The 57,671-nt window shown below is 49.4% G+C and carries 55 protein-coding genes, 8 tRNA genes and 1 pseudogene (1 of these 64 only partly in view); 39 read left to right on the top strand and 25 right to left on the bottom strand.

Annotation, left to right across the window (positions count from 1 at the left end; all coding sequences use genetic code 11):
- Together cas3 and pip are read right to left on the bottom strand one after the other, a co-directional pair.
- A protein-coding gene (gene cas3 / locus KCG55_RS08275) for a CRISPR-associated helicase Cas3' (protein ID WP_254322718.1) crosses the window boundary here: on the bottom strand, positions 1-1,453 show its 5' portion. 1,154 nt of this gene lie to the left of the window's left edge; the window shows 1,453 of its 2,607 coding nt (coding positions 1-1,453); the start codon lies at positions 1,451-1,453; its stop codon lies off the left edge, out of view.
- A 153-nt stretch (positions 1,454-1,606) separates the two neighbouring features.
- Positions 1,607-2,536 (bottom strand): prolyl aminopeptidase, encoded by a 930-nt coding sequence (pip, locus tag KCG55_RS08270; RefSeq protein ID WP_254322717.1) that lies wholly within the window; start codon positions 2,534-2,536, stop codon positions 1,607-1,609.
- Positions 2,537-2,660: 124 nt separating this feature from the next.
- Between pip and yciA the strand changes: the two genes are divergently transcribed.
- The gene (gene yciA, locus KCG55_RS08265) at positions 2,661-3,095 is read left to right on the top strand and encodes an acyl-CoA thioester hydrolase YciA (RefSeq protein WP_063076484.1); all 435 of its coding nucleotides are present in this window, start codon (positions 2,661-2,663) and stop codon (positions 3,093-3,095) included.
- 246 nt (positions 3,096-3,341) lie between these two features.
- Positions 3,342-4,133 carry a formate/nitrite transporter family protein gene (locus KCG55_RS08260; protein WP_254322716.1) on the top strand — a complete coding sequence of 264 codons (792 nt, stop codon included), beginning with the start codon at positions 3,342-3,344 and terminating at the stop codon, positions 4,131-4,133.
- 155 nt (positions 4,134-4,288) lie between these two features.
- On the opposite strand, the gene KCG55_RS08255 is transcribed toward KCG55_RS08260, so the two are convergent.
- Positions 4,289-4,365: transfer RNA gene (locus KCG55_RS08255), tRNA-Pro, on the bottom strand.
- 154 nt (positions 4,366-4,519) lie between these two features.
- A complete protein-coding gene (locus KCG55_RS08250; protein WP_003746217.1) occupies positions 4,520-6,043 on the bottom strand; it encodes a fumarate hydratase in 1,524 nt (507 codons plus the stop codon).
- Between the two features lie 853 nt (positions 6,044-6,896).
- Here KCG55_RS08250 and KCG55_RS08245 point away from each other — a divergent pair.
- From KCG55_RS08245 to trkA, 5 genes and pseudogenes are all read left to right on the top strand, one after another.
- Complete coding sequence (locus KCG55_RS08245) at positions 6,897-7,535, top strand: 2Fe-2S iron-sulfur cluster-binding protein (protein ID WP_254322715.1); 639 nt, start codon at positions 6,897-6,899, stop codon at positions 7,533-7,535.
- Positions 7,535-9,163 carry an FAD-binding protein gene (locus KCG55_RS08240; RefSeq protein WP_254322714.1) on the top strand — a complete coding sequence of 543 codons (1,629 nt, stop codon included), beginning with the start codon at positions 7,535-7,537 and terminating at the stop codon, positions 9,161-9,163. Before KCG55_RS08245 ends, KCG55_RS08240 begins: the two co-directional genes overlap by 1 nt.
- Complete coding sequence (locus KCG55_RS08235; protein WP_049335869.1) at positions 9,160-10,413, top strand: complex I 51 kDa subunit family protein; 1,254 nt, start codon at positions 9,160-9,162, stop codon at positions 10,411-10,413. The genes KCG55_RS08240 and KCG55_RS08235 overlap by 4 nt, the downstream gene beginning before the upstream one ends.
- Positions 10,414-10,848: 435 nt before the next feature.
- Positions 10,849-12,300 carry a DASS family sodium-coupled anion symporter gene (locus tag KCG55_RS08230; RefSeq protein ID WP_254322713.1) on the top strand — a complete coding sequence of 484 codons (1,452 nt, stop codon included), beginning with the start codon at positions 10,849-10,851 and terminating at the stop codon, positions 12,298-12,300.
- 96 nt (positions 12,301-12,396) lie between these two features.
- Positions 12,397-13,808 (top strand): annotated as a pseudogene (gene trkA, locus KCG55_RS08225) (Trk system potassium transporter TrkA).
- 77 nt (positions 13,809-13,885) lie between these two features.
- On the opposite strand, the gene lgt reads toward trkA, so the two are convergent.
- Together lgt and KCG55_RS08215 are read right to left on the bottom strand one after the other, a co-directional pair.
- Positions 13,886-14,746 carry a prolipoprotein diacylglyceryl transferase gene (gene lgt / locus KCG55_RS08220; protein WP_188209806.1) on the bottom strand — a complete coding sequence of 287 codons (861 nt, stop codon included), beginning with the start codon at positions 14,744-14,746 and terminating at the stop codon, positions 13,886-13,888.
- A gap of 74 nt (positions 14,747-14,820) precedes the next feature.
- Positions 14,821-15,951 (bottom strand): M14 family metallopeptidase, encoded by a 1,131-nt coding sequence (locus KCG55_RS08215; RefSeq protein ID WP_254322712.1) that lies wholly within the window; start codon positions 15,949-15,951, stop codon positions 14,821-14,823.
- 174 nt (positions 15,952-16,125) lie between these two features.
- Here KCG55_RS08215 and argB point away from each other — a divergent pair, with 174 nt between their 5' ends.
- The 6 genes from argB (at position 16,126) to KCG55_RS08185 (ending at position 20,276) form a co-directional block, all read left to right on the top strand.
- On the top strand, positions 16,126-17,013 hold the full coding sequence (gene argB, locus KCG55_RS08210; RefSeq protein WP_049328699.1) for an acetylglutamate kinase: 888 nt from the start codon (positions 16,126-16,128) through the stop codon (positions 17,011-17,013).
- Positions 17,014-17,075: 62 nt separating this feature from the next.
- The gene (locus KCG55_RS08205) at positions 17,076-17,234 is read left to right on the top strand and encodes a hypothetical protein (protein ID WP_254322711.1); all 159 of its coding nucleotides are present in this window, start codon (positions 17,076-17,078) and stop codon (positions 17,232-17,234) included.
- A gap of 40 nt (positions 17,235-17,274) precedes the next feature.
- A complete protein-coding gene (gene eno / locus KCG55_RS08200; RefSeq protein WP_254322710.1) occupies positions 17,275-18,561 on the top strand; it encodes a phosphopyruvate hydratase in 1,287 nt (428 codons plus the stop codon).
- A 23-nt stretch (positions 18,562-18,584) separates the two neighbouring features.
- Entirely contained in the window at positions 18,585-18,860 is a 276-nt protein-coding gene (ftsB, locus tag KCG55_RS08195) for a cell division protein FtsB (protein WP_254322709.1), read from the top strand.
- 104 nt (positions 18,861-18,964) lie between these two features.
- Positions 18,965-19,456 (top strand): DUF1841 family protein, encoded by a 492-nt coding sequence (locus tag KCG55_RS08190; RefSeq protein WP_254322708.1) that lies wholly within the window; start codon positions 18,965-18,967, stop codon positions 19,454-19,456.
- A gap of 112 nt (positions 19,457-19,568) precedes the next feature.
- On the top strand, positions 19,569-20,276 hold the full coding sequence (locus KCG55_RS08185; protein ID WP_254322707.1) for an SIMPL domain-containing protein: 708 nt from the start codon (positions 19,569-19,571) through the stop codon (positions 20,274-20,276).
- 74 nt (positions 20,277-20,350) lie between these two features.
- Here the strand turns inward: KCG55_RS08185 and KCG55_RS08180 are convergent, their stop codons facing one another.
- The 3 genes from KCG55_RS08180 to KCG55_RS08170 form a co-directional block, all read right to left on the bottom strand.
- Entirely contained in the window at positions 20,351-20,878 is a 528-nt protein-coding gene (locus tag KCG55_RS08180) for a single-stranded DNA-binding protein (RefSeq protein ID WP_049328678.1), read from the bottom strand.
- Between the two features lies 1 nt (position 20,879).
- Positions 20,880-22,262 (bottom strand): MFS transporter, encoded by a 1,383-nt coding sequence (locus tag KCG55_RS08175; RefSeq protein WP_003685608.1) that lies wholly within the window; start codon positions 22,260-22,262, stop codon positions 20,880-20,882.
- A gap of 201 nt (positions 22,263-22,463) precedes the next feature.
- Complete coding sequence (locus KCG55_RS08170; protein WP_254322706.1) at positions 22,464-23,087, bottom strand: lytic transglycosylase domain-containing protein; 624 nt, start codon at positions 23,085-23,087, stop codon at positions 22,464-22,466.
- A gap of 172 nt (positions 23,088-23,259) precedes the next feature.
- On the opposite strand from KCG55_RS08170, the gene ppx reads away from it, so the two are divergent.
- From ppx to KCG55_RS08150, 4 genes are all read left to right on the top strand, one after another.
- Entirely contained in the window at positions 23,260-24,768 is a 1,509-nt protein-coding gene (ppx, locus tag KCG55_RS08165; protein ID WP_254322705.1) for an exopolyphosphatase, read from the top strand.
- An 87-nt stretch (positions 24,769-24,855) separates the two neighbouring features.
- Positions 24,856-25,227: a 30S ribosome-binding factor RbfA gene (gene rbfA / locus KCG55_RS08160; RefSeq protein ID WP_003685554.1), complete on the top strand. Its 372-nt coding sequence runs from the start codon at positions 24,856-24,858 to the stop codon at positions 25,225-25,227.
- Between the two features lie 67 nt (positions 25,228-25,294).
- A complete protein-coding gene (gene truB / locus KCG55_RS08155; protein WP_254322704.1) occupies positions 25,295-26,209 on the top strand; it encodes a tRNA pseudouridine(55) synthase TruB in 915 nt (304 codons plus the stop codon).
- A 22-nt stretch (positions 26,210-26,231) separates the two neighbouring features.
- Positions 26,232-26,858: an NAD(P)H-hydrate epimerase gene (locus KCG55_RS08150; RefSeq protein WP_254322703.1), complete on the top strand. Its 627-nt coding sequence runs from the start codon at positions 26,232-26,234 to the stop codon at positions 26,856-26,858.
- Between the two features lie 49 nt (positions 26,859-26,907).
- Here the strand turns inward: KCG55_RS08150 and KCG55_RS08145 are convergent, their stop codons facing one another.
- Together KCG55_RS08145 and KCG55_RS08140 are read right to left on the bottom strand one after the other, a co-directional pair.
- Complete coding sequence (locus tag KCG55_RS08145; RefSeq protein WP_188209460.1) at positions 26,908-27,267, bottom strand: CrcB family protein; 360 nt, start codon at positions 27,265-27,267, stop codon at positions 26,908-26,910.
- A gap of 81 nt (positions 27,268-27,348) precedes the next feature.
- Positions 27,349-28,026, bottom strand: a complete 678-nt coding sequence (locus tag KCG55_RS08140) for an energy-coupling factor ABC transporter permease (protein WP_188209459.1) — start codon at positions 28,024-28,026, stop codon at positions 27,349-27,351.
- Positions 28,027-28,190: 164 nt separating this feature from the next.
- Here KCG55_RS08140 and KCG55_RS08135 point away from each other — a divergent pair, with 164 nt between their 5' ends.
- From KCG55_RS08135 to KCG55_RS08120, 4 genes are all read left to right on the top strand, one after another.
- Positions 28,191-31,244, top strand: coding sequence for a DNA translocase FtsK (locus tag KCG55_RS08135; protein WP_254322702.1), 3,054 nt, complete (start codon positions 28,191-28,193; stop codon positions 31,242-31,244).
- Positions 31,245-31,581: 337 nt separating this feature from the next.
- Positions 31,582-32,274: an aquaporin Z gene (aqpZ, locus tag KCG55_RS08130; protein WP_188209457.1), complete on the top strand. Its 693-nt coding sequence runs from the start codon at positions 31,582-31,584 to the stop codon at positions 32,272-32,274.
- Positions 32,275-32,421: 147 nt separating this feature from the next.
- Positions 32,422-32,754, top strand: coding sequence for a hypothetical protein (locus KCG55_RS08125; protein WP_004520787.1), 333 nt, complete (start codon positions 32,422-32,424; stop codon positions 32,752-32,754).
- Complete coding sequence (locus KCG55_RS08120; RefSeq protein ID WP_254322701.1) at positions 32,742-33,020, top strand: NF038104 family lipoprotein; 279 nt, start codon at positions 32,742-32,744, stop codon at positions 33,018-33,020. The genes KCG55_RS08125 and KCG55_RS08120 overlap by 13 nt, the downstream gene beginning before the upstream one ends.
- Positions 33,021-33,079: 59 nt before the next feature.
- Here the strand turns inward: KCG55_RS08120 and radC are convergent, their stop codons facing one another.
- Positions 33,080-33,754 (bottom strand): RadC family protein, encoded by a 675-nt coding sequence (gene radC, locus KCG55_RS08115; protein ID WP_063067883.1) that lies wholly within the window; start codon positions 33,752-33,754, stop codon positions 33,080-33,082.
- A gap of 476 nt (positions 33,755-34,230) precedes the next feature.
- Between radC and KCG55_RS08110 the strand changes: the two genes are divergently transcribed.
- The 6 genes from KCG55_RS08110 (at position 34,231) to KCG55_RS08085 (ending at position 40,384) form a co-directional block, all read left to right on the top strand.
- Positions 34,231-35,355 carry an ABC transporter ATP-binding protein gene (locus tag KCG55_RS08110; protein WP_003746147.1) on the top strand — a complete coding sequence of 375 codons (1,125 nt, stop codon included), beginning with the start codon at positions 34,231-34,233 and terminating at the stop codon, positions 35,353-35,355.
- A 15-nt stretch (positions 35,356-35,370) separates the two neighbouring features.
- Positions 35,371-36,336: an ABC transporter permease subunit gene (locus tag KCG55_RS08105; RefSeq protein WP_070823533.1), complete on the top strand. Its 966-nt coding sequence runs from the start codon at positions 35,371-35,373 to the stop codon at positions 36,334-36,336.
- Entirely contained in the window at positions 36,336-37,223 is an 888-nt protein-coding gene (locus KCG55_RS08100; protein ID WP_063076460.1) for an ABC transporter permease subunit, read from the top strand. Before KCG55_RS08105 ends, KCG55_RS08100 begins: the two co-directional genes overlap by 1 nt.
- A 149-nt stretch (positions 37,224-37,372) precedes the next feature.
- Positions 37,373-38,668 (top strand): NAD(P)/FAD-dependent oxidoreductase, encoded by a 1,296-nt coding sequence (locus KCG55_RS08095; RefSeq protein ID WP_254322700.1) that lies wholly within the window; start codon positions 37,373-37,375, stop codon positions 38,666-38,668.
- Positions 38,669-38,776: 108 nt separating this feature from the next.
- A complete protein-coding gene (gene trxB / locus KCG55_RS08090; RefSeq protein ID WP_254322699.1) occupies positions 38,777-39,727 on the top strand; it encodes a thioredoxin-disulfide reductase in 951 nt (316 codons plus the stop codon).
- Positions 39,728-39,898: 171 nt separating this feature from the next.
- On the top strand, positions 39,899-40,384 hold the full coding sequence (locus KCG55_RS08085) for a DUF4189 domain-containing protein (RefSeq protein ID WP_188209450.1): 486 nt from the start codon (positions 39,899-39,901) through the stop codon (positions 40,382-40,384).
- 72 nt (positions 40,385-40,456) lie between these two features.
- Here KCG55_RS08085 and KCG55_RS08080 read toward each other — a convergent pair whose 3' ends face one another.
- The 4 genes from KCG55_RS08080 to KCG55_RS08065 all read right to left on the bottom strand — a co-directional run bounded on the left by KCG55_RS08080 (position 40,457) and on the right by KCG55_RS08065 (position 41,996).
- Positions 40,457-40,897, bottom strand: a complete 441-nt coding sequence (locus KCG55_RS08080; protein ID WP_003682952.1) for a hypothetical protein — start codon at positions 40,895-40,897, stop codon at positions 40,457-40,459.
- A 71-nt stretch (positions 40,898-40,968) separates the two neighbouring features.
- Positions 40,969-41,415, bottom strand: coding sequence for an SsrA-binding protein SmpB (smpB, locus tag KCG55_RS08075; protein ID WP_003679566.1), 447 nt, complete (start codon positions 41,413-41,415; stop codon positions 40,969-40,971).
- Positions 41,416-41,499: 84 nt separating this feature from the next.
- Entirely contained in the window at positions 41,500-41,715 is a 216-nt protein-coding gene (locus KCG55_RS08070; protein ID WP_254322698.1) for a branched-chain amino acid ABC transporter, read from the bottom strand.
- Between the two features lie 77 nt (positions 41,716-41,792).
- Positions 41,793-41,996, bottom strand: coding sequence for a cold-shock protein (locus tag KCG55_RS08065; protein WP_002217533.1), 204 nt, complete (start codon positions 41,994-41,996; stop codon positions 41,793-41,795).
- Between the two features lie 256 nt (positions 41,997-42,252).
- Here KCG55_RS08065 and clpS point away from each other — a divergent pair, with 256 nt between their 5' ends.
- Complete coding sequence (clpS, locus tag KCG55_RS08060; RefSeq protein WP_003679561.1) at positions 42,253-42,564, top strand: ATP-dependent Clp protease adapter ClpS; 312 nt, start codon at positions 42,253-42,255, stop codon at positions 42,562-42,564.
- Positions 42,565-42,567: 3 nt separating this feature from the next.
- Positions 42,568-44,847: an ATP-dependent Clp protease ATP-binding subunit ClpA gene (clpA, locus tag KCG55_RS08055; protein ID WP_254322697.1), complete on the top strand. Its 2,280-nt coding sequence runs from the start codon at positions 42,568-42,570 to the stop codon at positions 44,845-44,847.
- Between the two features lie 66 nt (positions 44,848-44,913).
- Here clpA and tkt read toward each other — a convergent pair whose 3' ends face one another.
- A complete protein-coding gene (gene tkt / locus KCG55_RS08050; RefSeq protein WP_254322696.1) occupies positions 44,914-46,893 on the bottom strand; it encodes a transketolase in 1,980 nt (659 codons plus the stop codon).
- A 448-nt stretch (positions 46,894-47,341) separates the two neighbouring features.
- Here tkt and ccoG point away from each other — a divergent pair, with 448 nt between their 5' ends.
- The 10 genes from ccoG (at position 47,342) to KCG55_RS08000 (ending at position 51,423) form a co-directional block, all read left to right on the top strand.
- Positions 47,342-48,826, top strand: a complete 1,485-nt coding sequence (gene ccoG / locus KCG55_RS08045) for a cytochrome c oxidase accessory protein CcoG (protein WP_254322695.1) — start codon at positions 47,342-47,344, stop codon at positions 48,824-48,826.
- A 5-nt stretch (positions 48,827-48,831) separates the two neighbouring features.
- Entirely contained in the window at positions 48,832-49,398 is a 567-nt protein-coding gene (locus tag KCG55_RS08040) for a FixH family protein (RefSeq protein ID WP_254322694.1), read from the top strand.
- Between the two features lie 675 nt (positions 49,399-50,073).
- On the top strand, positions 50,074-50,634 hold the full coding sequence (pgsA, locus tag KCG55_RS08035) for a CDP-diacylglycerol--glycerol-3-phosphate 3-phosphatidyltransferase (RefSeq protein ID WP_036472256.1): 561 nt from the start codon (positions 50,074-50,076) through the stop codon (positions 50,632-50,634).
- Between the two features lie 94 nt (positions 50,635-50,728).
- Positions 50,729-50,804 (top strand) — tRNA-Gly (locus KCG55_RS08030).
- 34 nt (positions 50,805-50,838) lie between these two features.
- Positions 50,839-50,914 (top strand) — tRNA-Gly (locus tag KCG55_RS08025).
- 24 nt (positions 50,915-50,938) lie between these two features.
- A tRNA-Gly gene (locus KCG55_RS08020) sits at positions 50,939-51,014 on the top strand.
- A 21-nt stretch (positions 51,015-51,035) separates the two neighbouring features.
- Positions 51,036-51,111: transfer RNA gene (locus KCG55_RS08015), tRNA-Gly, on the top strand.
- Between the two features lie 39 nt (positions 51,112-51,150).
- Positions 51,151-51,224, top strand: a tRNA-Cys gene (locus KCG55_RS08010).
- Between the two features lie 10 nt (positions 51,225-51,234).
- A tRNA-Cys gene (locus KCG55_RS08005) sits at positions 51,235-51,312 on the top strand.
- Between the two features lie 21 nt (positions 51,313-51,333).
- Positions 51,334-51,423, top strand: a tRNA-Leu gene (locus tag KCG55_RS08000).
- 335 nt (positions 51,424-51,758) lie between these two features.
- Here KCG55_RS08000 and rfaD read toward each other — a convergent pair.
- From rfaD to KCG55_RS07960, 8 genes are all read right to left on the bottom strand, one after another.
- Positions 51,759-52,763, bottom strand: a complete 1,005-nt coding sequence (rfaD, locus tag KCG55_RS07995; RefSeq protein WP_049348399.1) for an ADP-glyceromanno-heptose 6-epimerase — start codon at positions 52,761-52,763, stop codon at positions 51,759-51,761.
- A 138-nt stretch (positions 52,764-52,901) separates the two neighbouring features.
- The gene (gene rfaE1 / locus KCG55_RS07990; RefSeq protein ID WP_254322693.1) at positions 52,902-53,864 is read right to left on the bottom strand and encodes a D-glycero-beta-D-manno-heptose-7-phosphate kinase; all 963 of its coding nucleotides are present in this window, start codon (positions 53,862-53,864) and stop codon (positions 52,902-52,904) included.
- Between the two features lie 41 nt (positions 53,865-53,905).
- Positions 53,906-54,577, bottom strand: a complete 672-nt coding sequence (locus KCG55_RS07985; RefSeq protein ID WP_254322692.1) for an NAD(P)H-binding protein — start codon at positions 54,575-54,577, stop codon at positions 53,906-53,908.
- Between the two features lie 13 nt (positions 54,578-54,590).
- Positions 54,591-55,322: an orotidine-5'-phosphate decarboxylase gene (gene pyrF, locus KCG55_RS07980; protein WP_254322691.1), complete on the bottom strand. Its 732-nt coding sequence runs from the start codon at positions 55,320-55,322 to the stop codon at positions 54,591-54,593.
- 110 nt (positions 55,323-55,432) lie between these two features.
- Positions 55,433-56,080 (bottom strand): adenylate kinase, encoded by a 648-nt coding sequence (adk, locus tag KCG55_RS07975; RefSeq protein WP_003746105.1) that lies wholly within the window; start codon positions 56,078-56,080, stop codon positions 55,433-55,435.
- A 71-nt stretch (positions 56,081-56,151) separates the two neighbouring features.
- On the bottom strand, positions 56,152-56,670 hold the full coding sequence (locus KCG55_RS07970; RefSeq protein WP_254322690.1) for a 3-deoxy-manno-octulosonate cytidylyltransferase: 519 nt from the start codon (positions 56,668-56,670) through the stop codon (positions 56,152-56,154).
- A gap of 21 nt (positions 56,671-56,691) precedes the next feature.
- Positions 56,692-57,450 carry a 3-deoxy-manno-octulosonate cytidylyltransferase gene (kdsB, locus tag KCG55_RS07965; RefSeq protein ID WP_254322689.1) on the bottom strand — a complete coding sequence of 253 codons (759 nt, stop codon included), beginning with the start codon at positions 57,448-57,450 and terminating at the stop codon, positions 56,692-56,694.
- Positions 57,447-57,629, bottom strand: coding sequence for a Trm112 family protein (locus KCG55_RS07960; protein ID WP_254322688.1), 183 nt, complete (start codon positions 57,627-57,629; stop codon positions 57,447-57,449). Before KCG55_RS07960 ends, kdsB begins: the two co-directional genes overlap by 4 nt.
- Positions 57,630-57,671: the final 42 nt, after the last annotated feature.

Raw genomic sequence — 57,671 nt, 5'->3', positions numbered from 1 at the left:
TTGGGAAATTCTGCAAGCCTGATTCGCCGAGCAAAGGCTGCGTCGCCGTACACAAAATCGCCGTGCTTTTGCCAAATGTCGTCAGCCAGTTCAATACGTTGCAAAACAAATGTACGCATTTCACAGGCAGGGTTTGAATTTCGTCAAAAATCAGCACCGCATTGGTCATCGGATGGATGTGCCGCGCGCCGCGTGTGCCGCCGCCAAACCATGCGTCCAAAAACTGCACCATGGTAGTAAACACAATAGGCTTGTCCCAGTTTTCGGACAGCAGTTTGTCCTGCCAGCTTTGTTTTTCAGGTTCTAAATTGGAATGGTGTTCGAGCACCCACTTCTCACATTCTGAACATTCTCTACATGAATGAAATTCACCATTGTCATCTTCTTTCAAATCTAAACAATAAATTTTACGAACTTCTTCCGCATTTTGATCAATGATGGAAGTATAGGGAATGATGTAGATAATACGGTCGAGATTGTGCTTTTGCGCATGATGGAGGGCATAGCGCAGACTGGCCAATGTTTTGCCGCCGCCGGTCGGCACTGTGAGTGTATAAATGCCTTGAGGGTCTCCTTCCCTATCTTGGGAATCTTTTGCCCTTTTTAGACAATCATCAGATATTTGGCGGCGGATTTTATCAGCAGGATAACGGTTTCCGAAACCCGCCAAATGCGTTTCCAATTTATCAATCGCCGATTGCCAATCTGGTTTTTCGCTCAAGCGACGGACTTTTTTCTGCGCTTCCCGTTCAAAATCCGAGCTGTTGATACGGTCGGCATCAATCAGGCAACTAAATAGAAAGCGGGTTAGGCAGCCGAGATAAAACTCTTTGATTTTGTCATTGACTGTTGAGTCGGAAAGAATCAACTTCACCGCATTCCGCAGGCTGCGAATTAGGTTTTCTCCTGCCAATTCACGTGCTTTCTGTTGAACGACTTCATCGGCATTTTGCTCGCATTCCGCCAAATGCGTCAGTTCATCAGTTTTATTAAACCGCTCAATCCATTTCGGATTACCTTCTCCATCCAAACAGTCAATCAAACCTTCACCGTGGTGTGAGGCAATACACAAACCTAATATCTGTCCACACAGTTCACCGATGCCCTTATCTTTAATTTCATCTCCATGTTTATTAGATTTATCAGATTTTCTCAATTCGCGGTAAACCCATTGCGCACCAGCGGTGGAATGATCCACTTTACTGCCGTTAGGGGTACTTTCTTCATCATCCAAATCAGGATTAAACAAACTGGTTTCATCGTGGATATATTTCTGGAATTTTCGGGAATATTTACCGAAATCATGCATGAGGCCGAGCAACTCACCCACTGGTTCTAAATTTAGTTTTCGAGCAAATATTTTTGCAAGTTCTGACGTTTCTATTAAATGGGTTTGAACAGATTGAGGACACTTATCCGTTTGACGAACATGTGCAATAAAAGTAAATTTCATGACATACAATATTATTACTGTGACTTACCACCAATCATATACTTGCAAATATTCAACTGCAATATAATTTCTTAAATATATTTAAATTACATTTACTCTAACTAAAAAATGCCGTCTGAAACTTTTTCAGACGGCATTGTCATTTATTAACCTTTATAACTTGCTTCTAATATCCTCCACTGCTTTCACTAAAGCCTCGGAAAGCGAAGGATCAAAAGAAGAGTGGCCTGCTTGGACGATTCTCAATTCTGCTTCAGGGAAGGCTTGCGAGAGCTCCCACGCGCTTTGCATCGGGGTGCATAGGTCGTAGCGGCCTTGGACGATGATGGTTGGGATATGGCGGATTTTGTCGATGTTTGCCAAGATGGCTTTATCGCCCTGCAACCAGCCTTCGTTCACGAAGTAATGATTTTCCATTCTTGCAATGGCAAGGGAGGCTTGCGGGTCTTCATCTACGTCTTTAGGTTCAAACTGAATAAGATAGCTTTCCCAGTCTGCCCATGATTTAGCCGCTTTGAGGCGTGTGGCTTCATCTTCGCTGAACAGCATTTCATGGTAGGCTTTAATTAGGGCTTGGCGTTTATTTTCGGCTACGGGGGCAATGAATTTTTGCCATTGAGCCGGATAAATTTGGCTGACGCCGCCTGCTTCATTCAACCATGCCATTTCAGACGGCCTGCACAGGAAAATACCGCGCAAAACTAAGCCGCTGACGCGATCGGGATGGGTTTCGGCATAAGTCAGCGACAAGGTGCTGCCCCATGAGCCTCCGAAAACCAGCCATTTTTGGATACCGAGCATTTCGCGTACTTTTTCAATATCGGCAACCAAGTCCCATGTGGTGTTGTCTTCAACACAAGCATAGGGTTTGGAGCGTCCACAACCGCGTTGGTCGATAATGACGATGCGGAAATGCTCTGGATTGAAAAAGCCGCGACAGGCCGGTGATGCCCCTGCTCCGGGGCCGCCATGCAGGAAAATCACGGGGTGTCCATCAGGATTTCCTGATTCTTCCCAGTAGATTTCGTGAATGTCGGATACGCGCAAAAGGCCGCTATTTCGTGGTTCTTGAATCGGATGCATGAGCTTTCTCCTTTGTCTGATGAATATGTTGATTGTAACACTTTGCCTGCTGATTTTTCAGACGGCCTACATAGGTTTATCGCTACAAATGGCGTAAAATAGCACTTTTTTGACAGGATTATTTATGGCTGACAACAAACAAACACATGCTGCACCCGAAGGACAACTTTTATTGCGTACGGTAGCCATGCCCCGCGATACCAATCCCAATCAGGATATCTTCGGCGGCTGGATTATGTCGCAAATGGATCTGGGCGGCGGTATTTTGGCGGCAGAAATCGCACAGGGACGAATTGTAACCGTGGCCGTTCAAGAAATGAATTTCATCAGACCGGTAAAAGTTGGCAACGTCGTGTGCTGCTACGGTCATTGCGTCCGCGTAGGCAATACTTCTTTGCAACTGAAAATCGAAGTGTGGGTGAAGACTTTGATGAACGATATGGTAACAGAAGACCGCCAACTGGTCACCGAAGCCGTGTTCACTTACGTCGCCATCGATTCACAAGGCAATCCGCGCCCTATTCCTCGCGAAGGCAATGCAAAGCTGGCTCATTTGTAAGTTTAAAAAATCAAAACAAGGCCGTCTGAAACCTCAACGTTCAGACGGCCTTTTTTAATACAGAAGCAAAATGTAATAATATTTCTTTTGAGCTGAAGCAAGGCGAAGTATCTGTTTTTTAGGTTTAATTTAGGCTGATTGATAAGACAAAGATCGTACACCGGCTCCCTATAACACTGCCCTACCGCGACAGTTTGCGCCACTTTTGAAACGGCGTTTCCTCCTCAACCTACTTTAAGGAACATCATGGCTTCGCGCGATTTATACCCACAGGAAATTTTACAGGTTGTTCTCGACAAAAGCTGCGCCAAAGCACAATCCAGCATCCCCACACTGGCAATCTTGAGCGTTTTAGCCGGCGGATACATCGGCTTCGGTTATCTTGCCTATTTAAAAGTAGTCAGCGGCATTCCGCACGAATGGGGCGGTTTTGCCACTTTACTCGGCGCCGCCGTGTTCCCAATCGCCTTGATTTGCATCCTGCTTGGCGGCGGCGAGCTGGTAACCAGCAACATGATGATCATGTCTTTAGGCAGATTGGCCGGACGGATTTCCTCCAAAATGCTGCTGCGCAACTGGGTGATCGTTTGCATGGGCAATTTGGTGGGCACGCTGGCAATGGCTTTTTTCCTCGGATACTATGTCGGCATGATTGAAGGCAGCATGGCAGAAAAAACCATTGCCGTGGCGGAAGCAAAAGTCCATATGGATTTCGGCCGCGCTTTCGTATCGGCGGTCGCATGTAACTGGATGGTCTGCATGGGCGCATGGCTGCACTTTGCTGCTAAAAACACAACCGGACGAATGCTGGCCATTTGGTTCCCTGTCATGATTTTCGTATTAAACGGCTTCCAACACCTTGTCGCCAATATGTTCGTTATCCCAGCAGGTATTTTGGCAGGTGCAAACATCACGTGGGGGCAATTTTTCTTCAACATGATTCCCGTATTCCTGGGCAATGTCATCGGTGGCGCATCCTTTGTCGGCGCATCGTATCTTTATACTTATAAAGACACGCTGAAGGATAGTACCGAATAGTTCTGCTTTGAAAACAACAAAACCTGCTTTTCAGAAAGCAGGTTTTGTTTCAGATGCCATTGGTATTAAGTTTTAAAATCCATTCGGACACATTATTCAGATAAATCATCCAAACGAAAAAAGAGCCGTTTTCAAAACGGCTCTTTCCAATTCTTTGGTCGGAGTGAAAGGATTCGAACCTTCGACCCCTTGCACCCCATGCAAGTGCGCTACCAGACTGCGCCACACTCCGACTCGATAAGCTGTGAATTCTAGTTTCAAACGCTGATTTTGACAAGTGCTTTTTAGAAAGGGAAATTTACTCGTTTGAAAACATTTGAATTATTTGTAAGCAAAAAAAGGCCGTCTGAAATCGTTCAGACGGCCTTTGATTATTCAGTCAAATATCAAGCTTCAACCGGAATAATACCGATTTTGGCCTGCCATTGTTTTGGCGCAATGGCGTGAACCGATTCGCCGTTGCTATCCACCGCAACGGTCACAGGCATATCTTTGACTTCAAATTCGTAAATCGCTTCCATGCCCAATTCTGGGAATGCCAAGACTTTAGATGCTTTAATGGCTTTGGCAACCAGATATGCCGCGCCGCCGACAGCCATCAGGTAAACGGCTTTATTATCGGCAATGGCTTGGCAAGTTGCTGCGCCGCGTTCGGATTTACCGATCATACCCAAGAGGCCGGTTTGTTCCAGCATTTGGCGGGTAAATTTATCCATACGGGTGGAAGTAGTCGGACCGGCCGGACCAACAACTTCATCACGGACTGGATCAACCGGGCCGACGTAGTAAATCAGTTTGTTGGTGAAATCTACCGGCAATTCTTCACCTTTGTTGAGCATATCAACCAAACGTTTGTGCGCGGCATCGCGGCCGGTCAGGATTTTACCGTTTAGCAACAATACGTCGCCGGTTTTCCATGTAGCCACTTCTTCTTTGGTCAGATTGTTGACATCGACACGTTTGCCGTTGTCAGGGCTGTAAGTCAGATCCGGCCAATCTTCCAAAGATGGGGCTTCCAATTTAGCCGGGCCTGAGCCGTCCAATTCAAATTCGATGTGGCGGGTAGCCGCGCAGTTTGGAATCATGGCAATCGGTTTAGAAGCCGCGTGGGTTGGGTAGTCAAGGATTTTGACATCCAGCACGGTGCTCAAACCGCCCAAACCTTGTGCGCCGATACCCAAGGCATTTACTTTTTTGTAGAGTTCCAAGCGCAGGGCTTCGGTTGTAGACAATTCTGCACCTGAATCGGCTTTTTCTTTGAGTTCCTGAATATCGATATGGCTCATCAGGCTTTCTTTGGCCATCAACACTGCTTTTTCAGGCGTACCGCCGATACCGATACCCAAGATGCCCGGAGGACACCAGCCTGCACCCATTTGAGGAACGGTTTTCAATACCCAATCAACGATATTGTCTGAAGGGTTGAGCATGGCCACTTTGGTTTTGTTTTCAGAACCGCCGCCTTTGGCTGCGCAAGTGACTTCGACTTTGTCGCCTTTCACGATTTCCATGTGTACAACGGCAGGGGTGTTATCTTTGGTATTTTGACGTTTGCCAGCCGGATCGGCCAATACGGAGGCGCGCAGTTTGTTGTCAGGATAGGTGTATGCACGGCGTACGCCTTCGTTAACCATTTCCTGTACGCTCATCTCGGCATCCCACTGTACATCCATGCCCACTTTCAAGAATACGGTCGCGATACCGGTATCCTGACAAATCGGACGATGGCCTTCTGCACACATACGGCTATTGACCAAAATCTGCGCCATCGCATCTTTGGCGGCAGGGTTTTCTTCTTTTTGATAAGCCTTGTACAAAGCCTGAATGTAGTCTTTAGGATGGTAGTAGCTGATGAATTGGAAAGCATCGAAAATACTTTGGATAAAGTCTTCTTGCTTGATGACGGTCATGATTGTGTTCCTTTTCGGAGTCATGGTAGGGAGGATTTGTTTATTTCTTAAGAGACCAATTTTTGCAGACGGCCTTCAATAGTGTAATAGTGCTTTCAAATGAATGACCCAGACAATATCATTTTCATACCTTATTGATTTAAATGAAATTTAATATCGCATTAAATCACTTGGTTATTGATAATCTATATCCACTGACTATTCACTTACATAGAAATAAAATTACATTATTTTTAAATAATAATCTTATTTCAAGGCCGTCTGAAAATATTTACCTTAAGCATCTGAGAAAGAAATTTAGTAGCTTGTATTTAAAAGGAAACTACCTAAATTTCAGACGGCCTTTCTTATCTTCCAATACAATACACAATTGTAAAACCTGTGTCATTTTCTCCCTCAACCTTCTTGACTGATATCAAACTTGTTTGATTTTCTGAAATTTTATAACAGTCTTTTCACTCGCCCATATACCTAAATATTATTCAATATATACAACAAGCTATGTAAAATTACCTAATATACAATAATGATTTTTACTAGCAAATAGACAAATATTTTAAAATTTATACTAAAAAAGTAATTTTATTTTACTTTTTAAATCAAATAATTATGATAAATTTGTCTAAATAATAGGCATATTTTGTTTGTAATCCCTCCTCTATAAAACCTTAGATTACCCCTATCATCAAAACCTCTAAATTCTGATACACTTCGATCCATACAAATAAATATTGATTTTAAAAGAATTTCTGAGTAAATGACTTGGATATTTCCTCGCGCACGATAGATGTAATAAAAATACAATTAATCAAATTATCCACTATTCCAACTTCCAATTTCACAGGAACAAACCATGAGTGAAAATTTGTTAACCCTGACCATAGACGGCCATGAAGTCAAAGCTTCCGCCGACTCGTCAATCATCCAAGCCTATGCCCGTTCAGGCAATGCGATTACTGCCAATGTCGGCTGTATGGGTCAAGGCGTATGCGGTTCCTGTCGCTGCATGATTCGTAAAGAAGGCGAACGTGAAGTCACCACCGCACTGGCATGCGAGACCAAAGTTGAAGAAGGCATGCAGGTCAGCTTCTTGGATTACTTTATCCCCGAGCACATCCAATATTACGACGTCAGCGAAATTGGTGATGGCTGGAACTGGTTGAACGATACCGCCAAAGCCTTCCCTGAAGCGCAAAACTGCCGCCATTGCGGCGGCTGTAATCGCGCCTGTCCTAAAGGTTTGCAAGTGGAAAACGGCGTAGCTCAAGTAGTTTCCGGCGATTTCGGCGCGGCTGCGCTGACCTTTGACCAATGTGTGATGTGCAACCTCTGCACCCTCTCCTGCCCCGAACACATCCGTCCGAACCACTTGGGCCTGTTCGCCCGCCGTATGAAAGCAGCGCGTACATTGCGTCCTGTGGATTTGATGCGCCGCCTGCGCGAAATTGACAGCGGCAAAATGAAAGTCGAATTTGAAGAGGAGTCAGTGTAATGGTTAACAAAATCCAAGGCATAGACTACGAAACCGCCCTTGCCAACCTGCGTGCTTCTTCATTGGAACTGCGTGGCGACCTGCCGGAAAAAAACGAATTACTGAGCCAATTTCATCCTGACTATCAGGCCGATGCGCGTGTAAAACTGCCTATCGGCCCAAACCAAGGCGATTACTGCCATCCTGATTTGGCCAAACTCTTAATCAGTCAGCCTCTGATTGACGACTATAATTTGTCAGGCGCTGAACATTTGAACACTGACGTATTGGTCATTGGCGGCGGCGGTGCAGGCGCAGCAGCGGCATTGTCAGCGACTGAAGCAGGCGCGCGCGTCATCATGGCGAACAAACTGCGTATCGGCGACAGCAATACCGTGATGGCCGAAGGCGGCATTCAGGCTGCTGTCGGCGCGGAAGACAGCTTGCAGCAGCACTTTGACGACACCATCAAAGGCGGCCACAACGCAGGCAAGAAAGAATTGGTGGCGCAAATGGTTACCGACGCGCCGTCCGCCATCCGCTGGCTGATTGGTTTGGGCATGACTTTCGACCTTGCCAAAGGCGCGGACAGCAACGGTATGTTGAGCCGCAAACGTGCAGGCGGTACGACCGTGCCGCGCATTTTGAGCTACCGCGACTTTACCGGCCTCGAAATGATGCGCGTACTGCGCGAGGCAGTCGAACTCGACGAAAACATCACCCAGCTCAACCGCCACCCCGCCATCGAATTATTGTCGGATGAACACGGCCGCTGCGTCGGTGCGATTTTATACGATTTGGAAAAACGCTCTTTGGTGTTGGTTCACGCCAAAGCCGTGGTATTGGCAACCGGCGGCAGCGGACGCCTGCATTTGCAAGGTTTCGCTACTTCCAACCATTATGGCGCGACTGCAGACGGCCTGGTAATGGCTTACCGTATCGGCGCCAAACTGCGCGATGTCGATTCTTTCCAATACCACCCGACCGGCGTTGCTCACCCTCCACACTTGGCAGGCGCGCTGATTTCCGAAGCCGTGCGCTCCGCAGGCACCAAGCTGGTCAACGGTTTGGGCGAACGTTTCGTTGACGAATTGCAACCGCGCGACGTTGTTGCCGCTGCGATTTTGCGCGAATGCCGTGAAGGCCGCGGCGTAGTACGCGACGGACAAGTCGGCGTATTCCTCGATACCCCGCGCCTGATTGCTAACGACCCTGACGTATTGAACCGTTTGGTAACACTCGGCCACGTTGCCCACAAATGCGGCATTGACCCTGCTGTTGAGCCGGTCATGATTCATCCGACCCTGCACTATCAAAACGGCGGTATCGAAATCAACGGTGACGGCGCAACCTGCGTCGAAGGCCTCTATTGTGCCGGCGAAGTAACCGGCGGCATTCACGGCCGCAACCGTCTGATGGGCAATGCGCTTTTGGACATTATCAGCTTCGGCCGCCGTGCCGGTAAAGCCGCGGCAAATTGCGGCCTGCCGCTGAAAAAAGTACGCGGCGGTGTCGGGCACGTCCACAACCTGCAACGCGAAATGACCCGTGCCGGTCTGACCAGCGACATCAAAGCCCCCGTTTTATATCCCGACTACGGCAAATTCGATTTGCGCGAACACGCCGGTTTGCAGGAGCAACAATCATGAATCAAGCCAATCAAAACTTACTGCATCCTTCCCGCCAAGTCGGCGCAGATTTAGCCGCGTGGCGCAAAGTCGGCGGCGGCGAAGGCCTGCTGGCTGCGCTTGCCGATCCTCAAAGCATTGTTTCCAAACTGCAAGATGCCAATCTTTGCGGTATGGGTGGTGCAGGTTTCCCAACTTGGCGCAAATGGGAGGCCGCCGTTGCCGCCCAAAGCAAAAATGGCGACAAATACGTCGTCTGCAATGCCAACGAAGACGAACCAGGTACATTTAAAGACCGTGTACTGCTGGCAAATACGCCGCACCAAGTCATCGAAGGCGTCCTGATTGCCGCCGTTGCCTGCCGTGCCAACAAAGCGATTTTGTACGTCAACCCGCATCAAACCGAATCCATCGCTTCCATCACACCGGCCATTGAGCAATGGAAAAACAGCGATTTGTTTATCCGCATCGAAAACTACTTGGGTAAACCTTTGGACTTGCAACTGGTTGAAACTTCAGGCCGTTATATTGGCGGCGAAGAAACCGCTGTGATTTCATGGTTGGAAGGCGGTTTCCCCTTCCCTCGCCGCAAGCCGCCTTTCCCTGCCGAAAGCGGTGTCAACGGTGAGCCGACCCTTATCAACAATACCGAAACCTTCGCCAATATTCCGCAAATCCTTGCCAAAGGCGCGGAATGGTACAAATCTTTGGGTTTGGGCGATGCCGCAGGCACAAAACTCTACTCACTCTCCGGTGACGTATTGAATCCGGGGCTGTACGAACTGCCAATGGGCACGACCCTGCAATCACTGATTTACGATCACGGCGGCGGTATGCTTGAAGGCCGTACGTTTAAAGCCGTATTTACCGGCGGCCCGTCAAACACGCTTTTAACTGTCAAAGATTTGGATGTGCCTTTGGACTTCGTTTCCGTACGCGAACGCAAATCCAGCCTCGGTACCGGCGCGATGATTGTGATTTCCGAAGGTACCAGCGTGGTGCGCAAAGTAGCCGAATATGTGGAATTTTTTGCTTCCAACTCATGCGGTCAATGTCCGCCTTGCAAAGGCGGCACATTCCAGCTTTCCCGCCTGCTCAACCGCGTGGACACCGGCATCGGCACTTCTGACGACCTTCGCGCCTTGCAAAGCCTGTGCCAACTGTTGCCACGAAGCGGCCGTTGCGGTTTGATTGACGGCGCGGTTACCGTGTTGCAAAGCTCGCTGCGCACCTTCCCCGAAGAGTACGGCCTGCCGCAAGAACAAGAGTAAAACAGCGTTGTTTTCAGACGGCCTTTTCTATATAGGAGGTCGTCTGAAAATGCTCGTAGCTTGGGACATGAACCAACATTTAATTCTTTGTTGGGTTTCACAACCGAACCTACTAAATCTGAGGTTTTACCCTCTCCCTAACCCTCTCCCACGGGGAAAGGGAAAAGATTGCAGAAAATCCGATAATGGTTGATTTTCAGCGCCATTATCCCCTCTCCCCGTGGGAGAGGGTTAGGGAGAGGGCAAAACGTAAAAGCTCAAGAAACGTCGTCTGAAAAAGATGGCAACACAAAAATACGCATTACCCAAACACCCAAAAGAAAAACATAAAAATAACCACACCCAAATACGTTTCAGACGACCTGTTCCCGCCGAAATCAGGCACACGTCGTCTGAACTCCGATTTCCCCAATACCTCAAATTAGGAGATTCAACATGGGCTTCAAGCCAATTCCTGCTGCGGTCTCACTTGTGCTGACGCTGCTTATCTGGTTCGTTATCCCCGTTCCTCAAGGCGTATCGCCTGACGCATGGCATCTTTTGGCATTGTTCATCGGCATCATTGCCGGCATTATCGGCAAAGCCATGCCTATCGGTGCCATGGCGATTTTGGGCATTACCTTGGTTGCACTGACCGGCGTAACCAACGAAAAAACCGCAGACGCAACCAAAGACGCTTTGAGCAGCCTCAACAACTCACTCATCTGGATGATCGGTATCGCCATCATCATCTCGCGCGGCCTGTTGAAAACCGGCTTGGGTATGCGTATCGGCTACCTCTTGATTTCCCTCTTCGGAAAACGCACGCTGGGCGTAGGTTACAGCCTAGCATTAGCCGACTTGGTCATCGGTCCGGTAACGCCAAGTAATACCGCGCGCGGCGGTGCCATCGTGCATCCGATCATGAAATCCATCGCACTGAGCTTCGACTCCGACCCTGAAAAAGGTACGGAAGGCAAAATCGGTAAATACCTTTCACTGGTCAACTTCCACTCCAACGTAATTACCTGTCTGATTTTTATCACTGCCACCGCCCCTAATCCACTGGTAGTCGAATTGGTTGCCAAAGCCACCAATTCGCAAATCCAACTCTCTTGGGGCACATGGTTCTTGGCAATGGTCGTACCCGGCCTGCTTGCTATGCTGCTGATGCCGCTGGTGCTGTATTTCCTGTATCCTCCTGAAATCAAACAAACTCCTAACGCCACTGCATTGGCAAAAGAGCATTTGGCTGCCATGGGGCCGATGAAGCGTGAAGAAAAAATCATGCTGGGTATTTTCCTGGTTCTGCTGCTGTTGTGGGCGGGTATTCCCGAGATGCTGTTCGGTATGAAAGTTGACGCTACCGCCACCACCTTCCTCGGCTTGAGCCTGTGCCTTTTAACCGGCGTACTGACTTGGGATGACGCGCTAAAAGAAAAAAGCGCATGGGACACCATCGTTTGGTTTGCGGCCTTGGTTATGATGGCAAACTTCCTCAACAAACTGGGCCTCATCAGTTGGTTGTCTGACTCCATGCAAAGCGGTATCGCCCACATGGGTTTGGGTTGGGAAGCTGGTTGTGCCCTGTTGATGCTGGCCTACCTCTACGCCCACTACGTTTTCGCCAGCGGTACGGCACACGTTACCGCCATGTTCGGCGCATTCTACGGCGCAGGCTTGGCCTTGGGCGCACCACCGATGCTGTTTGCCCTGATTATGGCAGCCGCTACCGGCATCATGATGTCGCTGACCCACTATGCCACCGGTTCTGCACCTGTCATTTACGGCTCCAACTATGTAACCATGACCGAATGGTGGAAAGCCGGCTTCATCATGAGCGTGCTTGAAATCCTGATATTCTGCACTGTCGGTATCTTGTGGTGGAAAGTTTTGGGCTACTGGTAACCCTCTGGCTTATTTAAACCTCAGGCCGTCTGAAAACTCCAATTTCAGACGGCCTTTTGTTACAATTTCATTTTTACCGAACACACTCAAATTACCGTGAAAATACTCATCCTCGGCAGCGGCCAAGTCGGTTCGACCGTCGCCCAAAACCTTGCCTCCGTTCCCAGCAACGACGTCACTATTATCGACATCGACGAAAAAGCGCTCAACCGTATCAGCAGCCGTCTCGATGTCCAAACCATCGTCGGCAACGGCGCATCGCCCTTTACCCTCGAACAAGCAGGTGCGGCAGACTCCGACCTCCTGCTTGCCCTGACCCGCAGCGACGAAACCAACATCGTTGCTTCCAAAATCGCCGCCGACCTATTTAACATCCCCAGCCGCATTGCACGCGTACGCTCAAGCGAATACCTCGAATATCCAGTTGCCGGCAGCGACAAACCCGAAGAAGGCAGCCTCAATATCTTCGGCATTACCGAAACCATCAGCCCCGAACAACTGGTTACCGAACAACTTGTCGGCCTGCTCAACTACACCAGCTCATTGCAGGTACTCAGCTTTGCCAACGACCAAGTCCGCATGGTGATTGTTCAAGCCCGCAAAGGCGGTTTGCTGATCGACCGTGAAATTATCGACATCAACCAGCACCTGCCCGAAGGTGTGGACTGCCAAATCTGCGCCATCTACCGCAACAACCGCCTGATCGTCCCCACCCCGCAAACCGTCATCATCGAAGGCGATGAAGTCCTGTTTGCCGCCGACATCAACAGCGTTGAAGCCATCATGCGCGAATTGCGTCCGAAAGAAGCGCGTACCCGCCGTATTATGATTGCCGGCGGCGGCAATATCGGCTACCGCCTCGCCAAGCAGCTCGAGTCCAAATATGACATCAAAATCATTGAATACAAACCCCAGCGCGCCGAATGGCTGGCTGAGAATCTGGACAACACCCTCGTCCTGCAAGGTTCCGCCACCGACGAAACCCTGCTGGACGAAGAATACATCGACGAAATCGACGTCTTCTGCGCGTTGACCAATGATGACGAAAACAACATCATGTCCAGCCTGTTGGCAAAAAACCTTGGCGCCAAACGCGTAATCACCATTGTCAACCGCTCAAGCTACGTCGATTTGCTTGAAGGTAACAAAATCGATATCGTCGTTTCCCCCACCTGATTACCATCGGCTCCATTCTCGCCCACATCCGCCGCGGCGACGTCGTTGCCGTCCATCCTTTGCGCCGCGGTACAGCCGAAGCCATTGAAGTGGTGGTACACGGCGACAAAAACACTTCCGCCATCGTCGGCCGCCGTATCAGCGGCATTAAATGGCCGAGCGACTGCTACATCGCCGCCATCGTCCGCGGCGAAACCGGCGAAGTCATCATGGGACACCACACCGAAACCATCCTGCAAGACGGCGACCACATTATCTTCTTCGTCTCACGCCGCCGCGTTCTGCCGGAGTTGGAAAAACTCATTCAGGTCAAAATGGGCTTTTTCGGTTAAACCCGAAATCTATTTACTTAATGCCATAAAAAGGCCGTCTGAAAACCTTTTCAGACGGCCTTTATTCATTGTTTTATTTATGCTTTGGCAACACTGTTTTTACGGCCAAACCAAACAAAACCAATCACACCCAATACAATCATCGGCACGCTCAACCATTGACCCATGGACAAACCCAAAGTCAGCAGGCCGAGATAGTCGTCAGGCTGACGGGCAAATTCGGCAATAAAGCGGAACAAACCGTAACCGCCCAAGAATAATGCCGCCGTTTGACCGGCCGGACGCGGTTTTTTCGAGAAAATCCAAACGATGACAAACAGGCAAATGCCTTCAAGGGCAAACTGGTAAAGCTGAGACGGATGGCGCGGCAGCATACCGTATTGTTGCAGCCATTCGGCCCACAAAGGATTGTGCGCCGCAGCTTCTGCATCTTCGTAACGCGCTTGTGGGAAACCCATCGCCCAAAAAGCATTGAGTTCGGTCACGCGTCCCCAAAGTTCGCCGTTGATAAAGTTGCCGATACGGCCGGAAGCCAAGCCCAGCGGTACCAGCGGCGCAACGGTATCCATCAATTTCAAGATACTGATGTTGTGCTTGCGGCCAAACAGCCACATGGCAACGACCACGCCCAAGAAGCCGCCGTGAAACGACATACCGCCTTCCCAAACTTTAAAAATATCCAACGGGTTGGCAAGATAATCGGAAAATTTATAAAACAAAACGTAGCCGATACGGCCGCCCAAGATCACGCCCAAGATACCCCAAGTCAGGAAATCGTCGAGCATTTCTTTGGTAAACACAGAATTGCCCTGTGCGATACGGCGGCGGCCCAAAATCGTAAACAGAATAAAGCCGACGATATAGCTCAAGGCATACCAGCGGATGGCAAGCGGGCCGATGCTGATCAGCACCGGATCAAACTGGGGATGTATTATCATGATGTGTGTTCCTTATCTCAAAGGCCGTCTGAAAGCCTGAACTTTCAGACGGCCTGTATGCGGTGTCGGATGGTTTAACGCAAATCGCCAACCACATTCAAAATCGCAGACAACATTGCCTCGCCCAAGCGCAGCGAACGTTGGCCGTTCCAGCCGAAATCGTCGTCCGGCAGGTTGGCATTGTCTTTAAACGGCATTTCCAAAGTATAGGCAAGGCAGTTGAAATGATTGCCGACCCAGTTGGTCGCCAAAGTCATGTTTGCCTGACCCGGCGCATCTTTGTCATAGCCGTAATCGTCTTGGAAATCGGGGCTGGCATTGAGCAACGCAAGTTTGAATTGATCTTCTAAGGCTTCGATGCGCTCGTTATAGTTCGGCACGCCTTCGGTACCGGCCACAAAGACAAACGGCAGGCCTTCATCGCCGTGAATATCCAAGAATAAATCTACGCCGGTTTCCATCATTTTTTCGCGGACGGTAAAGACTTCGGGGCTTCGCTCCAAAGTTGGGGTTTCCCATTCGCGGTTGAGGTTGGCACCGGCGGCATTGGTGCGCAGATTGCCCAAAACCGAACCGTCCGGATTCATATTCGGCACAATGTAGAAAGTCGCGCGGTCAAGCAGCATGCGCGCGGTCGGATCTTGCGGATCAAGCAGGCGGCCCAGCAAACCTTCGACAAACCATTCCGCCATGGTTTCACCCGGATGTTGACGGGCGATAATCCAGACTTTCATATCGCTTTCGACTTGGTTGCCGATGGTCAGAAGATTGATATCGCGGCCCTGAACGGTACTGCCCAAGTCGTCGATGCGGCACAAACCGCTGCCCTGCGCATCGCCCAAAAGGTTCAAATGCTGCTCGTGGGAATAAGGCTCGAAATAAGCGTAGTAAACGCTGTTGGACAAAGGCGTATGGTTGATGGTCAACACGCCGTTTTCGTAGCTGGTCGGCACGCGGAACCAATTTTGGCGGTCGTAAGAGGCGCAAGCCTGATAGTCCTCCCAGCCCAAAGGATACGCAGCGTCCGCCGCATTTTCAAAATGCATCACGCAGTTTTGATAGGCCGCACCCTGCAAACGGAAGTAAAACCATTGGGCAAACTCCGAAGCATTGTCGGGACGCAGGGCGAGGCGGATATCGGTAGGGTTGCTCAAGTCTTTGACAACGACCGAACCGGCATCGAATTGGGTGCTGATTTTCATCATGGGTATCCTTAGTAATCGGCGAAGAGGCCGAAGCAAACCGTCATTTTACCGTTTGCATGAGGCTGGTTTCAACCATTTAACTGATTTAACAGGATTTCAAGCGCTTGGAAATATTGTTTCAGACGGCCTTTGGGATTAAGATAAAAGCCGAAATCATGAAACAAGGTAGAAACCATGACCCAGCAACAATCTGTCTCCCCTGCTATCAAGGCGCGCGTCCTTGCCGAATCTTTACCTTATATCCGCCGTTTTTCCGGCTCCATCATCGTCATCAAATACGGCGGCAACGCCATGACCGAACCTGCTTTAAAAGAGGGTTTCGCACGCGATGTCGTCCTGCTCAAACTAATCGGCCTGCATCCCGTCATCGTTCACGGCGGCGGCCCGCAAATCAATGAAATGTTGGAAAAAGTCGGCAAAAAAGGAGAATTTGTTCAAGGCATGCGCGTGACCGACAGCGAAACCATGGACATCGTAGAAATGGTTTTGGGCGGACACGTCAATAAAGAAATCGTTTCCATGATTACCACCTTCGGCGGTCGCGCCGTCGGTATTACCGGCCGGGACAACCACTTCATCAAAGCGGAAAAACTCCTGATCGACACGCCCGAACAAAAAGGCGTGGACATCGGCCAAGTCGGCACCGTGGCCGACATCGATACCCGTTTGGTGGAAGGCTTGGTCGAACGCGGCTGCATTCCGGTCATCGCACCCATTGGCGTAGGTCAAAACGGCGAAGCGTTCAACATCAATGCCGACTTGGTTGCCGGCAAACTGGCGGAAAAACTTCAGGCCGAAAAACTGCTGATGATGACCAATATCCCCGGCGTACTGGATAAAGAAGGCAAATTATTGACCACCCTGACGCCAAGCCGCATTGACGAACTGATTGAAGACGGCACGCTGTACGGTGGTATGTTGCCTAAAATTGCCTCTGCCGTCGAAGCCGCCAAAAGCGGCGTCAAAGCCACGCATATCATAGACGGCCGTGTTCCCAACGCCCTGCTCTTGGAAGTGCTGACCGATGACGGCGTAGGCTCGATGATTTTGGGCGAAGGCTAATCCGTTTTTCAGACGGCCTTATGCCTTATTTAATCAGCTTTTCACCCTAAAAAGGGTAAAAAATGTTACACTATACGGCTTATGTTTGTTTGAGCGATATTGACGTGAAACAAACTTACAGTCGGTTTCATACCGACTCCGATGCCATGCCCGGCAAAGACGGTATAATGGCTGCATTCATCAGACTTCGGCAATCATCCTCAAGGCCGTCTGAAGCGTAACAAAGCTACTTTTCTTTTACCATCCTATTTGGAGATATTCATGAGCGCAATCGTTGATATTTTTGCACGCGAAATTTTGGACTCTCGCGGCAACCCTACCGTAGAGTGTGACGTATTGTTGGAATCCGGCGTCATGGGCCGTGCAGCCGTACCAAGCGGCGCATCAACCGGCCAAAAAGAAGCTTTGGAACTGCGTGACGGCGACAAATCCCGTTACTTGGGCAAAGGCGTATTGAAAGCCGTTGACCACGTCAACAACCAAATCGCGCAAGCCCTCATCGGTATCGATGCCAACGAACAATCTTATATCGACCAAATCATGATCGAATTGGACGGTACTGAAAACAAAGGCAACTTGGGTGCCAACGCCACTTTGGCTGTTTCCATGGCCGTAGCACGCGCAGCCGCTGAAGATGCAGGTCTGCCTCTGTACCGTTACTTGGGCGGCGCAGGCCCAATGGCTCTGCCTGTTCCGATGATGAACGTTATCAACGGCGGCGAACATGCCAACAACAGCCTGAACATCCAAGAATTCATGATTATGCCTGTCGGCGCAAAATCTTTCCGCGAAGCCCTGCGTTGCGGTGCCGAAATTTTCCACGCACTGAAAAAACTGTGTGACAGCAAAGGCTTCCCAACCACCGTTGGCGACGAAGGCGGTTTCGCACCTAACCTGAACAGCCACAAAGAAGCGTTGCAACTGATCGTCGAAGCAACCGAAGCCGCAGGCTACAAAGCAGGCGAAGACGTATTGTTCGCCCTGGACTGCGCATCCAGCGAGTTCTACAAAGACGGCAAATACCACTTGGAAGCCGAAGGCCGCTCTTACACCAGCGCAGAATTTGCCGAATACTTGGAAGGCCTGGTTAACGAATTTCCAATCATTTCCATCGAAGACGGCATGGATGAAAACGACTGGGAAGGCTGGAAACTGCTGACCGAAAAATTGGGCGGCAAAGTTCAATTGGTCGGCGACGACTTGTTCGTAACCAATCCAAAAATCTTGGCTGAGGGCATCGAAAAAGGCGTGGCAAACGCATTGCTGGTTAAAGTAAACCAAATCGGTACTTTGAGCGAAACCCTGAAAGCCGTTGACTTGGCCAAACGCAGCCGTTACGCCAGCGTAATGAGCCACCGTTCCGGCGAAACCGAAGACAGCACCATTGCCGACTTGGCAGTCGCCACCAACTGTATGCAAATCAAAACCGGCTCCCTGTCCCGTTCTGACCGCATGGCGAAATACAACCAATTGTTGCGCATTGAAGAAGAATTGGCCGAAGCCGCTTACTACCCTGGCAAAGCCGCATTCTACCAATTGGGCAAATAAGCAGAATATAGGATATTGATTGTATGAAGTGGGTGACTTTTATTTTAACCTTCGCACTTTTGTGCTGTCAGTACAGCCTTTGGTTTGGTAAAGGCAGCGTCGGGCATACGGAAGAATTGCAGGAGCAGCTCGTCCGTCAGGAGGAAAAAAACCAAACGCTCACTTTGCGCAACAATTTCCTCAATGCGGAAGTTGAAGACTTGGCACACGGACAAGAGGCTATTGCCGAAATTGCCCGCGTCGAATTGGGCTATGTTCAAGACGGCGAAGTGTATTACCGAATCATCGACCGCCGCTAAACCCTGCAAAACAAAGGCCGTCTGAAAACATATTGTTCAGACGGCCTTTTTTATCGCAATCACTATATAATCACATATCCCAAAATCAAATCACACCCCCCATCATGTATGACGTAAACACCCACGATGTCCGCCGATTCTTTGCCCACGTCTGGCAACACAGGCTTGCACCGCTCCAATTGGACGGCCTGCAACAAAAAGCTTTGCGCATCATCGAAGCCCATCTCGAATACGGACACTATCTCGAAAACATCGAACAATATTTAGATAAAGAATGGTTGCCCGAAGACGGCGAAAGCAACCCATTCCTGCACATGTCGCTACACCTTTCCCTCCAAGAGCAAAGCGCCATCGACCAGCCCCCGGGCATCCGTGCCATCCACCAACAACTTTGCGCCCGTTACAACGGCGACTGGGTCAAAGCCGAACACGATATGATGGAAGCCTTGGCAGAAACCATCTGGGAAGCACAACGCTACGGACGTGGTCTTGATGTCAACGCCTACATGACCCGCTTGCGGAAATTGGTCGGCCTAGGCCAAGAAGAAAAAGCCCGCCTCAATCCCCATGAAGTTGGCTTGATGAATACAAAGTAACTTCTTTTCAGACGGCCTCACTCCGTACAAATCATTACGCTTGCCAAAGCCAACGTTTCCATATTTCATGCTAAATTACTTTTTTAAAATCCGCATTACAAGGAAAACCAAAATGCTCCGCCCAGCCCTTACCGCCCTACTCCTAGCTGCCTCCCTGCCCGTAGCAGCAGAAAACCTCAACTACAACATCGTTGAATTTTCCGAATCCGCCAACATGGAAGTGCCACGAGATACCATGACCGCGCATTTCAGCATCAACGCAGAAGGCAAAGACCGTCAAGCCGTCAACCAAGCCTTCATGAAGAAATTTAACCAGTTCAACAAAATCTCCCAAAACAGTAAATTTAAAGCCGAACTGATGGAGCGCAACGCATCCCCGCGCTATCAATACACCAACGGCAAACGCACCCAAACCGGTTGGGAAGAACACGCCTACTTCAAAGTAGAAAGCAAAGACTTTGAAGCACTCAACCGCCTGATTACCGACAGCATCAATATCGCCGTTTTGGAAAGCTCCTCATTTTCCGTATCCAAAGAAAAACGCGAAGAAACCGTCGACCAACTGAGCAAGGCCGTCATCCTGCGCTTCAAAGACCGCGCCCAAAACCTCGCCCAAACACTCGGCTTCTCCAGCTACAAAATCGTTAAACTCAACCTGGGTCACATCGGCAACCGCCAAGTCGGCGGCGATTTCGCACGTGCCAAAATGTTACGGGCAGCCCCCGTCGCAGAAATGGCTGCAGGAATAGAAGATGGCGTACCAGCCTCTCCAGGTTCAGAAGAAATCAGCCTAACCGTCAGCGGCTCGGTACAAATGTAGGATTCTCTTTTAAATCATTTTAAAGGCCGTCTGAAAGTATATTTTTCAGACGGCCTTTTGTATTTGTTCAATGATTAAAACGGAATATCGTCGTCAATATCATCAACCGGAGCGGTCGGTTGTGCCGGGGCAGGACGACGGGCTGGGGCGGCTGGAGGTTCTTGAGCCGGAGCAGATTGGTATTGCTGTTGTGGCGCTTGTTGGTAACTGCCTTGGCTTGAATGGCCGCCTTGGTTGTAGCCGTCATCGTATGGTGCGCCGCCGCTGTTGTCGTTACGGCTGCCGAGCATTTTCATCTCATTGGCAATGATGTCGTAAGCGGTGCGCTCGATGCCGTCTTTGCCTTGGTATTTGCGGCTTTGGATACGGCCTTCCAGGTACACTTGGCTGCCTTTACGCAGGTATTGACCGGCGATTTCGGCGAGTTTGCGGTACATGGTGATGTTGTGCCATTCAGTACGTTCTACGCGCTGACCGTTGCGGTCGTTCCACGTTTCACTGGTGGCAACGCTGAAGTTACAGACGGCCTCGCCGTTGGGCATATAACGGACTTCCGGGTCGCGGCCGAGGCGGCCGATGAGGATAACTTTATTCAATGACATTTTACACTCCTGTGATAATTTTTTCGGCGGCCTCTTGGTCGAATCCTTTTTGCAAGGCCTTGATATAAATGGTTTGCTTGTCTGCGCTAAAGCTGATGCTTTCAACGCCTTCAATTTCGGTCAATTTTTGGTAGAGCAAATCCGGATTTTGTTGCCATTCGGCGTTAAGCGGATAGCTGAGGTTTTTGACAGGTTTCGGTGCCGGAGAAATGACTGCCAATACCAGCCACAGCAACATTAATACGCTACAAAAGGCAAATACGCCTACAAAACCGTATTTTTGGAACAATAAACCACCGGTTGCGCCGCCGACAAACAAGCCGACCGACTGCATGGTGTTATACACGCCCATCGCGGTGCCTTTCAAATCGGACGGAGCGATTTTCGACACCATAGACGGCAGGCTGGCTTCCAATACATTGAAACCAATAAAGTAAACAATCAGATAAGCGGTAATCAACCATACCGAGTGCATTCCAAACAGCAAACCTATTTGCGCCGCAGCAATGCAGACGATACCCAGGATAAACACTTGTTTGAGTTTGTTGCGCGTTTCGCCGACAATAATCAGCGGCACCATAATAATCAGGCCAGTAATGGTTGACGGCAGATAGACTTGCCAGTGATGGATTTTTTCCAAACCCAACTGCGTCATGGCAAACGGCAATGCGGTAAATAAAGCCATTTGCGCCGCATGCAAGGCAAAAATACCGAAATCGAGATTGAGCAGTTGGCGGTTTTTCAATACTTCGCCCATACGCGAAGGCTGCGCCTGCGTGTCTTCGTGCATTTTTGACACTTCCGGATCAGGCGTCATCCAGGCAACCACACCGATACTGATTACAGTCAGAATACCGGTCAACGCAAACAGGCCGGATACGCCGATAAAGCTGGCAATCATCGGTGCAAGCACTAGGCTGACGGAAAAGGTCAAGCCGATACTCAGGCCGATCATCGCCATCGCACGCGTCCGCACTTCATTACGGGTCAAATCCGCCAGCAAAGCCGTTACCGCCGCACTGACGGCACCCGCGCCTTGAATGGCACGCGCGGCAACCAACATCTGTAGGCTGTCGGCAACTGCGGCCAAAAAACTACCCGCCGCAAACACAATCAAGCCGGCATAAATCACTTTTTTACGGCCGAACTTGTCGGAAGCCATGCCCAAAGGCAGCTGCAGCAAAGCCTGTGTCAGCCCGTAAATACCCATCGCCATACCGACCAGCGCTTTATTGTTTTCTGCGCCGGGCAACGAAGCGGCATACATCGCCAAAACAGGCAACACCAAAAACATCCCCAACATACGCAGTGCGTAAACGCCGGAAAGTGTGGTACTGGCACGCCACTCGTGCGGAAACATTTGAATGCGGTTATCTCTTGCCATAAATAATGTTTCAGACGGCCTTAAGTTTGCGAAAGGCCGTCTGAAAGTGTGAATTAACAGATTCTCTGATTATACAGGATTCAAAGGAATTGCATGGGGTCAAATCGCAAGCCATTTATCGCAAACCTGTTTTATCGATATAAAACAGTTTCAACAGAAACCAACGTCACGCAAGATCTACCCTATCCCATTTATCCCGAATCAACCCCACTGCCATCTATTTCGCCACGCACCTAACACGGCGTTCGGATATTTATTACTGCCCAAACTGCCGTTAAACCTTGCCAAAGCGCGGACAATATTGCCTTTTTCGATATTATTGTAATGGCGCAGAATGGTGCAGCCATAGCGCAAATTGGTGCGGATGTCGAAAAGGTTGTGCGACGGATTACCGATATAACTTTTCCAAAACGGCATCACCTGCATCAAACCGCGCGCGCCCACGCCGCTAATCGCATATTGGCGAAACGCGCTTTCCACTTCAATCAAACCCAAAATCACTTGAGTGTTGAGGCCGGCACGACTGCTTTCGTATTGAATATTAACCAACAGGCGGCGACGCTCGCCCTCATCGGGAATAAAGCGTGCCAATCGGGAAGACATCGCTGCCAACCAACGTTCCCCTTCCCTCAAATCGGCAAACACCAGCCGCGCTGGGCTGGCGCTATTAATCGAACTGCGCATTACGGAAGCCACATCATCGGCCAGCGTTTCTTCACGTTGCGCCCCCGCCCATGCGGTCGCAGGTGTCAAAAGCATGGCTCCGCCGACTTGCAACAGGCGGCGGCGCGATAAAAATAAGGAATCTTGGTTTTCCGATTTCATGTGTTTTCTCTTTTTAGGCCGTCTGAAAAGTTCAGACGGCCTTTGATATATTGGCTTAAAATCGGCATTATAAAATACATCTATGAGCAGAATCAAAGAGCTGTATAGCTTTTATTGTCAAGTGATACCGCCTCAAGTAACATTTAGGTTTTTCTAATCAACGGTATTTTTTATGACCACCACTCCCGCCAACGTTTTAGCCTCCGTCGACTTGGGTTCCAACAGTTTCCGCCTGCAAATTTGTGAAAACAACAACGGCCAGCTGAAAGTCATCGACTCGTTCAAACAAATGGTTCGCTTTGCCGCCGGCTTGGACGAACAAAAGAACCTGAGCGAAGCCTCTCAAGAACAAGCCTTGGAATGTTTGGCGAAATTTGGCGAACGCCTGCGCGGATTCCAGCCTGAAAACGTGCGCGTGGTGGCCACCAACACTTTCCGCGTCGCCAAAAACATCGCCCAATTCCTGCCCCGTGCCGAAGCGGCGCTGGGTTTTCCCATCGAAGTCATTGCCGGCCGTGAAGAAGCGCGTCTGATTTACACCGGCGTAGTGCATACCCTGCCGCCCAAAGGCGACAAAATGCTGGTTATCGACATTGGCGGCGGCTCGACCGAATTCGTCATCGGCTCGGATTTGCAACCGCTGATCACAGAAAGCCTGCCTTTGGGCTGCGTAACGTACAGCATGCGCTTCTTCCAAAACAAAGTGACCGCCAAAGATTTCCAAGCCGCCGTTTCCGCCGCGCGTATCGAAATCCAGCGCATCAGCAAACTGATGAAGCGTACCGGTTGGGATTTCGCCATCGGTACGTCCGGTTCGGCAAAATCCATACGCGACGTTTTGGCGGCCGAATTGCCGCAAGAAGCCGACATTACCGCCCAAGGTATGCGTTATCTTGCCGATAGGATTATCGAAGCCGGTTCGGTTAAAAAAGCCAAATTTGAAAACCTCAAACCCGAACGCATCGAAGTTTTTGCGGGCGGATTGGCCGTGATGATGGCCGCTTTTGAAGAACTCTCGCTAACCAAAATGACCGTTACCGAAGCCGCCCTCCGCGACGGCGTGTTCTACGACTTAATCGGCCGCAGCCTCAATGTCGACATGCGCGAACAGACAACGGCCGAATTCCAAAAACGCTACCACGTCAGCCTCAACCAAGCCAAACGGGTTGCCGATACCGCGCAAGCCTTTATGAACAGCCTGTGCCACGCCAAAAACGTAACCGTTCAAGAGCTTGCCCTGTGGAACCAATACCTCAGCCGCGCAGGCCGTCTGCATGAAATCGGTTTGGATATTGCCCATACCGGTTATCACAAACACTCCGCCTACATTCTCGAAAACGCCGATATGCCGGGTTTCTCACGCAAAGAGCAAACCATTTTGGCGCAGCTGGTTATCGGCCATCGCGGCGACCTTAAGAAAATGGCGGACATTATCGGCAGCAACGAAATCATGTGGTGTGCTGTGTTGTCCCTGCGCCTGGCCGCCCTCTTCTGCCGCTCGCGCCTGCCGCTTGATTTGCCGCCGCAAACCCAGCTTCGCGTCGATGAAAACAACCACAGCTTTATCCTGCGCATCAGCGCACAATGGCTGGAGCAACACCCCCTCATCGCCGATGCGCTGGACTACGAAAGCGCGCAATGGCAAAAAATCGATATGCCTTTCTCGGTTCAAGCACAATAAACCGTGCTCCGTTATAATAGGTAGCTTTTCAAAATCCAAACCGCAGGCCGTCTGAAAACGACAGCCTGCCATACATCAAGGAAAACCATGAGAAAACCCCAACGCGGCTACGCCCGCCAAGACCGTGTCAAAGAACAAATCATGCGCGAACTTGCCGAACTCGTCCGCACCGGCCTGAAAGACCCGCGCGCAGGCTTCATCACCATTAACGAAGTAGAAGTCACCCGCGACTACAGCCACGCCACCGTGTTCTACACTGTCCTCGACGACAGCACACGCGACATTACCGAAGAAGCTTTGGAACACGCCAAAGGCCATTTGCGCAGCGAATTGGCCAAACGCATCAAACTCTTCAAAACGCCCGAACTACACTTCAAATACGACGAATCACTCGAACGCGGCATGAGCATTTCTAGCCTGATCGACCAAGTGGCGGCGGAAAAACCGGTTGAAGACTGATTGATTAAAACACGCAGGCCGTCTGAACCCTTTCAGACGGCCTGAACATTAATATTCCCTAATTAATATGACCAATAAACCCACCAAACGCCCTGTCAACGGCGTTCTTCTCCTCGACAAACCCGAAGGCCTTTCCAGCAACACAGCCCTGCAAAAAGCGCGACGCTTGTTCCGTGCCGAAAAAGCCGGGCATACCGGCGTACTCGATCCTTTGGCCACAGGGCTTTTGCCTGTTTGCTTCGGCGAAGCGACCAAGTTCGCCCAATATCTGATTGATGCCGACAAAGCCTATACGGCCACGCTGAAACTGGGCGAAGCCAGCAGTACGGGCGATGCAGAAGGTGAAATCGTTGCCACCGCACGCGCCGATATTTCATTGTCCGAATTTCAGACGGCCTGCCAAGCGTTAACAGGCGATATCCGCCAAGTGCCGCCGATGTTCTCCGCCCTCAAGCACGAAGGCAAACCGCTGTACGAATACGCACGCAAAGGCATCGTTATCGAACGCAAAGCGCGCGATATTACGATTTACTCCATTGATATCACTGAGTTTGATGCACCCAAAGCTGTGATAGACGTACGTTGCAGCAAGGGCACTTACATCCGCACCCTCAGCGAAGACATCGCCAAACACATCGGCACATTCGCCCACCTGACCACCCTGCGCCGTACCGAAACCGCCGGATTTACCATTGCCCAAAGCCACACGCTTGAAGCCTTGGCCGAATTGGACGAAGCCGAACGCGATGCCCTGTTGTTGCCTTGCGATGTCTTGGTGCAACATTTCCCCAAACTGGAGTTAAACGACTACGCCGTTACCATGCTCAAACACGGCCAGCGCCCCCAGTTTACCGAAGACATTTCCGCCGAGCAGCCCATCCGTGTGTACAGCCGAGACGGCGCATTTATCGGACTGGTCGAATATCAAAAAGAAATAGGCCGTCTGAAAGCCTTGCGCCTGATGAATACCACCGACAAATAACTTCCTGCAAAGAGAGCCGATCATGAAAGTCTATACCGCCGCCCAAATGCGTGAACGCGAGCAAGCAGCCGTCGATAAAGGCACAAGCTTCGACCAACTGATGGAAAACGCCGGCAGCTCTGCCGCGCAAGACCTGATGCGGCGCCATCCTCAAGCCGGACGCACCCTGATCGTTTGTGGCAAAGGCAACAACGGCGGCGACGGCCTAGTCATGGCAAGATATATGCAGGCGCAAGGTTGGCATATCGATATTCTGTTTTCACTCGGTGAAAACCTCTCCCCCTTGGCTCAAACCAATCGCGAACGCCTTAACGGTTTGCCCCATATTGAATTTATTACCAAGCAAGAGCTGGAAGGCCGTCTGAAAAACGGCTACGACTTCATTATCGAAGGCATATTCGGCACAGGCTTCAGCGGCGCGCTTCCAGCAGAAATCGCCGTCCTCTGCCGCCAACTCAATCATTCAGACGGCCTGAAAGTCGCCCTCGATATTCCCACCGGCCTCAACTGCGACACCGCCGAAGCCGATCCCGACACATTCCGCGCAGACCTGACCTACACCTTTGCCGCCTACAAACCGGCACACTTAAGTGAATCCGGCAAAACCTATTGTCAAGAAACTGTCTGTTTACCTATTGGCATTGATTAAATGCCTATAAAAAATAACAGGGTGCTATTTTGCACCCTGTTGTTTTTGTTTACTTCCAAATCTGCGCCAATTTAATCCCCAGCGCCGTCAAACCAAACGAACCAAAAACATGCAGACAGCTTGCCATCGCAGCCATGCCCCAACGTTGCGCCTGCATCAAACCCACCATCTCCACTGAAAAACTTGAAAATGTGGTCAAGCTGCCGAGAAAGCCGGTAATCCAAAGCAAACGCCATTGCGGATCGGTTAAGAGTTCCGCCAACACACCAATCAGCAGCGCGCCCAGCCAGTTTGCCGCCAATGTACCGATAGAAAAAGGCGCAGAAGACACCAGCACCAAGCCAAACAACCAACGCAATACAGCTCCGACAGCAGCACCGCAAACAATAGGAAAAATATAAGCAAACATAACAAGTTAAAAATTCAATTCAAAAACAGGTCATTCGGACATTTAGGCCGTCTGAAGACCAAGCAAGGATACCTTCATATCTTATTGCCAAATCTTAGGCGCGGATTTCAAATACCTGTCGTCATCGAAAGTACAAATCCATTGCGGCTTGAGCGCGATAAAAATGGCTGTTGAAATACCGCTCAAAAATGCCTCTGCCCAAGCGATTAAGAAGAAAACAGGAAAGGCAGTTTTCCACAATACCGATGTATCAAACACATCCACCCAGTCCAACAAACCGACCAAAATTACGCCGGTAAACACCATTCCGACAGCCGCAGCCCAAAAACCATTCAGAAAAATAAAGATAAAGATATTGGCAGGCAAACGCGACACCCAATAGCGAAAACCCAAGTTCACCAACAAAGGCGGAAGCAATACAGACAAGGCATTAATGGGGAACATATGCCAATCGCCCCAAAGCCACAAATATGGAAGAAAAAACAATACGCCAAGGCAGAACGCAACAGAAGTGCCCAGCATTAAAGCCGTCAGGTTTAAAGCAAGCAGATGATAGCTCATGCCGGCCAGTTGTCCGCTTTCCGGGGAAGCATTCAAACTCCAAGCCAGCGGCAACATCACGGCAGCCACCAAAAATGCGGAACGATGCTGCGATACCGACACCCATGCCTGCTTTGCGCACAAAGCAAAAATCACCAGCAACACAGGCCATGCCGCCATCACGACACCAACGGGAAACCATCCGTTTTGAAAAATCATCATCTCATCCGCAAAATGTTCAGACGGCCTATTATACGCGTCTCAAGCCATAGCTTTGACAATCCTGTCTGCCTTTGCCGTTAAAGCTTGTTTCGGCTGGTTTTGTTTACCCGAAAAAAGCGTTAGAATAACGGACTTTGCCGTTTAATTAAGGGGATGGACGCATGCTTTGGACAATATTGGCTTTAATTCTGCTGGCTGTCATAGCCGGCTTGTTCTGGTGGCGCCAGAAACAAGAGCAAAAGTGGCGCCAAGAATTGGCCCGACTCAGTGGCGACGAACAAGAAATAAACGAAGAAAACAGCCCGGTCGGTTTTTCCGACCAACTGGAGAGCCTGAAACGTTTGTTCAGCATGAACAAGCGAACTGCCGACAACCATAAAATCGCCCGCATCCGCCTGCTTTCCGCGCTCGAACACAATAAAATGCAACGCGCCGAAACAGAAGAAGAGCACACAACAGAGCCAGTTGCCGAAGAGCCGGAACACATCGCAGCTGCCGAAGAAGAAATCAAAATTGCGCCTAAAACCCGCAAATCTGCCAAACCGGAACGTATTCCCAAAATCACGCCGTTTGCACAAATGGAAACGCCCGAATACAGCCCGTCTTTGGTGCAAAACAGCAATTTTGAAGAAATCACATTAGAAGAAGCCACCCGTTCCCTGCATGAAGCTGCGGTTGAAGAATGGAACGAGTATCTGGCCGAAAAAAATGCGCCGATTTACAAAGACGAAGTCGAAACTCCATTATTGCGCGCCTCATCCCTGCCGATGACAGGCATGGAAATCATCGACTACAACGACCCTATCTTGCGCCGCACACGCGAACGTGCTTTAGCGCGCGCCAATAATGTCCGCGTGGCAGAAGCCAATGCGCCGCATATCGAAACCGTTCAGACGGCCTTAAGAACTGCCGAAAAAGAAGCCATCCTCCCCTATACTTCCATGCAGGCATTCCCTTCTGAAATCCAAGCGAAAGATATTCACGACAACCTTGCCCGCCGTACCGCCGCACGCCACAAACTGGCCGCGGCCGTCGCCCCTTTGCGCGATTACTCTCCGCGCACCATCGAAAATGACGAAATTCTGGCCAACTTGGGACAAATCAGCCGTCCTGCCAGCCTGCGCCGTCAAGTTCGCCATACCGAAGCGGCCGCCGAAAGATGGGCACGTAAACAAGCTGCCACGGAAGCTGTTGCACCACAACCTACCGCACCGGCAACGCCGTCCCGTCCGAAACCGGCTATGCCTGTTAAAAAATCCTCTTATATCTCCCGACCTGCCGCACCAAACGCAACCGTAGTCGAGCCGCCTGCCGTACCGGTTGTCCCTATGGCTAAAACCGATATTCCCGAGCCGCCTGTTTTCCAAACCTCGATTGCGCCGATTGATATCCCCGAGCCGCCTACTTTTGAACATAAAATCCAAGTGCCGATTTTTGATGCACAAGTCAATGCGCACGTCAGCAATCAGCCTGAACGCAGTATCCACGATTATTTAATCAGTGAATCTGCCGTCGAAGAAACAGAGTTTGATAGTGAGCCGGAAGCAACTGTACAACCGGAAGCAGAAGCTATTCAAGCGGTTGAACCTATTGAACCCGTTGAATCTGTTGAAACAATCGCAAGGCCGTCTGAATATACACAAACAGTCGTTGAAACGCCTGTTCAAACCGTAGAACCAAGCATTCAAGAGAATACACCAAGCATAGCTATTCCAACTTCGGCAACACTTACCGAGGCATACCTGCCGACTACCGCTCTGCTTCTGCCGCCGCAGTTTGACCCAAGCGCCTCGCAAACTGAAGAACAGTTGCTGGAAAACAGCATTACCATCGAAGAAAAACTGGCGGAGTTCAAAGTCAAAGTCAAAGTGATGGACTCCTATTCCGGCCCGGTCATTACGCGCTACGAAATCGAACCTGATGTCGGCGTGCGCGGCAGTGCCGTTTTGAACCTTGAAAAAGACTTGGCGCGCTCGCTTGGCGTGGCTTCCATCCGCGTGGTGGAAACCATCCCCGGCAAAACCTGCATGGGCTTGGAATTGCCTAATCCGAAACGCCAAATGATCCGCTTGAGCGAAATCTTCAATTCGCCTGCGTTTACCGAATCCAAATCCAAACTGACCCTCGCGCTCGGCCAAGACATTACCGGCCAGCCTGTTGTGACTGACTTGGCCAAAGCGCCGCATCTGCTGGTTGCCGGTACAACCGGTTCGGGTAAATCCGTAGGCGTGAACGCCATGATTCTGTCCATGCTCTTCAAAGCAACGCCGGAAGACGTGCGCATGATTATGATTGACCCGAAAATGCTGGAGCTGAGCATTTACGAAGGCATTCCGCACCTGCTTGCCCCTGTCGTGACCGATATGAAGCTGGCAGCAAACGCCCTGAACTGGTGCGTCAACGAAATGGAAAAACGCTACCGCCTGATGAGCTTTATGGGCGTGCGCAACCTTGCCGGTTTCAACCAAAAAATTGCCGAAGCCGCCGCGCGTGGCGAAAAAATCGGCAGCCCGTTCAGCCTCACGCCTGAAAATCCTGAACCATTGGAGAAACTGCCATTTATCGTGGTCGTGGTAGATGAGTTTGCCGACTTGATGATGACTGCAGGCAAGAAAATTGAAGAACTGATTGCCCGTCTTGCCCAAAAAGCCCGTGCAGCCGGCATCCATTTGATTCTTGCCACTCAACGCCCAAGCGTGGATGTCATTACCGGCCTGATTAAAGCCAATATTCCGACACGCATTGCTTTCCAAGTGTCCAGTAAAATCGACAGCCGCACGATTCTTGACCAAATGGGTGCGGAAAATCTGCTCGGCCAAGGCGATATGCTGTTCCTGCCGCCCGGCATCGTCTATCCGCAACGCGTACACGGCGCATTCGCATCAGACAACGAAGTACACCGCGTCGTGGAATACTTGAAACAATTCAGCGCACCTGACTATATCGACGATATTTTGAGCAGCGGTTCCACTGAAGACTTTACCGGCACCAGCCGTAGCAACGACAGCGACCTCGACCCTATGTATGACGAAGCCGTTTCCGTTGTCTTAAAATCGCGTAAGGCCAGCATTTCCAATATCCAACGCCAACTGCGCATCGGCTACAACCGCGCCGCCCGCCTGATTGACCAAATGGAAGCCGACGGTATTGTTTCCCCGGCGGAAAACAACGGCAACCGCACCATCTTGGCGCAAAGCAGCGACCATCTGGATTAATTTATCCTCGCTTAAATCAAGGCCGTCTGAAAACTTTCAGACGGCCTTTTTAAATCAGATAATGGGTTCAGAGATTTTGATCAAATTAATAATCTGTAAATAATATTACCTACAAAATCAAATGCTTTTGCATTAACGGCATTTGCCTCGCTATTAAATAAACCCAGCCTCAATAACAAAACTCGACCTGCCAGATATATCCCTATTCATTTGTCGCCATTTTCAGACGGCCTTTTGTCAAGACCGGAAAAAACAGATAAATCCATTTTTCGATTAGAAACAATATTATTATGATTCATGCCTTCGGCAACACCCCACCCTTTACGAGGAAAAACAAATGAAAAAATATTTTGCAGAATTTTTCGGCACTTTCTGGCTGGTATTCGGCGGCTGCGGCAGCGCGGTTTTGGCAGCAGCTTACCCAGAACTTGGCATTGGCTTTACCGGTGTCGCTTTAGCATTCGGTTTGACCGTACTGACCATGGCTTACGCTGTCGGCCACATTTCCGGCGGCCACTTCAACCCTGCCGTTTCCGTCGGCCTTTTCATCGGCGGCCGTTTCAACGGTAAAGACTTGTTGCCTTACATCGTATCCCAAGTGATCGGTGCGATTGCTGCTGGCGTTCTGTATCTGATTGCTTCCGGTAAAACCGGTTTTGATGCTGTTGCTTCCGGCTTTGCCAGCAACGGTTTCGGCGAGCACTCTCCTAACGGTTACGACATGATGGCGGCTTTGCTGATCGAATTCGTACTGACCGCATTCTTCCTGATCATCATCATGGGTCCTACCGACAAACTGGCTCCGGCCGGCTTCGCTCCTATCGCCATCGGCCTAGGTCTGACCCTGATTCACTTGATCAGTATTCCTGTAACCAATACTTCCGTTAACCCTGCACGTTCTACCGGTGTTGCCTTGTTCCAAGGCGGCTGGGCTGTTGAACAACTGTGGTTGTTCTGGTTGGCTCCTATTGCCGGCGCAGCAGTTGGCGCGGCTATTTACCGCTTCGTTTTGGCTAACGACGACAAATAATCTTGACGGAATGACATTTCCGGTGCGGCTGACACTCTAAACTGACCGCACCCAAGTTGCCGAGACACAAACGCACCGCCTGACTCAGACGGTGCGTTTGTTTTCACCATGTTACAATACTTCCTTTTCCCACATTCTCAAACCATCATGCAAACCTTACCTTTTCAAACCGATATCGCTGCCAGAATGCTGGTCAATACCGAAAACGAAACCATCCATCCCGATGCCGTATTCGTACAAACTCAAAACGGCTATTGGATTGCTTGGCACGACCAACAAGCCGCCCTGCTTGCCCCCGACACACCACCCGATATTCCCTGCTTTTGGGTAGAAGGCGCAGAAAGCTTGGAAGAGCTGGTAAGCATGGTAGAAAACGGCGAATTTGACGAAGTTGAAGAATTTGACGGCGATGATGATGCTTGGCAAGAAGCACTCGGATGCGGTCATCATCACGAAGGACACTGCGGATGCAGTCATTGAGATGCACAAAACGCCTGATTCCGGCACTTGCCCTTTGCCTGACGCTTAACGGCTGCGTTGTAGGTGCGGCTGTCGATTTGGCCGCCACAACCGTCCTGACTGCCGGAAAATTGGTTGTCAAAGGAACGGGGGCAGTGATTGATGCCGCCATTCCCGACAGTAAAAAAAACAAGGATAAAGAAAAAGAGAAGAAAAAGAGCAAAGAAAAGCCAAAATCGGAAGAAATCATCTATAAGGAAGAGTCCTCCGACGAAGTAACGCAATGATGCTTCAGACGGCCTCAGCAAGGTAACCAATCCTACTGAGGCCGTCTGAACATTCATCCTTACATATAGCCCTGTTCGCGCAAAGAGCAGGTTTCTTTTGCCGTTACGATAAAATGGTCCAACAGCGTAATATCAACCAAACTTAAAGCCTGTTTCAAACGCTCTGTAAACTGCACATCAGATTCAGACGGCCTTGCCGAACCGCCCGGATGATTGTGTGCCAAAATCAAACTGTCGGCATATTCATCCAATGCCAATTTGACGATTTCACGAATATAAACCGTATTTTCCGCCACCGTACCGCGCGACAATTCCCGTACCGCAATCAATTGATTTTGACGGTTGAGGAGCAAAGCAACGCTGACCTCGATTTTTTCATGTCCAAGATGCAGGCGCAGATAATCCGCAACCGATTTCGGGTTTGACAAAACAATCTGCTCCTGCAAATCTTCACCCAAAATCCGCCGCCCGATTTCTTTGACCACGGCAAATTGAGTATAGCTCGCCAAACCCATGCCCTTATAGGCAGCGAGTGTTTTGGCATCCGCACTCATCAACTTCCCCAAACTGCCAAACTCGCTTAACAAATAACGCGCCAAATCGACCGCGCTCATACCGCGCGTTCCGACACGCAACAAAATCGCCAGCAACTCCGCATCGCTCAACGCCGCCGCACCGTGCGCCAAGAGCTTCTCGCGCGGTCGCTCCCCTTCGGGCCATTCTTTGATACTCATGTTTTCCCTTTTATTTATATAGCGGATTTAGTTTCAATTCTGAGCAAAACCGCCTCGCCCGATATAAAACGTCATCCATTATGGTTTTAGCAAATAAATTCAATTTGCTTATTTTATTCTATTTTAAATAATTTTTTAAGACATATGAATAAAATTACCACTCCTTTGTGCAGAAAAACAACGTTACCCATTTTCGCTATCCTGTTCCCCTGCCTGCCTTTCCTTTCCTATTTGTTTCAAATCAGCCGATACAAGCAATTTCATATTGCCCCTATGAGGCTTAGGCTAATATAATATCGAGTTTGCCGAGAGCAAAAGCTTAGGCTTAAACTGCTTTCTATCCACGCTGCCCGTGCGCTTTACAAGAGTTTCAGACGGCCTCCGTCCGACTCCCGCCAGCAATCAAACAGCTTTTTATCACCCATTCGAAAATCCGTTTTGCCGGTACTCGTCTTTCTTTTTGGAGTATTGCCATTATGACCGCAACCACTGCGTCTTCAGCCAAACCTTATCTGCAAATCCAAGGCTTGGTGAAAAAGTTTGGTGACAATTACGCTGTCGATAACATCGACTTGGACATTTACCAACATGAAATCTTTGCCCTTTTGGGCAGCTCAGGCAGTGGCAAATCCACGCTGCTGCGCATGTTGGCAGGCATGGAAAGCCCCAATCAGGGCAAAATCATTCTCGACGGCCAAGACATTACCAAGCTTGCTCCGTACGAGCGCCCAATCAACATGATGTTCCAAAGCTATGCCCTGTTCCCGCACATGAGCGTTGAACAAAACATCGCTTTCGGCCTGAAACAAGACAAAATGCCTAAAGGCGAAATCGACGCCCGCGTCGAAGAAATGCTGCGTCTGGTACAAATGACCAAATACGCCAAACGTAAACCGCACCAACTCTCCGGCGGCCAGCAACAACGTATCGCCTTGGCACGCAGCCTGGCGAAACGTCCTAAAATCCTGCTGCTTGACGAACCTTTGGGCGCACTCGATAAAAAACTGCGCCAACAAACCCAACTGGAATTGGTCAACACGCTGGAACAAGTCGGTGTAACCTGCATCATGGTTACCCACGACCAAGAAGAAGCGATGACGATGGCTACCCGTATCGCCATTATGTCCGACGGCCAATTGCGCCAAGTCGGTACGCCTAGCGATGTGTACGATTACCCTAACAGCCGCTTTACCGCCGAATTTATCGGCGAAACCAATATTTTTGACGGTGTCGTCATTGACGACCGCGCCGATTTCTCCATCGTCAAATGTGACGGCTTGGAAAACCACGTCCGCATCGACCATGGCTTGGGCGTTCCGAACGACCATGAAATTTGGATCAGTATCCGCCCTGAAGACATTGATTTGCACAAAGAGAAACCGGAACACTTAGGCGCGCACAACTGGGCCCAAGGTACAGTCAAAGAAATTGCCTATCTGGGCAGCTTTGCGATTTACCACATCAAACTTGCCAACGGCCGTGTCGTTAAGAGCCAAGTTCCCGCACCTTATTGGTATGTGCGCAACATTACGCCGCCGACTTGGGACGAGACCGTCTATATCAGCTGGCCTGAAAACCAACCTACGCCTCTGTTCAGTTAATTTGAGGGAAATGCAATGGACCTTAAAAAACTGAAAAATAAACTATTCCGCCGCCCCGGCCAGCGTGCAGTTATTGCCGTGCCGTATATTTGGCTTTTGATTTTGTTTCTGATTCCGTTCGCCATCGTATTGAAAATCAGCTTTGCCGAACAAGAAATCGCCATTCCGCCATTTACGCCGTTGACGACGATTGATGAAGACTTAGGCCGTCTGAACATTGCCATCAGCTATCAGAACTATGCCGACATCTTCCAAAACTTTTGGAATACGCTCAATCCGTTTGGCGACAGTGAAAACAGCAATATCTATTTGATGACCTACTGGTCTTCGATTAAGACTGCGCTGACGACAACCATCATCTGCCTGTTGATTGGTTATCCGACCGCTTATGCCATTTCACGCGCCAATCCGGCTGCGCGCAACGGCCTGCTGTTGGCAATCATGTTGCCTTTCTGGACCTCTTTCCTGTTGCGTGTTTACGCATGGATGGGCTTATTGGGTCACAACGGCATCATCAACAATTTCTTAATCAAATATGGAATCATCAGCGAGCCTTTAGACCTGTTCTATAATGCTTTTTCACTGAATTTGGTGATGGTTTACGCCTATTTGCCGTTTATGATTTTGCCGCTGTACACACAACTGGTAAAACTGGACAACCGTCTGCTCGAAGCCGCTTCCGACTTGGGCGCAGGTCCGATCAAATCCTTCTTTACCATTACCCTGCCTTTATCCAAAACAGGCATCATCGCAGGCTCTATGCTGGTCTTTGTTCCGGCCGTCGGCGAATTTGTGATTCCTGAATTGGTGGGCGGTTCTGAAAACCTGATGATCGGTAAAGTCTTGTGGCAGGCATTCTTTGACCAAAACAACTGGCCGCTGGCTTCTGCCGTCGCCGTTGTCATGGTTGCCCTGCTGGTTGTACCAATTGCCCTGTTCCAGCACTATGAAAACCGCGAATTGGAAGAAGGAGGCAAATAATGCAGAAAACCAAATTATCCTGGTTCTTGAAACTGATGCTCCTGCTCTCGCTGGCATTCCTCTATATTCCGCTGGTGGTTTTGGTCGTCTATTCTTTCAATGAATCCAAGCTGGTTACCGTTTGGGGCGGTTTTTCAACCAAATGGTACGGCGCATTGATGGAAAACGACACCATCTTGGAAGCGGCTTGGCTGTCATTGCGTATCGCCATCGTTTCCTCGCTTGCCGCAGTAGCACTCGGCACATTGGCTGGTTACGCCATGGCGCGTATCAAGCGCTTCCGCGGCAGTACCCTGTTTGCCGGTATGATTTCCGCGCCTATGGTGATGCCTGATGTGATTACCGGTTTGTCCATGCTGCTGTTGATTATTCAGGTGCAAATGTTCCTGCAAGGCAGTGAATTGCTGCAATCGCTCTACTTCGATCGAGGTTTCTTCACCATCTTCCTCGGCCACACCACGCTTTGCATGGCGTACATTACCGTCGTTATCCGCTCGCGCTTGGTGGAATTGGATCAATCTTTGGAAGAAGCGGCTATGGACTTGGGTGCCCGTCCACTGAAAATTTTCTTCGTGATTACCCTGCCGCTGATTGCCCCTGCGATTGCTTCCGGCTTCCTCTTGGGCATTACCCTGTCTTTGGACGACTTGGTGATTACCTCCTTCCTGTCAGGCCCGGGTTCATCGACATTGCCGCAAGTGATTTTCTCCAAAATCAAACTTGGCCTTGACCCTCAGATGAACGTTTTGGCAACCATCCTGATCGGTATCATCGGTACGCTGGTGATTGTCGTCAACTATTGGATGATGCGTCAGGCAACCAAACGGGAACGCGAGGCTGCCGAAGCCTACCGCCAAGAAAAATTGGCAGCCGAGAAAGCCGCCTAATATGCAGACAGGCTGTCCGATAAAGTGTCGGAACAGCCTGTTTTATTAACTGCATCTTATCCTTTCAGACGGCCTGAACCCAAACCCACATTCCAGGCCGTCTGAAAACCTATTTTCAATGAAGTAAAAACCAACCTAAAGCTCAAATCATGATTAATCCCAGCTTCAAAGAATACCTTCCTTCCTACTATGTCAGCACAGCCAATCCACATCCTTCTTATCCGACTCTTGAAGGCCGTCTGAAAACTGAAACCTGCGTTATCGGCGGCGGCCTGTCCGGCTTATGCACCGCCCTACCGCTTGCCGAAAACGGCCATGAAGTCATCGTACTTGAAGCCGCCCGTATCGGTTTCGGCGCATCAGGCCGAAGCGGCGGACAAGTCATCAGCGACTTTGCCTGCGGCATGGAAGAAATCGAAAAACAAGTCGGTTTGGAACAGGCCCAATGGTTCTGGCAGCAATCTCTGCAAGCCGTTGAACTGGTTAACTCGCGCATTCAAAAACACAACATCCAATGCGATTGGCAACGCGGCTACGCTACCGTCGCCGTCCGTCCTCAGCATTGGGAAGAATTGCAACAATGGCACGAACACGCCCAAAAACATTATGGCGCAAGCCATTACCAGCTTTGGGATAAAGCCACGCTGAAGCAGCAACTTGCCAGCGATATGTATCAAGGCGCGCAATTTGATCCTTTATCCGGCCACTTACACCCGCTCAATTACACCCTAGGCATTGCCAAAGCGGCAGCAGATGCAGGCGCACAACTTTTTGAGCAATCCCCGATGACGCGTATCGAGCCATGCGATAACGGCTGGCTGGTACACACGCCCAATGGCAGCGTTGAGTGCAAAAACCTCGTTTATGCCGTCAATACTTATGCAGGCTTACACCCGAAATTCAAAGTATTGGAACAAAAAGCCATTGCAGTCAGCACCTTTATCATCGCCACCGAGCCTCTGGGCGAACGCGCCAAAGACTTGATCCGCAACAATATGGCCATCTGCGACAACCGCCACGTCCTCGACTACTATCGCCTCAGCGCCGACGGCCGCCTGCTCTTCGGCGGCAAAGACAATGAGTTTATCGATGATCCTGACCGCATGACCGAACTCGTCCGCCAAGATATGCTGAAAGTTTTCCCGCAACTTGCCGATGTCAGAATCGAGCATTCTTGGGGTGGCGAATGCGACATCACGCGCAACCTCGCCCCACATTTTGGCCGCCTCGCCCCTACCGTTTTCTACGCCCAAGGCTATTCCGGACACGGCATGGCGATTACCGGCATTGCCGGTTTGGCGATTGCCGAAGCCATCATGGGCGATGACGGCCGTCTGAAACCTTTTGAGCAACTACGCCACAGCAATATCATTACCCAGCCTTTCCTGCGCAAACTCGGTTCTTTCCTCGGCTCAAAATATTATCAATGGAAAGACAGCCACTAAACCCAAGCAACAAACATATTTCAGACAGCGGCAAATTCAAGTAAAATTCAGGCCGTCTGAAAGCTTAGATACGACAAAATTCAATCATTTATCAGCAAGGAAACCATCATGAGCAACCATCATAAACTCATCATCCTCGGCTCCGGCCCTGCCGGCTATACTGCCGCCGTCTATGCCGCCCGTGCCAATCTCAACCCTGTGATCATTACCGGCGTTGAACAAGGCGGACAACTGATGACCACCACCGAAGTGGACAACTGGCCTGCCGATGCCGAAGGTGTACAAGGTCCGGAACTGATGGCCCGTTTCCAAGCCCATGCCGAACGCTTCGGCACCGAAATGATTTTCGACCAAATCCATACCGTTGATTTGCAAAACCGTCCGTTTACCCTCAAAGGCGATATGGGCGAATACACCTGCGATGCGCTCATCGTTGCCACCGGCGCATCCGCCAAATATTTAGGTTTGCCAAGCGAAGAAACCTTTGCCGGCAAAGGCGTTTCCGCCTGCGCAACTTGCGATGGCTTCTTCTATAAAAAACAAGATGTTGCTGTAGTAGGTGGTGGTAATACCGCTGTGGAAGAAGCCCTCTACCTTGCCAATATCGCCAACACCGTTACCCTGATTCACCGCCGTGACAGCTTCCGCGCCGAGAAAATCATGGTGGACAAACTGATGCAACGCGTCGAAGAAGGCAAAATCATCCTCAAGCTCAACAGCTCGATTGATGAAATCTTGGGCGACGAAAGCGGCGTTACCGGTGCACGCCTGAAACACAATGACGGCAGCACTGAAGAAATCGCTGTCAAAGGCGTTTTCATCGCCATCGGCCACAAACCCAACACCGATATCTTCAAAGGCCAACTCGATATGGATGAAACCGGCTACCTGAAAACCAAAGGTGGTACCGGTGACAATGTCGGCGCAACCAATATCGAAGGCGTATGGGCGGCAGGCGACGTCAAAGACCATACCTACCGTCAAGCCATCACCAGCGCAGCTTCCGGCTGCCAAGCTGCGCTTGATGCCGAACGTTGGCTCGACCGCCACGGCGTATGAGCCTCTAAGCTACGCCCTATTCTTTAAAACATAATCAAAAGGCCGTCTGAAATTTCAGACGGCCTATAATCTATCTGCCACACTCAAATATTCATTTTAAAAGCAAATTTATATCAAATAAGTACTTTTGCTTTATAATAACGACAAATACCCAACAAACAGGGAACGAACATGAAAAAAACACTAACGACACTTATCCTTTGCGCACTGACTCCTGCCGCCCTGGCTGCCGATACTTACGGCTACCTGGCGATGTGGCAAAACCCTGCCGACAGCAATGAAGTGCTGCAAATCAAAACCACCAAAGAAAATGCCACCCAACTGGATGCGACAGCCGAACTCGAAACATTCTGTAAAGGCCAAGATGCCTTAGCCGGTATCAGCGCAGGTCAAGCAACAGGCTGCAAAACGGTTGTCCCTCTGCACAACACCTGTATCGCTGTTGCCTACCCTAAAGCCATGGGCAAATTGACTGCTCAAAACGTAGTGGCCATTACCTCCCCACGTTTCAAAACCGTGCATCAAATTGCCTTGAACCAGTGTATCAAAAAATACGGCTCACAAGGACAATGTGCTTTAGAAACAGTCTATTGCACTTCCGAAACCTACTACCAAGGTACGGTCAGAACCCTTTGGGAAAAAATCAAATCCATTTAAGGCTGTCTGAAAATAAAACCGGCTTGCCCGATATTCTCCATATCATGGCAAGCCGGTTTTTTATTCTGGCTTTTATTTGCTGTTTTTTTCCAACAGCTTGGCCACAACGCCTTCAGCCTGTTTCACCAAATCAGGGTTGGTTCGGAAGTGGTTCTCATCATTCAAAGAGTAGCTGACAGTAGAAACCGCATACTTGGTGCTTCTCAACACAAATACGCCTTTACGCAAGATTTCATTATTGCCTTTGGTTTTGTAACGCAGGTTATACGGGCAAGAAGAATCATACAGTTTGCCGCGGTTATCCGCTGTCACAATAGTGCTGCCAATGCCGCGCTTTGCCAAAGCTTTAGACAAAGCACGATCCAAATCATGCGGTCTTACTTTTGCATTTTGAATGATGCAGACATGTTTGATGCTGGTCAGCTCTTCAGGTTTCAATACTCTTTGTTCCGTAGTGGAACACGCGCCCAGCAACAATACGGCTGAAGCCGCCGCTAAAATCATGGTTTTCATCTGTTTTCCTTTTTAAAATTTTCAAACAATAAATATTCAGACGGCCTTTATGTAAAGGCCGTCTGAAAAAATCAACGTACGTTTTTCATCAAACGCTGTTTCTCACGCTTCCAATCCGCTTCTTTCAGGCTTTGGCGTTTGTCATGCTGTTTCTTACCCTTGGCCAAACCGATTTCCACTTTGATTCTACCGCGGGTGTAATGCAGGTTTAAAGGCACAATCGTATAACCGGCGCGTTCGGTTTTACCGATTAACTTGTTGATTTCCGATTGTTTCAACAACAACTTACGCGGACGGACAGGGTCGGGTTTGACGTGTGTCGAGGCAGTGGGCAATGCGGTAATGTGGCAGCCCACCAAATAGAATGCGTCTTTTTTCCAGTAGATATAGCTTTCTTTTAATTGCACACGTGCAGCGCGGATGGCTTTGACTTCCCATCCCTCCAATACTATACCGGCTTCGATTTGGTCTTCGATAAAGAAATCGTGAAAGGCTTTTTTATTATTGGCAATACTCATTATGCTGATTCTTTACAAACTTTTCAGACGGCCTATTTTATCAGGCATGCTTAAAAAATAAAACGGCAAACGGTTTTGAAACGTTTATTCGCTTAAAACATGGCGGCGGTAAAAGCGGTCTATATCGGCAATGGCTTTTTCATCTTCAGGGCGTAAATCCAATTTCAAATCGGCAAGGCGGATCAAGATTTGGTCTTCACGCTCGGCAACGGCGCAGCTAACTTCGCCTTCGCTGCGGAAATAACGGATAAGCTCGTCTAGCTGCTTTAAAGCATTTTGATAAGATGAATTTTGATTCATAATTTTTGACTCGAACGCCCATAAAAAATGGCGGGAAACCCCGCCATGATTTTACGGCTTTTACGCCGCGCATTTGATTAAGCAGCTTGAATGTTAGCAGCTTGTTTGCCTTTAGGGCCGGTGGTTACGTCGAAAGACACGCGTTGGCCTTCTTTCAGGGTTTTGAAACCTTCCATGTTGATCGCTGAGAAGTGAGCGAACAAATCTTCGCCACCTTCATCAGGAGTGATGAAACCAAAACCTTTAGCGTCGTTAAACCATTTTACGATACCGGTTGCCATTAGAAACTTCCTATACTTAAAAATTAACAAAATCAGCAAAACAAGGCATACAGCAAACTAAAACGTTCAGCGTTTCTCCCCCGTATTGTATACGCGGTCGAGTGCCAACTTCTGCTTAACCGTCTTTTTACATTTGTTAAGACAAAACGTCAAGCTATGTTTTCAAAAAAGTGGGAAAATAGAAAAAAATTGCCGAAATACAACAGAAAACGGTTTGCAATCAAAACAAGCCGTCTGAAAACTGAAACCTAAGATTATGAACCATCCGAATACCGACCACCAATCCGATACTCTGCTCAGCGATATCAACACACAGCCGCCGAAACGTTACGGCGTATTTTTATTGAACGACGATTACACCACCATGGAATTTGTTGTCGAAATCCTGACCGAAGTCTTTATGCTTGCACAGGAACAGGCAGTGGCCGTCATGTTGCTGGTTCACCACGAAGGCAAAGGCCTGTGCGGCACCTACACGCGCGATATTGCGCAGACCAAGCAGCATCAGGTCATGGAACGTGCCAAAGCTGAAGGGCATCCGCTCAAATGTATAGTCGAAGAGGTTTAAATCATGCTTTCACCCGAATTGGAACATATCCTGCAACTGCTCTACCGTGAAGCACGCAACGCCCGTTATGAGTTTATCAGCTTGGAACACCTGCTTTTGGTGCTGATAGAAGAAGATGCGGCGGTACCGAACGTCTTGAAACTGTGTGGTGCGGATTTGAAAGTCCTGTCCGAGCAGCTTGCGGCCAGCGTTGCAGAAAATACGCCGCAAATTCCCGATCATCTTCTGGATACGGTCGAAACCCAGCCGACATTAGGCTTCCAACGCGTCATCCAACGGGCGATGGTGCATACCCAGTCTGCCGGCAAAGCCGCAGTAGAGCCTTTGGATATTTTGGTTGCCATGATGAGCGAATCCGAAAGCCATGCCGTTTATTTCCTCAAATTGCAATCCATTACGCGCTTTGAAGTCTTGCGTTGTATTGCCCATGGCTCGCCCGATGACGAGGATGGCAATGATTCAGACGGCCTGGGACGCGAGGGTGAGGAAGCGGAACAAAAAACCGGCTCCCTTTCCGACTACACCGTCAACCTCAACGCCGAAGTCAAAGCCGGCCGTATCGACCCTTTGATTGGTCGCAAACACGAAATGGAACGGCTGGTGCAAATCCTATGCCGCCGCCGCAAAAACAATCCGCTTTTGGTCGGCGAAGCTGGCGTGGGCAAAACCGCGCTGGCAGAAGGTTTGGCACACCAAATCGTCAACGGCGACATCCCCGACGCGCTTAAAGATGCCGAAGTGTATGCGCTGGATATGGGTTCGCTTTTGGCAGGCACGAAATACCGCGGCGACTTTGAAGCTCGGGTCAAATCCGTCTTGAAACAGCTCGAAAAAATCCCTCACGCCATTTTGTTTATCGACGAAATCCACACCATCATCGGCGCGGGCAGTACCAGCGGCGGCACAATGGACGCGTCCAACCTGCTTAAACCCGCATTGGCGAAAGGCTCATTGCGCTGTATCGGCGCAACCACTTACGACGAATACCGCACCATTTTCGATAAAGACCACGCATTAAGCCGCCGTTTCCAAAAAATCGACGTGGTCGAACCTACCGTTTCCGAAACCGTACAAATTCTGCGTGGCTTGAAACCGATGTTTGAAGATTTCCATCAAGTCCGCTATACGCAAGGCGCACTTGAAGCCGCTGCCGAACTCTCCGCACGCTACATCAACGAGCGTTTCCTGCCCGACAAAGCCATAGACGTGATGGACGAAGCAGGCGCGGCGCAACGGATTTTGCCCAAATCCAAACAGAAAAAAGTCATTGGTAAAGCACAAATCGAAACCGTCATCGCCAAAGTCGCACGGATTCCCGAAAAAACCGTGTCGCACGACGACAAACAAGTGTTGCAATTCCTCGGCCGTGATTTGAAAAACATGGTTTACGGTCAAGAAAATGCCATCGATGCGTTGGTTGCCGCCGTCAAAATGTCGCGTTCCGGCCTCGCACTGCCCGACAAACCGATAGGCAGCTTCCTCTTCTCCGGCCCGACCGGCGTCGGCAAAACAGAAGTCGCCAAACAGCTTGCCTACTCGATGGGCGTACCGCTGCAACGCTTTGATATGTCCGAATACATGGAACGCCATGCCGTATCGCGCCTCATCGGCGCGCCGCCGGGCTACGTCGGCTTTGAACAAGGTGGCCTTTTGACCGAAGCCGTCAACAAACAGCCGCATTGCGTGTTGCTCTTGGACGAAATCGAAAAAGCCCACCCCGACATTTTCAACGTCCTCCTGCAAGTCATGGACGCAGGCAAACTGACCGACAACAACGGTAAGAGCGCCGATTTCCGCAACGTCATTCTGATTATGACTACCAACGCAGGCGCGGAAAGCCTCAGCCGCCCCAGCCTCGGCTTTACTGCCAAACGCGAACGCGGCGACGAAATGCAGGCAATCAACAAACTCTTCACGCCCGAGTTCCGCAATCGCTTGGACGCGATTATCCCGTTTGCACCCTTGTCCGAGCCCATCATCGCCAAAGTCGTGGACAAATTTCTGCTCCAGCTCGAACACCAGCTCCTCGACAAAAAAGTCGAAGCCGAATTCACGCCGGCATTACGCAAATATCTGGCAGAAAAAGGTTTTGACCCGCAAATGGGCGCACGCCCAATGAACCGCCTGATTCAGGAAAAAATCCGCAAACCGCTCGCCGACGAACTCCTGTTTGGCAAACTCGCCGAAGGCGGCTTTGTGCTGATAGACTGGGATGCTGCGAAAGAAGAAGCCGTGTTGAAGTTTAAGAAAAGCAAGGTTAAACCTGAAACAGAAACTGTTTAACCGACTGAAAAATAAAAGGCCGTCTGAAATTTCAGACGGCCTTTTTATCTCAATCAAAAATCTGATTTACAAAACGGATTTAACAGTGGCAACCACATTGTCTACAGTAAAGCCGAATTCTTTAAACAGCAAATCAGCAGGTGCAGACTCGCCGAAGCGGTTGATACCGACCACTGCACCGTTCAGACCGACGTATTTGTACCAACCGTCGGCATGTCCTGCTTCTACGGCTACGCGTGGCAAACTTTCCGGCAGAACGGCGGCTTTATAGGCGGCATCTTGGCGGTCGAATACATTGGTAGAAGGCATGGAAACAACGCGTACGGCAATACCTTGTTCTGCCAATACTTTTTGCGCTTCCAGAGCCAATTCAACTTCAGAACCGGTTGCGATTACAACAGCTTGCGCATTGCCTTTAGCTTCACTGATCACGTAAGCACCGCGTTTGACGTCGTTCAGCTGTTGCTCATCACGTGCTTGGAATTTCAGGTTTTGACGGCTGAAAATCAGGCTGGACGGATGATCGGCTGCTTTAACGGCTTCAGACCACGCTACCAAAGATTCAACGGTATCGCATGGACGCCATACATCCATATTCGGAATCAGGCGCAAAGTGGCAGTTTGCTCGATAGGTTGGTGGGTCGGACCGTCTTCACCCAAACCGATGGAATCGTGGGTGAACACAAATACAGGGTTGATTTTCATCAGCGAAGCCATGCGCAAGGCGTTACGCTCGTATTCACTGAACATTAGGAAAGTCGCGCCGAATGGTTTCACACCGCCATGCAGGGTAAGGCCGTTCATGATTGCGCCCATGCCGAACTCGCGCACACCGTAGTGAATATAGTTGCCGCCGTGCTCTCGGGTAACGGAAACGCTGTTTGACCAGTCAGTCAGGTTGGACGGGGTCAAGTCAGCAGAACCGCCCACCAATTCAGGCAGCTCTTTTGCCAAGATTTCGATGCTGTTTTGGCTGGCTTTACGGGTGGCGATGGTTTCCGCTTTGGCACACACTTCTTTCAATGCGGCTTGAACGTAAGCATCGAAGTTTTCAGGCAGTTTTTTATCCATGCGGCGCACGAATTCTGCAGCTTCTGCAGGATATTTGGCTTGATATTGAGCGAAGAGTTCGTTCCATTCGGCCTCAAGTTTCGCGCCTTTTTCTTTTGCATTCCATGCAGCATAGATTTCTTGAGGGATTTCAAACGCAGGATAAGCCCAACCCAAATGTTTGCGCGTGGCTTCGATCTCGTCCGCACCCAAAGGCGCACCGTGGGTTTTATGGCTGCCTTCTTTATTGGCACTGCCTTTGCCGATTAAGGTTTTGCAGCAAATCAGGGAAGGTTTGCCGGTTTCGGCTTTGGCCGCTTCAATGGCCGTCTGAATGGCATCAGTGTCATGACCGTTTACATTTGGAATCACATGCCAGCCGTAACTTTCAAAACGTTGCGGAATGTTTTCGGTAAACCAACCATCCACTTTACCATCGATGGAAATATTATTGTCATCATATAAAACAATCAGTTTACCCAAGCCCAAAGTACCGGCAAGCGAGCAGGCCTCATGCGATACGCCTTCCATCATGCAACCGTCGCCCATGAAGACGTAGGTGTGGTGGTCAACGATGTTCAAACCGTCTTTATTAAATTCGGCAGCCAAGATTTTTTCGGCCAAAGCCATGCCTACTGCGTTGGCAATACCTTGTCCCAATGGGCCGGTTGTAGTTTCCACGCCGTCGGTGTAGCCGTATTCGGGATGACCGGGGGTTTTACTGTGCAGTTGGCGGAAGTTTTTCAGATCATCAATAGAAACGTTGTAGCCGGTTAGGTGCAACAGGCTGTAAAGAATCATGGAGGCATGACCATTGGAGAGGACAAAACGGTCGCGGTTGTAGAATTTTGGGTTGGCCGGATTATGATTGAGGAACTTCGTCCACAATACTTCCGCCATTTCCGCCATACCCATAGGCGCACCCGGGTGGCCGGAGTTGGCTTTTTGTACGGCATCGACTGAGAGGAAACGGATTGCGTTTGCCAGTTGAGACATGGTTTGACCTTCCTTGGACAAGATTGGAAATATGAAAAAGTGTGCCGATTATCGCCTGAATCAGCCGTGCTTTCAAGAATAGCCTTTTATATTTGCATTGTCAGACGGCATGATTTCCAATAGGCCGTCTGAAATGGACAGGATAGATGATATTAACTGTTATTTCGTTTTGAAACAGTATGTTGTAAATTTTTTATCGGATAAATAGTAAATCACTATAAGCATAAACCTACACTTATTCCGTAAGCCTTTGAATACTGCTCTTTTCAGACGGCCTTGTATGAGACAGGAGTACCTCAACTATTGTTAAGGGCAAGCCCCGCTTTTGCTTTGCATAGAGTCAAATGTTATGATTTTATATGCACGCCCAAGGCCGTCTGAAAATACTCACATCAAACTACTACCATGACAAAAGGCTTGTGTGCACTTCGATTAAGGAACACTGATTATGTCACCCGAAAACCAAGCTGAAAACACCACACCCTCAACAGAAAAAACGGCAAAAGCCACTCCGCCCAAACCTTCCAAACCCAAATCCAGCGTAATTCAAATTCACCCCGAAGGCGAACGCATCCATCCGAAAAAAGCAGAAGGACGCTTTGCCAAACTTCGTATCGCCGCCGTATTGGCGACCCAGTTTGTATTTTACGTAATTCCATGGTTTAACTGGAGTAACCGTCAGGCAGTTTTATTCAATATCCCTGACCGTCATTTTTTCATTTTCGGCCTGTCACTGGGCATGGGTGATTTGATTTACCTTGCCTTGCTGTTGATGATTTGTGCTTTCGGCCTATTTTGGTGGACAACCATTGCCGGTCGTTTGTGGTGCGGCTATTCTTGCCCGCAAACGGTTTACACCGAAATTATGCTTTGGATCGACAACTTGGTTGAAGGCGACCGCAACAAACGTTTAAAACTGGAAAAATCGCCTTGGAACTTTACTAAAATCCGCATTAAGGCCACCAAATATCTACTGATTTTCCTTGTCTGTGCGTGGACAGGTATCACTTTTGCAGGCTGGTTTGTCCCTATCCGCCAGTTTGTTCCCGATTTATTCACCGGAGCAGCAGGCGGCGGCGCAATGTTTGCCGCAGCGTTTTACGGATTCATGACCTTCTTCTTTGCCCACATTATGCGCGAAAAAGTGTGTCTGCATATGTGCCCGTATGCACGCTTCCAAAGTGCGATGTTTGACAAAGACACGCTGATTATTTCCTACGATACCGAACGCGGCGAACCTCGCGGTGCACGCAAAAAAACCGCCAACAAAGAAGACAGCGGTTTGGGCGACTGTATCAACTGCACCATGTGCGTACAAGTCTGCCCCGTCGGCATCGATATCCGCGACGGCCTGCAATACCAATGTATCGGTTGTGCAGCCTGTATCGACGCTTGTGACGAAATCATGGACAAAATGGGTTATCCGCGCGGCCTGATCCGTTACACCACCGAAGGCGCAATGGAGCATGAATACCCTGAAAGCGACATCAAAAAACGCCTGAAACGCCCTCGCGTTGCAGGTTATGGTGCAGTATTGTTTGTGGTTATTATTGCTTTCTTAACCGGCATTTCTACCCGTAAAATGATCGAAGTGGATATTCTGAAAGACCGCGGTGTGATGGTGCGTGAAAACAGCCAAGGCTGGTTGGAAAATGCCTACAACCTGCGCATCATTAATAAGAGTGAACATGAACAGACCGTTACTGCAACAGTCAAAGGTTTTGATGATATCGCCTTGACCGGCTTGCCAGAAAACGGTATTAAAATTGCGCCACGCGAAACCGTGACCATTCCGGTTCAAGTGTCCACCCTCCCTGAGTACGCCGAAAAAGGCAGTCAGCCGATTGAATTTACCTTCACATATCGTGAAACCGATGGCGCTGATGCCGAACCGACTGTCTTGAATGAAAAAGCAACCTTTATTGGAGAATAACAACGGTGTCCCAACCCAATCCCACTAAGCCTTGGTATAAACACATTTGGCCTTGGGTGCTGATGGCAGGTCCCATCTTTGTCGTTATCGCCAGCGTGTCTATGTTCTTCGTCGCAAAAGAATATACGACAGACTTGGTTTCCGACGATTACTATAAAGACGGCAAACATATCGAAATCCAGCTTCACCGCGATGAAGAAGCCGTTAAACGGCAGATTCAGGTGCAGGTTTTAATCAGTCCGGACATGAATGCCGCCAAAGTATTCGTCAGCGGACAATTCGATCCCAAACAGCCATTAAACCTGCTGCTGATGCACCCGACACGCAAAGCTGACGACCAAACCGTCAAGCTGCGCGCCGTAACTGCCGAACCACAAAACGGCCGTATGGAATACGAAGCCATCTTCAAACCTCTACCCCAAACCAACCATTGGTATTTGCGTGTTGAAGATACCTCAGGCGTGTGGCGTGTTGAAAACAAATGGATAGTCAGCCAAGGCAACGCAGTTAATCTGACGCCTATGGACAAATTGTTCGACAACGGCAAACAAGCCGCTTCAGAAGAACAATAAATCCCATGTTCAGGCCGTCTGAAACTTTCAGACGGCCTGAAAATCTTTATATCCTATATTCTTCTTTAAAATATGATTTTTTCCAATTGGCGCAGACTGACCGAAAACGAAGTCCGTATGGCAAAACAGGTTTTTACCGACGGCATAGACTTCAACCGCATTAAAATATATCGTGGCATCCCCTTCCTGCCCAACCCCAATACCGCTATCGCCCCCAATGGAAATATATATTTCCCGCGCAAACACTGCCCTGATGATTTCACTCAAGCCGGCATCGCCTACAAAATCTGGCTGATTCATGAACTGACACACGTCTGGCAACACCAGCTCGGTCACAAAGTTTGGTTATCCGGTTTATTCATTATGCTCAAAGGCGGATATAGGAAACGCAAAGCTTACGCCTATCCCATGCCTTTGCCTCACTTCAACCAACTCAATATCGAGCAGCAAGCCGACCTCGTTGCCCACTATTTTGCAGCCACGTACCTGCCCAAAAATATTTATACCCCTCAACAGCCCATTTTTCAGACGGCCTTAACAGACTTTCTTCACAACCCGCATAACAAAGCCCTATGCCCACGTTACTTGTCGGCAAAAAAACAACACTCAAAAAAGCCCAGCGAGCAAATAAGCTATAATGGACAATCCGACACATCGTCCAAAAGGTCCCAAACCATGCCTTGGAACATACCTATTTTACTTACCTGGATGCGCGTCCTATTAATCCCCGTGTTCACCATCCTATTCTATTTACCGAACACATGGATTCAACCACAAACCGTCAACTGGACAGCCGCCATCATCTTTGCACTTGCAGCTGTTACAGACTGGTTTGACGGCTTTTTGGCACGCCGTTGGAAACAAACCTCCGACTTTGGCGCATTCCTCGACCCCGTTGCCGACAAACTTATGGTTGCCGTTGCCCTACTCCTGCTCGTCAGCCTTGGCAGAACATACGCCATCTTCGCCATGATTATTATCGGCCGAGAAATCACCATTTCCGCCCTGCGCGAATGGATGGCACAAATGGGCAAACGCGGCAGCGTTGCAGTGGCCACTATCGGTAAATTCAAAACCACTGCCCAAATGATCGCCATCTTCCTTTTGCTTATCGGCACAGACAAATATAATGACCCTTTCTATCTCATTGGTAACATATTGATGTTTATAGCATCTGTATTAACCATCTGGTCCATGTGCTACTACCTGAAAATGGCGTGGAAAGAATTCAAATAAAATTTTTAAAAAAATAAAAACAAAACACTTGACGCACACGATTAAATCCATAATAATTGCGTCTTCTTCGATATACGAAGCAACAAATATCAGAGCGGGAATAGCTCAGTTGGTAGAGCGCAACCTTGCCAAGGTTGAGGTCGCGAGTTCGAGACTCGTTTCCCGCTCCATTCTGATTACTTGTTGATTGTTCTTTTTCAATATGCGGGAATAGCTCAGTTGGTAGAGCGCAACCTTGCCAAGGTTGAGGTCGCGAGTTCGAGACTCGTTTCCCGCTCCAGTTTAATTTCAGATGCACTTAAATGCGGGAATAGCTCAGTTGGTAGAGCGCAACCTTGCCAAGGTTGAGGTCGCGAGTTCGAGACTCGTTTCCCGCTCCATTAAATCATGCATCCGAATACGCGGGAATAGCTCAGTTGGTAGAGCGCAACCTTGCCAAGGTTGAGGTCGCGAGTTCGAGACTCGTTTCCCGCTCCAGTTTCAATACTACAAACAACACTCCAAAGTAGTTTATTTGGCGAGATAGCAAAGTGGTTATGCAGCGGATTGCAAATCCGTCTACGCCGGTTCGATTCCGACTCTCGCCTCCATCCATTTCATGGCGGGGTGGCAGAGTGTTTATGCTATAAGGGGTGCAACCCTTATACAGGCCGGTTCAAATCCGCGCCCCCGCCTCCAATATCTCAATTTATTGTCTACGCCCGGGTGGTGAAATAGGTAGACACAACGGACTTAAAATCCGTCGGCCCTAAACCGGCCGTGCCGGTTCGATTCCGGCTCCGGGCACCATTTACCGCTTTTAAGCGGTTATTTTTTTGTCTAGTACAATCTCAAACCATCAATTAAAAAAATAAATAGACTAAAAAACTTCCAGTCATTTTGATTTTACTGGTTATAGTATCATCTCATTTTATCTATTTACATCTAAGTACCCCAACAGCTTTTACAAATACTCCAGCAGATACACTGCTACCCTACTAAGCCTTTTTGAAACCTTTGTTGTAAAAAACGCTATTTCCATTTTTATCGAATAAAGGCAAATTTATAATTTTAAAGCCTCCCAAAATGATGAGGCCGTCTGAAACCCTTTTTCAGACGGCCTTTCTTCATTTAAGCAAAAGGGATTAAACCAAGTTCTCCAACATCCATTTAACATAACGGCTGACGCCTTGTTTTACATCCAAGAATTCTTCTTTATACCCGGCTTCGCGCAGCTTGGTGATATCCGCTTGAGTAAAGCTCTGATATTTGCCTTTAAGCGCATCTGGGAATGGGATATAACGGATAAGCTCTTCTTCAACCAGCTCTTTCAAACTCATTTCAGGCTTGCCTTCGGCTGCACGGCAGGCGTTGACGGTTGCGGCGGCAAGTTCGTTAAATTGTTGGCTACGGCCTGTACCGAGATTGAAGATGCCTGAAAGCTCGGGATGATCGAAGAAGTAAAGGTTAACTTTGGCAACGTCTTCTACGCTGACAAAGTCGCGTGTTTGCTCGCCGTTGCCGTAGCCATCATTGGCGCCAAACAGGTTAACATAGCCATGCTCGCGGTATTGATGAAAATGGTGGAAGGCGACGGATGCCATACGGCCTTTGTGTTGTTCCTGTTGTCCGTAAACATTGAAGTAGCGGAAGCCGACAACTTGGGCTGTCAGACCTTCTTTCATACGACGACGCAATACTTGGTCAAACAAGAATTTAGAGTAGCCATATACATTGAGCGGTTTTTCCAGTTCGCGCTCTTCGCGGAAGATTTCACCCTTGCCGTACACTGCGGCGCTGGAAGCATAAAGGAACGGAATGCGTTCATCCTGACACCAGTCCAAGAGATCAAGCGTGTACTGGTAGTTGTTGTCCATCATGTAAAGGCCATCATGATTCATGGTATCGGAACATGCACCTTGATGGAAAACGGCTTCAATATCGTCGTAAGGCAGAAGATGGCCGCGCACTTGGCGGATAAATTCGTGTTTATCGAGATAATGGGCAATTTCACACTCGGCAAGGTTTTTAAATTTTTCGCCTTTGCTCAAATTATCGACGGCAACAATGTCGGTAATACCGCGTTGGTTAAGTGCTTTGACGATGTTGCTGCCGATAAAGCCGGCCGCGCCTGTTACGATAATGGTCATAATGAATTTCCTTTATTTTGATTTTTCAGACGACCTTGAAGAAATCATGCCGTCTAAAATAAAAACTTTGCTGTCTGGATTATTTTCCAACTCTATTTTCAGACGGCCTTTAGATTTTAAGGCCGTCTGAAACAGCAATTATTGCTCTTCCAATGCCTTAGTCAATTCTGCAAATGAGCAAACCGCCGTACCAAGTTTCGCTACGACAACCCCTGCCGCAGTATTGGCAAGGTGCATCGCTTCGGGCATGGTATAACCAGCAGCCAAACCCAAGCCCACTCCAGCAATAACGGTATCTCCCGCACCGGATACATCATAGACTTCTTGCGCTCGTGTAGGCTGATAAATCGGCTCGCCCTCATTGAACAGTGTCATACCCTCTTCGCTTCGGGTCAGCAAAATAGCAGTCAAATCGAGATGACGGCGCAGATTCTGGGCTTTTTCGGTCAAATCATTTTCGTTTTTCCAGCTGCCCACTACTTCTTTCAATTCTGCACGGTTAGGCGTAATCAGCGTAGCGCCGGCATATTTTTCGTAATCATCGCCTTTCGGATCGATTAAAACGGGTTTACCGACCTGCTTCGCCCAATCGATCATATCGGAAATATGCGACAAACCGCCCTTGCCGTAATCTGAAAAAATAATGGCATCGTATTCAGGCAACACTTCACGAAATTGATGTTTGATTTGTTCCAACACTTCACGATGAGGTAATTCTTCAAAATCAAGTCGGATAAGCTGCTGGTTGCGAGCAACAACGCGCAGTTTGACAGTAGTCGCAATCTGCTTGTCGCGCATCAGATAGGAAGAAACACCGTCTTGCGCCATCAACGCATCCAGTGCATCTGCAGCTTCGTCATCGCCGCTCACGGACAACAGCCCTACTTTACCGCCCAATGAGGCAATATTGCGCGCAACGTTTGCCGCCCCGCCCGCCCGCTGGTCGATACGGGCGATTTTCGCCACCGGCACAGGGGCTTCAGGAGAAATGCGGGACACATCGCCAAACCAATAGCGGTCGAGCATCACATCGCCGACAACAAGGACTTTGGCTTGTGCAAAACGTGATTTAAGGGTTTCTTGTTGGAACTTGGTTACCATACTGGCTCCATTAAAATCTCTGTGTAAGGCCTGTTATCAGATTATTGATCTAACAGCCTAAAAATATCTTGAGGCTCATATACCTGCATATGGTTTTTCGAGTACAACGCCTGTTCATGAGATGACAACAACGCTGCTTTCAGCATGGCTTGTGCCAATTTTTCGACAGCAAGCGGACGTTGGCTTTTCAGCATGCCGATGCGGTTGAATCCATACAAAATCCGTTCGGCAATTTTCTCACCCAATCGGTCGCTATTCGGACGAATCAGCAATGGTGGACGGAAAATGATGAGGCACGGAAAGTTCAAAGCAATTAATGCCTGCTCCAATTCGCCTTTCATCCTTTGATAAAACAGGCGCGAAGCAGAATTTGCACCGGAAGCGGAAACCAAAACCAAAGTATTCACGCCGTTTTGTCTGGCTGCTTTGGCAAATTCAAGATTCGCTTCATAATCGATAGCCCATTGCGCTTCTTTACTGCCAGCCGCTTTCAAGGTAGTTCCCAAGCAGGCAAACAATACATCGCCCTGCACTTCTTCGTGCCAAATATTAGGCTGAGTAAAATCAATTTGATGGCTATTTAGCTTTTGGTGGGTAAAATCAGGATGTCTGCGACCAAAACAGTCGATAGACTCAACCTCTGAACTGGCTGCAAGCAGAGGCAACAAGGATTTTCCTGTTGCGCCTGTCGCACCAATTACAATCGCCTTCATACTTCAGACGGCCTTAAGCGTTTGCCACCCGATTGACTTCACGCAATACGGCTACCGGATCTGCAGCTTTGGTTACCGGACGGCCCATGACCAAATAGGTTGAGCCGGCAGCCAATGCTTCGGCTGGTGTCATGATGCGGCGTTGGTCGTCGTTGTTGCCCGCAACGTCCAAGCGGATGCCCGGTGTGACCAAGACAAAATCCTGTCCCAATTCACGGCGCAGCGGCGCGGCTTCTTGGGCGGAACAGACCACGCCGTCCAAGCCTGAACTTTGCGTCAGTTTTGCCAAGCGGATGACTTGCTCTTCGGGAGCGATATTCAAACCGATTTCTGCCAAGTCGCTTTGTTCCATACTGGTTAACACGGTTACGCCGATCAAAAGCGGCTTGGTTTGATATCCGGCAACGGCTTCTGCTGCGGCTTCCATCATACGGCGGCCACCGGAGGCGTGCATATCGACCATCCAAACGCCCATATCGGCGGCAACTTTACAGGCTTGAGCAACTGTGTGGGGAATATCGTGGTATTTCAAATCGAGGAAAAGTTTGAAACCTTGATTGATTAAGCTTTCTGCCAAATTACGGCCGGTTGCGGTAAACAGCTCTTTGCCGATTTTGATTTGACACAGTGTCGGGTCAAGATTGCGGACAAATCCGAGCGTATCTTTTTCGTTGGCAAAATCGAGGGCGACGATAACGGGGGTGCGTTGTTGCTGAGTTTGGAAGTCGGAGATCAAGGGATTCATAAGATGCCTGCGGATAAACGGTTATAGCTTCGATTTTAACAGCTTTTGTACACATAAGGCCGTCTGAAAATATTTTTTCAGACGGCCTTATGATTTTACTTCGGCAAAACTTATTTGCCCAAACCTTTCAGTACTTCGGCTTTTACAGCTTCTACTGCTTGGGTGCCGTCGACTTTGATGTATTTCGGCGCGTGTTCGCCTTCCAGTTTGCTGTAAAAATCAACCAAAACTTCGGTTTGCTCGTGGTAAACGGCAAGGCGTTTTTTCACGGTTTCTTCTTTGTCATCGTCGCGTTGAATCAAATCTTCGCCGGTTACGTCGTCTTTGCCTTCGACTTTAGGTGGATTGTAGGTAACGTGGTAGGTACGGCCGGAAGCCAAATGCACACGGCGGCCGCTCATGCGGTCGACAATCACGCTGTCAGGTACATCTATTTCAACCACGGCATCTAAATCCACACCGGCTTCAACCATGGCTTCGGCTTGTGCCAATGTGCGTGGGAAACCGTCAAACAGGAAACCGTTTTTGCAGTCGTCTTGGGCAATGCGCTCTTTAACCATGCCGATAATGATGTCGTCGCGTACCAAACCGCCTTCATCAATGATTTTTTTTGCTTCCAAACCCAGCGGAGTGCCTGCTTTGATGGCAGCGCGGAGCATGTCGCCGGTAGAGATTTGAGGAATGCCGAATGCAGCAGTGATGAATTGAGCCTGTGTGCCTTTGCCGGCGCCTGGTGCGCCCAACAATAATACTTTCATGATGAGTCCTTTTGGTTGACGGATTTAATGTTCAGATAATTTTACACGGCTTGTGTTTATCGTTCAAAACTTCAGACGGCCTCTTTCGGGCCGAAATGCTTCCATGCATCGTCGCGCATTTCGATAAACCATGAGTCTTCGGGGAATCGCTCTATCGCGTCTTTCAAAGTGGAAAGCAAGTTTTGCGATAAGGCTTTCGCCAAATATTCTTCCTCATTGGCTTCGGCCGCTTTGTCAGGCTGCTGCGCCAGACCGATTGCACGGGTTTGATGGCCATGAGCCAAATAGTTGAGCGCAATGATTTTTTGTGCCCAAAGCTGCGGAATATCGGGATTGTCTTGCAGCAATACCGACAAAATCGATACGGCAACGGTCAAGCGTCCGCCGTTCATACGCAAGTCCAACGACTGGTTGGGCGGCAAAGTGCTGAGCATTTCTGCCATGCGGAACCAAAACTCGCCGCTGGCCTGCTCCGGCGCCTCTATTTTCAGCATGTCATAGTTGAATTCTTGTTCGTCATCTCTTACCAGCTTCTCCACGTCGGCAAGCAATTTTTGTTCTTCACGGCTCAAATGGCGGAAATCATTCATGTCTTTTCCTTTCAGACGGCCTTAAGCTTTAAACGCAACACGTACTCTGTCCAAATCTTCCTGCGTATCCACACCTGCAGCAGGCGCTTCTTGGGTGATTTCAACAGCAATCGGATAACCGTGCCACAGGACGCGCAACTGTTCCAGCGATTCGATGGTTTCCAAAGGTGAAACATCCATTTCCGAATAGCGTTGCAGGAAGCCTGCACGATAGGCATAAATGCCGATGTGGCGCAAAACGGCTGTTTCGGAAGGCAATTCGCGTTTTTCGGCACGCATCACATCGCGCGGATAAGGAATCGGGGCGCGGCTGAAATAGATGGCGTTGCGGTTTTTATCAAGGACGACTTTGACGACGTTGGGATTCATAAACTCGTCAAAATCGTGCAATTCATGGGCGGCGGTCGCCATTTGCACATTGTTTTCAACCAAAACTTCGGCTGTACGGTTGATAAGTTCGGGATCAATTAAAGGCTCGTCGCCTTGTACGTTCACAACAATCAGATGTTGCGGCAGTTTCAGCGTATTGGCCGCTTCGGCAAGGCGCGTTGTACCGCTTTCGTGTTGATTGGAAGTCATGACCACTTCGACACCATGCGCCTGACAGGCCGTCTGAATATCGGGATGGTCGGTGGCAACGACAACACGCGCAGCCTTGCTTTTCGCTGCCTGCTCGGCAACGCGTACAACCATTGGTTTACCGTGAATATCGGCCAAAGCCTTACCCGGCAGACGTGAAGAATCCAACCGCGCCGGAATCAATACGACAAATTCGGTCATGCTTTCAGTTCCTCTTCGCTCAACGGGCGCGCTTCGTTTTTCAACATATAAGGGATGCCGTCACGAATCGGATAAGCCAACTTCGCCTGACGGCTCCACAATTCCTGTTTGTCTTGATGGTATTCGAGTTTGCCTTTGGTTACAGGACAAACGAGGATGTCTAAGAATTTTTTTTCCATGGGGTTTACTTTCGGGTTTGATAAATTGGAGGTCGTCTGAAA

The sequence above is a fragment of the Neisseria subflava genome (genome assembly GCF_024205745.1).
Taxonomy (GTDB): Bacteria; Pseudomonadota; Gammaproteobacteria; order Burkholderiales; family Neisseriaceae; genus Neisseria; species Neisseria flavescens_B.
This window is presented reverse-complemented; position numbering and strand designations above follow the sequence as displayed.

Coding starts and splice junctions, on each gene's coding strand:
- KCG55_RS08215 (WP_254322712.1), bottom strand. CDS start 15,951: ATGATGAAAATCAGCACCCAATTCGATGCCGGTTCGGTCGTTGTCAAA.
- KCG55_RS08145 (WP_188209460.1), bottom strand. CDS start 27,267: ATGTTTGCTTATATTTTTCCTATTGTTTGCGGTGCTGCTGTCGGAGCT.
- smpB (WP_003679566.1), bottom strand. CDS start 41,415: ATGAGTATTGCCAATAATAAAAAAGCCTTTCACGATTTCTTTATCGAA.
- lgt (WP_188209806.1), bottom strand. CDS start 14,746: ATGATAATACATCCCCAGTTTGATCCGGTGCTGATCAGCATCGGCCCG.
- KCG55_RS08260 (WP_254322716.1), top strand. CDS start 3,342: ATGGCTTCGCGCGATTTATACCCACAGGAAATTTTACAGGTTGTTCTC.
- KCG55_RS08120 (WP_254322701.1), top strand. CDS start 32,742: ATGCAGTCATTGAGATGCACAAAACGCCTGATTCCGGCACTTGCCCTT.
- argB (WP_049328699.1), top strand. CDS start 16,126: ATGACCCAGCAACAATCTGTCTCCCCTGCTATCAAGGCGCGCGTCCTT.
- KCG55_RS08085 (WP_188209450.1), top strand. CDS start 39,899: ATGAAAAAAACACTAACGACACTTATCCTTTGCGCACTGACTCCTGCC.
- kdsB (WP_254322689.1), bottom strand. CDS start 57,450: ATGACCGAATTTGTCGTATTGATTCCGGCGCGGTTGGATTCTTCACGT.
- yciA (WP_063076484.1), top strand. CDS start 2,661: ATGGCTGACAACAAACAAACACATGCTGCACCCGAAGGACAACTTTTA.
- ppx (WP_254322705.1), top strand. CDS start 23,260: ATGACCACCACTCCCGCCAACGTTTTAGCCTCCGTCGACTTGGGTTCC.
- adk (WP_003746105.1), bottom strand. CDS start 56,080: ATGAAAGTATTATTGTTGGGCGCACCAGGCGCCGGCAAAGGCACACAG.
- rfaE1 (WP_254322693.1), bottom strand. CDS start 53,864: ATGGTAACCAAGTTCCAACAAGAAACCCTTAAATCACGTTTTGCACAA.
- trxB (WP_254322699.1), top strand. CDS start 38,777: ATGAGCAACCATCATAAACTCATCATCCTCGGCTCCGGCCCTGCCGGC.
- ccoG (WP_254322695.1), top strand. CDS start 47,342: ATGTCACCCGAAAACCAAGCTGAAAACACCACACCCTCAACAGAAAAA.
- KCG55_RS08070 (WP_254322698.1), bottom strand. CDS start 41,715: ATGAATCAAAATTCATCTTATCAAAATGCTTTAAAGCAGCTAGACGAG.
- pyrF (WP_254322691.1), bottom strand. CDS start 55,322: ATGAATCCCTTGATCTCCGACTTCCAAACTCAGCAACAACGCACCCCC.
- KCG55_RS08065 (WP_002217533.1), bottom strand. CDS start 41,996: ATGGCAACCGGTATCGTAAAATGGTTTAACGACGCTAAAGGTTTTGGT.
- KCG55_RS08180 (WP_049328678.1), bottom strand. CDS start 20,878: ATGTCATTGAATAAAGTTATCCTCATCGGCCGCCTCGGCCGCGACCCG.
- KCG55_RS08245 (WP_254322715.1), top strand. CDS start 6,897: ATGAGTGAAAATTTGTTAACCCTGACCATAGACGGCCATGAAGTCAAA.
- tkt (WP_254322696.1), bottom strand. CDS start 46,893: ATGTCTCAACTGGCAAACGCAATCCGTTTCCTCTCAGTCGATGCCGTA.
- truB (WP_254322704.1), top strand. CDS start 25,295: ATGACCAATAAACCCACCAAACGCCCTGTCAACGGCGTTCTTCTCCTC.
- KCG55_RS08140 (WP_188209459.1), bottom strand. CDS start 28,026: ATGATTTTTCAAAACGGATGGTTTCCCGTTGGTGTCGTGATGGCGGCA.
- KCG55_RS07985 (WP_254322692.1), bottom strand. CDS start 54,577: ATGAAGGCGATTGTAATTGGTGCGACAGGCGCAACAGGAAAATCCTTG.
- KCG55_RS08190 (WP_254322708.1), top strand. CDS start 18,965: ATGTATGACGTAAACACCCACGATGTCCGCCGATTCTTTGCCCACGTC.
- ftsB (WP_254322709.1), top strand. CDS start 18,585: ATGAAGTGGGTGACTTTTATTTTAACCTTCGCACTTTTGTGCTGTCAG.
- KCG55_RS08135 (WP_254322702.1), top strand. CDS start 28,191: ATGCTTTGGACAATATTGGCTTTAATTCTGCTGGCTGTCATAGCCGGC.
- KCG55_RS08230 (WP_254322713.1), top strand. CDS start 10,849: ATGGGCTTCAAGCCAATTCCTGCTGCGGTCTCACTTGTGCTGACGCTG.
- radC (WP_063067883.1), bottom strand. CDS start 33,754: ATGAGTATCAAAGAATGGCCCGAAGGGGAGCGACCGCGCGAGAAGCTC.
- KCG55_RS08100 (WP_063076460.1), top strand. CDS start 36,336: ATGCAGAAAACCAAATTATCCTGGTTCTTGAAACTGATGCTCCTGCTC.
- KCG55_RS08185 (WP_254322707.1), top strand. CDS start 19,569: ATGCTCCGCCCAGCCCTTACCGCCCTACTCCTAGCTGCCTCCCTGCCC.
- eno (WP_254322710.1), top strand. CDS start 17,275: ATGAGCGCAATCGTTGATATTTTTGCACGCGAAATTTTGGACTCTCGC.
- clpA (WP_254322697.1), top strand. CDS start 42,568: ATGCTTTCACCCGAATTGGAACATATCCTGCAACTGCTCTACCGTGAA.
- KCG55_RS08240 (WP_254322714.1), top strand. CDS start 7,535: ATGGTTAACAAAATCCAAGGCATAGACTACGAAACCGCCCTTGCCAAC.
- KCG55_RS08235 (WP_049335869.1), top strand. CDS start 9,160: ATGAATCAAGCCAATCAAAACTTACTGCATCCTTCCCGCCAAGTCGGC.
- clpS (WP_003679561.1), top strand. CDS start 42,253: ATGAACCATCCGAATACCGACCACCAATCCGATACTCTGCTCAGCGAT.
- KCG55_RS08105 (WP_070823533.1), top strand. CDS start 35,371: ATGGACCTTAAAAAACTGAAAAATAAACTATTCCGCCGCCCCGGCCAG.
- KCG55_RS08080 (WP_003682952.1), bottom strand. CDS start 40,897: ATGAAAACCATGATTTTAGCGGCGGCTTCAGCCGTATTGTTGCTGGGC.
- KCG55_RS08095 (WP_254322700.1), top strand. CDS start 37,373: ATGATTAATCCCAGCTTCAAAGAATACCTTCCTTCCTACTATGTCAGC.
- KCG55_RS08110 (WP_003746147.1), top strand. CDS start 34,231: ATGACCGCAACCACTGCGTCTTCAGCCAAACCTTATCTGCAAATCCAA.
- rbfA (WP_003685554.1), top strand. CDS start 24,856: ATGAGAAAACCCCAACGCGGCTACGCCCGCCAAGACCGTGTCAAAGAA.
- KCG55_RS07970 (WP_254322690.1), bottom strand. CDS start 56,670: ATGAATGATTTCCGCCATTTGAGCCGTGAAGAACAAAAATTGCTTGCC.
- KCG55_RS08170 (WP_254322706.1), bottom strand. CDS start 23,087: ATGAAATCGGAAAACCAAGATTCCTTATTTTTATCGCGCCGCCGCCTG.
- rfaD (WP_049348399.1), bottom strand. CDS start 52,763: ATGACCATTATCGTAACAGGCGCGGCCGGCTTTATCGGCAGCAACATC.
- KCG55_RS08175 (WP_003685608.1), bottom strand. CDS start 22,262: ATGGCAAGAGATAACCGCATTCAAATGTTTCCGCACGAGTGGCGTGCC.
- KCG55_RS08125 (WP_004520787.1), top strand. CDS start 32,422: ATGCAAACCTTACCTTTTCAAACCGATATCGCTGCCAGAATGCTGGTC.
- pip (WP_254322717.1), bottom strand. CDS start 2,536: ATGCATCCGATTCAAGAACCACGAAATAGCGGCCTTTTGCGCGTATCC.
- KCG55_RS08150 (WP_254322703.1), top strand. CDS start 26,232: ATGAAAGTCTATACCGCCGCCCAAATGCGTGAACGCGAGCAAGCAGCC.
- aqpZ (WP_188209457.1), top strand. CDS start 31,582: ATGAAAAAATATTTTGCAGAATTTTTCGGCACTTTCTGGCTGGTATTC.
- pgsA (WP_036472256.1), top strand. CDS start 50,074: ATGCCTTGGAACATACCTATTTTACTTACCTGGATGCGCGTCCTATTA.
- KCG55_RS08250 (WP_003746217.1), bottom strand. CDS start 6,043: ATGACCGTCATCAAGCAAGAAGACTTTATCCAAAGTATTTTCGATGCT.
- KCG55_RS07960 (WP_254322688.1), bottom strand. CDS start 57,629: ATGGAAAAAAAATTCTTAGACATCCTCGTTTGTCCTGTAACCAAAGGC.
- KCG55_RS08205 (WP_254322711.1), top strand. CDS start 17,076: ATGTTACACTATACGGCTTATGTTTGTTTGAGCGATATTGACGTGAAA.